Consider the following 57671-nt stretch of genomic DNA (forward strand, 5'->3'; position numbering starts at 1 on the left):
AGTCCAAAGGTTACGACCGACTAAGGAAAGGGTTACCCCTTTTATAAGTGTCTGCTTATTCAACCATGCCTGCGGCAAAGTATATCCGACTGACAATTCGCGCAGTTTTATAAAACTCGCATTATAAACAAACTCTTCAGCAATATTCTGACTGGTGATAGCCTGCCAGTAGTCTTGTGCAGAAACGGCTACGGTATTCTTCACATAGCCACCATTGCCATCAGACATTACACCATTGCCCACCATTGTTCCTTTACCGTCAGCACCACGTCCCTGCAAAGTATTCTTGTGCAGACCGTTGCTGTAAAGAGACAGATTGGTTCCGGAGAACATCTTAGCTCCTGCCTTGAAGTCAATCAGGAAAGAAAGAGTTATGTTTTTGTAAGTAAATTCATTGCGCCATCCGCCGGTTACCTTATAAACGCCGTTTCCTAATACCTGAACCTCGTCTGAGTGTACAGGAAGACCGTTTTCAAAAATAACTTGTCCATCCGAAGTACGTTTGTATTCATAACCTACTAATTCACCATAAGGATGCCCCAAGATATTCTGAACAGAAACACTACCTACACGTGAATTGGCTCCGTCAAGAGTAAGTCTCTTTATCTTTTCTCCCGTTCCGTCTATTCCCAGGTATTTCACATCACTGCTGTTATAAGCGATATTGAATGTAGAATTCCAGTTAAAGTCCTTTGTATGAACAGGAACGGCATTCACCATTACTTCCACACCATTATTTCTTATTTCTCCGACATTCTGGATAGCTGATTCAAAACCGGACGCACCACTGGTGGTTACCTGCACGATATCATCTTTGGTTGTTTTTACATAATATGCAGCATCCAATGACAGGCGATTATCCAAGAAAGAGAGATTCAAACCAATTTCCCATTCGGAAATCTGAACCGGTTTCAGTCCTTTGTTAGGTACGGTCGAGTTATTGATCGTTACTACAGGCTGTCCGTTCGATTGGTAATTATCTACTTTATAGGTAAGAAGATTCTGATATGCTTTGGTTCCGTTAGATGCAGCTGCATAAGATGCACGCACCTTTCCGAAAGTAAACCAGTCGGGAGTCTTGAATGTATCACTAAATACCCATGACATACCGATAGAAGGATAGAAATAATGATTATTATCTGGGTCCAGTGTAGAGAACCAGTCATTACGTCCGGTTAAGTTTAAGAATACCTGATTCTTATAACCAAGGTCTGCAGTACCATAGATTGAATTTACCCGGTATTCTGTATATTCTTTCTTATACACATGCTTCGCAGTATTGCTGCTTGAATAAAAATCGGGCACAAAGAATGAAGAGGCCTTATCATCCAGACCGTATTTCTTTGTAATATTTCTCTGACGGTTTCCACCGAAAGTAGCACCGACACTCCAGTCTCCGAATGTCTTATTGAATCCGATCAAATAGTTCAGGTTCATTTCAGAGAAGTTCTGAGTGTATTCCTTTATATAACCGCGTGGATCTTCCGGAGAAGCGGAACCGATTGGCTTCACTTCAGAATATTCCAGATTATAACCGTCACGTGTCACAGCCCCCTGAATGTATAACCAGTCAAAGATATCATACTTCAAAGTCATACCACCAGTCAGACGATTACGGTTGGTTTCATTGGTAACCCTGTACTGCAACCAATACGGATTATTGAAATAACCGTTCGTACCGCCTAGCAACTCTTTGCCGTCAGCACCGGTACCCCAGTCACAATCCGGATTTTCACGTTCCATCCAACGGATATCAAATGAATTGGCATGATAAAGAAGTGCGGCATTCGTGTTACTGTTACCATCGGACAAGTTAGAACGACCTTTATTCTTGTCGAATACGTAGTTGGCATTCACCATTAAATGAACTTTTGAAGAAATGTCATAAGTCGTATTCATATTGATACCTTGCTGGCTGATGCTGGAATTGGGAAGTATCCCCTTTACCGCCATATTGGAAACACCAAAACGATAGGATATCTTATCGGAAGCACCGCTTACTGCCAAGGTTGTCGTATTGTTAATTCCCGTACGATAGAAGTTCTTCCAGTTATCTACCGGAGAATAAGCGTATTCGTTACCCAAGAAGTTTACTGCTTTTTTTCCATCCATTACTTCACCCCAGCTGGATGTTTCCGTTGCTTTTGCCACATCTGCAGAAAGCGGACGGTTACCCTGAGTTCCTTGCCCGTAGACATTCTGGAAATCTCGGTAATCATAAATCACATCAAAAGCCAGGTTATTGTTGAATTCAACGGAGACCGGTTTTCCTTTCTGACCGGATTTAGTAGTAATCAAGATAGCACCGTTACCACCACGATATCCATAAAGAGCAGATGCAGCAGCACCTTTCAACACTTGAATATCTGCAATATCATCCGGATTGATACTTGACAAACCATCGCCCATATCTTTACCTCCCCATTGACCTGCACTACCAATATTAGTATTATCAAACGGAACACCGTCGATAACATAAAGCGGCTGGTTGTTTCCCGTCAAAGAAGCATTACCACGAATTACGACACGGCTACTACCACCCGGACCTGTTGCATTTCCGGAAACGGAAACACCGGCAATCTTACCGGAAAGTGCGTTACCAATGTTCGTTGTACGAGCTTCCGTGAAATCTTTTCCTCCTACTGTCGTTGTAGAATAGCCGAGGGACCTTTTCTGACGCTTAATCCCCAAAGCTGTCACTACAACTTCATCGAGTGTCTGCGTATCTTCCTGTAAGGTAATGTCTAAAGGTTTACCCGTGAACTTCACTTCCTGTGGGGTATAACCTACATAAGAGATTTGAATCGTTGCTCCATCAGGAACATTGGAAAGAACAAAATTACCGTCCAAGTCGGTAATTACACCATTTGTAGTACCCTTGACTACAACTGAAGCTCCAATAACCGCTTCACCTGCCTTGTCTTTTACTACACCTTTACACGTACCGTTTTGCTGTGTGACACTCACACTTGTTGCTCCATTCTCAGAGGCTGCATAGGAAATTGCTGCCGGCATGGCAAACAAGAGCAACAGCACACTTACTGATTTGAGTGGTTTAAACATAATACTGCTCTTTTAAGGTTAATAAAAATTGTCTGTGTGTAGAGAGGACGTCAATATTTCATAGTTTGGTTCTGACTACGATTACAAAAATATGAATTTATTTTAAATAACAAGAAAATAAGTAGTTTTTTTTCTTTAAACAAAAAGAATAATTATATCGGCTAACAAAATTACAATATTCAAAACAGAATGAACCTTCTTTGGCATTAAATGAAAAGATAATAAAGAAATCCCTGGAACTGCTGTAGACACTCAGCATTCCAGGGACTCTAACACACAAAAGTTATTATTGAAATTGAAAACAGTTTCTAATTAAAAGCGTAAACCTAAAGTCATCATCACTTTACTACGGCTATTTGTCACATCAGTCTTTTTTAAAGCTCCATCATCAAATGGATAGAAATCTTCCTTATAAGTACTATACATGTAAGCCAAGTCTGCGTAAAAAGTCGATCCTCTATAACCGATACCTAATGTATAATTATTATTTGCTTTTGCATTCGCAAAATCCGTATCCGTATTAATTGAATTGTAGCTCAAATCTTTAAAAGCTGTTTTTTTGAATGCTGCTGACATATAATTATAGCCTAAACGAAAAGCAAATTGAGGAATAACTTTCCACTCAGCACCGATACGGAAAGTATTCACACCTTTCAACATTTCTTTTGCTGTAGGATTCTGCCATCCCATTGCTTCTCCATCCGAATAACTAAAATGCATAGCGGAGTAATCCTGATATTCATATTCTGCTCCAATAGCGAAAGATGATCCATAAGTATACCCAAGACTTAAATTATATTTCCATGGTGTACGGAAACGGAAGTCATATCCATAATCAACACCATTCGTAAAATCATAAGAATCTACAACAGCCTCACTTAATTTTTTAGAGTCAAAATCAGGGGTATATGTCACTGCTCTAACATTCGTTTTAATTTTCAAATTATAAAATGTAGGAGTATGAACAGAAACACCAATACGGAATGGAGAGTCTTCAAATGGACGCACGATAGCTCCAAACTTAAAATCCACACCTGAACCATCTATTTTATTCTCAGTAGTCATTTCATAACTTGGAGTACCATAATTCACATTTTCTACAATATATTCCCCATACTCCTCTCCATAAGTAGAAATCTTTGAGTAATTAACATCGTAAGCACCAATGGTCAATCCTAAATAAACACGATCACTTATATTAAAAGCAACATTAAAATCATACTGATTGATTCCTCCTTTTTCATGTCCATCATACCATGAATATGGTTGAGGTAAATAACCTATATAGCCATTTTTATCTTCATTTTCATTATATAAATATCCATTCCAGCCGATAGCAGCCAGCCAGCCAGTCTGACTATCAGTAAACAGATTAATCTTATCATCAGCTAACTTACTGATAAAGTCACCATTCGCTTTAATCATAGTGTTCGCTTGATTCGTCATTTGATTAGTCTGAGAAAGAATTGTTCCTCCAGGCCCCAGATTAATCAAACCTTCCATTGTCATATACTTATCAAATGACTTGGAACGAGTGTAACTGAATCCAAAATTCACATAACGCAAAGCGGTCTGATTTCCAATTTTAGAAGAAAACACAAATCCTATATTATCAAATGATCCACGAGTCTTATCAACATTAAACTTTGATCCTTCATATTTACTCTCCGAACCAAAAGAAGAAAAGCCGAAAGTTCCCATTATATCATTACTACGATATATACCAATACCAGCCGGATTTGTCCCCATAGTAGAAATATCTCCTCCTAGTGCACCCATTGCTCCTCCCATTCCTACAAAACGGGCAGTTCCATTCAAATCCTTCTGCGTAAACTTAGCACCATCGTATATTGTCTGGGCGCTTGCACTTGCCACCATAATAAGAGCAAGTGCAGCTATATTTATTTTCTTTTTCATACGTTTCCTTAAATATTATTATATGCTATAGTTTTATCTCCTGCTACCGCCTCTAGCTGAACCTCCACCACCGGAAGAACTTCCACGACTACTGCTACTACTTCCGCCTCCATACGAAGAACCACTAGAACGAGAAGAACTGCTACTAGGAGAATAAGAACTGGAACTACTAGAACGACTACTGCTACTAGGAGTATATGTTCGAGAACTACTACTAGAACGGTTACTACTGCTAGGAGTATATGTTCGAGAGCTACTAGAGCGACTAGGTGTATAACTACTACTTCCTCTTGAATAAGTTCCGCTACTTCTAGAAGAAGATCCCCTATTATAAGTACCTTCACTTCTTGAAGAAGAAGTACGAGTGCTACTACTACGATTCATACCCGAAGATGTGCTGGTACGAGTACTGCTCGGACGAGTATAGGTATCTCTGCGAGAAGAACTAGTTCTTGTACTTACTCCTGTCCGTGTACTATTCTCTCTGGTTCCTACTACACGTCCCGAAGTTGTTCTATTCGAAGATGTACGAACTGATGAAGGACGAGAAGACTGATAACGGTTAGAGGTATATCTGGTACCATTGGTAGTACGGTTAACACTCCTGTTAGGAGAACGACGATTGGTGTATAGCATGTCTCTATGACCACCGCCCCAGCCCCAGCTAGGACCACCACCCCAGTGGTGATGATGTCCCCAATAACCGCCGCCATAGAAGCCACCCCAGTAGCCACCATACCAGCCGCCCCATGAACCCGGGTAATATCCCCAACCATAGTAAGGACGATTCCATCCCCAGCCATAGTTCCATCCCCAACCGTAGGAGTTGTAACGCCAATCCCACCAAAGCGGATTACTAAATGTCGGGAAAGCATAAGCGTACATACCATCAGTATATACATTCCAGTTCCATGAATTAGGTCCGTAAACAACGTCCCAATAGAGTGGACTGCTAATGCTGATAGCAAAACGTGGATTACGGAAACGGATAATACGTTCAGCATATTCATAGTCCTCTTGCGAACCATCAAATTCACCGGTTACCCATTCTCCTTCCAAGTCTGGCTGAGCTTTCTCTTTTATATATAAGGTATCGTTTTCCATTACGAATTCATTCTCACGAGCGTCATAACGGCGGTTATATTCATCCACATCCCGTGTTTTTCCCTTGCGGTCCTGAACTACAACGGTAGTGCCCGGTGATGTATAGATGTTGGTCGTGACTTGCTTTCTCGGTTCCTTCTTTTCCGGAGTCGTTTCTTTCTTCTCCTTTTTGTCTTTAGAAGGTACGAAATAAAGGTCGTCATCAACGCTTTGTGCCATCAAGCCTATAGGGAGGCATAAAGCAATTAGCAAGAAATAAACAATCTTTTTCATATCATCTCGGTTTATGTAATTACTTAAACTTATTCACATTACAAAGATAAGGAAGAGATTCGCCACTCTAGGGAGATTTTCCCCAAAGGATAATAGGGAAATCCCTATTTCTAACTATCTTTGCAAAAGATTCACCAAATTAAAAACAACTATGAAGTATTTTGAGTTCACATTCCATACAAGTCCATGCACAGAAACAGTAAATGACGTACTGGCTGCCGTATTAGGTGAAGCCGGATTTGAAAGTTTTGTTGAAAGCGAAGGCGGACTGACTGCATACATACAACAGGCATTATGCGATGAAAATACAATAAAAAATGCAATAACCGAATTTCCTCTGCCCGATACGGAGATCACTTATACATACGTTGAAGCGGAAGACAAAGACTGGAACGAAGAATGGGAAAAAAATTTCTTTCAGCCGATTGTGATCGATAACCGATGTGTTATCCATAGTACCTTCCATAAAGATGTACCCCAGGCAACTTATGATATCGTTATCAATCCGCAAATGGCTTTCGGCACGGGACATCATGAAACGACAAGCCTCATCATCGGGGAGTTACTGGACAATGAGTTGAAAGATAAATCACTTCTGGATATGGGCTGTGGAACTTCGATCTTAGCTATTCTCGCCCGCATGCGGGGAGCACGCCCATGTATCGCTATTGACATTGACGAATGGTGTGTACGAAACTCTATTGAGAACATTGAATTAAACCACGTAGACGACATCGCCGTTTCACAAGGAGATGCCTCATCGCTTGTTGGCAAAGGGCCCTTTGATATCATCATCGCTAATATAAACCGGAATATTCTATTGAACGACATGAAGCAATACGTTGCCTGCATGCACCCGGGATCGGAACTTTATATGAGTGGATTTTATGTGGACGACATTCCTTTCATCCGCCGGGAAGCAGAAAAGAACGGACTGACCTTCGTACATCATAAGGAGAAAAACCGCTGGGCAGCAGTGAAGTTCACATATTAAGCATTAATCTTCCTTATCTGTTTCAAGAAGACACAGACCACGTATCTTTAAAAGACAGCATATATTTGTAGTAGAGATAAGATGTACGAGATGCTCATCTCGTGCTGTACGGCATGCTCATCTTGTTATACACCAGATGCTCATCCAGTAGTGTACGAGATGAGCATCTGGTACATACCATCCTTTAATGAAAAGAATGGTATGATATAATATTCCTTCTGTTATGTTACCGGGAAACAGATATAAAGTATTAAGGTTTTGAATCAAACTCATTCTTTACCTGTTCGCACCATTCCCTGATTCTCTTTTCCGCTTGCTCGGATTGATTATCCAAATCGACGACCAAACCGCACCACCGATCACCACGCAACGCTCTGGAACGTTCGAAAGTGTATCTTTCGGAAGAAGTAAAACCGACCAGTGTGGCCCCGTCTCCTTCAAATACCTCGGCAAGCAGTCCGATTCCGTCAGCAAAGTTTTCGGGATAACGTATCTGATCTCCTAACCCGAAGACAGCTACTTTTTTCCCTTTCAAGTCCAATGTACGAAGTTCCGGCAATAACTCATCCCAATAGGTAGGAAGTTCTCCGTCAAACCAGGTCGAAGCACCTACTATAAAACAATCGTAAGCTGCAAAATCATTTTGCCATGCCTGCTCAATAGGCACCACTTCTATCCTATCTTTTCCAAATTCTTTCTGAATTTTCTCTGCCACCCAAGTAGTCTTATCAGCTTTGGTGGCATAAAACAAACCTATCTTTTTCATAAACTATACCTCCATTTTATTCCATTAATATTCCAATAGTTTTTTAGCTGCCTCATAGATCTTCGCCTCATCCGGCAATATCTCTTTTTCCAGAATCGGATTGAAACCGACAGGAGTAAATGTAGAACCGACACGCTGCACCGGACCATCCAGATAACGGAACATATCCGTTCCGATCATAGCAGCAAGTTCCGCACCGAAACCGGAGAACACCTTGTCTTCGTGAACAACCAATGCTTTACTGGTCTTTTTCACCGATTCGAAAATCGCCTCCTTATCTAATGGTATCAATGAACGAATATCGATCACTTCGACTTTCCAGCCACTTTCTTTTTCCAGTTGCTCTGCTACGTGCAGGCAGAAATGGGTAGTATTACCATAAGTAATAATGCTCAAATCCGTTCCTTCACGACGAATACGTGCCTTTCCGAAAGGAATCTCAAAATCTTCCGGAACAACAGCTGCTGCTTCTACCGAATTATATAGAGCTTTCGGTTCCAAAAACAAGGTAAATCCCTTTGAACGCATACTGGTTCGTAACAATCCGGCTGCATCATCCGCAAAAGAAGGACAGACAATACGTGCACCCGGCAACGTTGTTAGGGCACCCTCTATATTTTGGGAATGATATAATCCACCACCGATATATCCTCCGGAAGCAAGCCGTAAAGTGATATTCGGAGCAAACTTACCGTTACTGCGCCAATATTCATGAGTACACTCCACATACTGTTCTACGGCAGGCCAGAAGTAGTCTGCAAACTCAGCTCCTTCTATCACTACATGGATTTTAGGGTCAAAGCGGCTCATACCATTGGCTGTACCTACAATATAATCTTCGGCAATCGGTGCGCTGAATACACGCGCCTCGCCAAATTCCTGCTGCATGCCTTTGGTCACATTAAAGACCCCGCCTTTTTCTCTGTTAGCCACATCTTGTCCCCAGATAAAGGTATCCGGATTATGGCGGAATTCCGCTTTCAATGTTTCATTAATTGCATTGACCAGGAAAGTCTTCTCTCCTTCTTCCTGATGAGTACCTTCTTTGTATTTTTGCGGCTGATAAGGTTCGGGCATCACAAAATCGTAAATGCTTTTAGGATCAGGTTCAGGGGCAGCCAGCGCCTTGCGGTTGGCAGCAGATAGTTCCTTCTTTGATTCAGCTTCAATTTGCAGCAGTTCCTCTTCCGTCAAGCGCTTATAGCGCAATAACATCCGCCGGAACTTCATTAACGGATCAGCTTCTTTCACATATTCCAGTTCGTTTTCGTCCCGATAAAGTGTATGTTTATCCGAGTTGGAATGAGAACCGATACGAACGCAGTTAGCCTGTACAATCACAGGATTACGGGTACTGATCGCATATTCGCGTGCCTCAGTCATGGCATTCATAGAATCGAACACATCTTTTCCATTGCAGTAGATAATCTTCAGATTCTTGAAACCGGAGAAGTTCTCAGCTACTTTACGATTGGCAGTCTGCTCAGATTTAGGAACAGAGATGCCATATCCGTTATCCTGTATAACGAAAATCACCGGAAGACGTTCCAGACTAGCTCCATTGATAGCCTCGTAAACAAAGCCTTCGGAAGTAGCAGATTCTCCGTGCGAAGTGATTGCTACTCCTTTATGCCCATAATATACCATTGCTCTTGCTACACCTGCCGCATGAAGGTCATGCGTTCCGGTAGCAGAAGATATATTTTCAATATGCCATTCCGGTTTAGCGAAGTGATTCGACATATGACGTCCGCCGCTACCGGGATCAGTTGCTTTCGAAATACCATTCAATATAATCTCTTCCGCAGTCATTCCTGCAGAAAGCACGGTCAGCATATCTCTGTAATAAGGAAACAGGAAATCTTCTCCCAATGTGAAAACCTGACCGACAGCCAGTTGGATACCATCATGCCCCGCATAAGGAGCATGGTATGACCAACCCAAGGATTGCAGCTGGTAAGACGGCGCCTTCTCGTCCAAAGCACGCCCTAATGTCATCAGATGGTACCACTTTTTCAGTGTTTCAACATCCGTAGTCTTTATATCATATTTCTTTTTCATAGTTAATGAAGTTCTTAATGAATGAAACAATCTGTTATCAGCCCTTCCAGTTTTCCAGGTAATCGGCTATGAAGTGCAGGAAGTTGCCTCCCAGCATACCGTCAACTACACGATGGTCATAAGACAGGGACAGATACATCTTATGACGGATAGCAATCGTATCACCTTCCGGTGTCTCTATTACGGCAGGCTTCTTCTCAATATATCCCACTCCCAAAATGGCAACCTGGGGCTGATTGATTACCGGCGTACCGAACAAACTCTTGAATGTACCGAAATTAGTAATGGTAAACGTACCTCCGTCAATATCATCCGGCATCAATTTGTTATCACGAGCCTTCAATGCCAGCGAGTCTATAGCTACAGCCAATCCGTTCAAGTTCAGATGATCGGCATCATGTACCACAGGAACTATCAGATTGCCATCATTCAAAGAAACAGCAATACCGATATTGATATGTTTCTTGAAAAGAATATTATATCCGTCAACAGATACATTGACCTGAGGATATGCTGCCAATGCTTTTGCAACAGCTTCTGTTATGACAGGCATATAGGTCAGTTTCACTCCCTCACGACGGAAGAAAGCGTCTTTATTCTTTTCACGCCATCGTACCAGTCTGGTTACGTCTACCTCTACTACATTGGTTACGTGTGGTGAAACCTTCTTGGACATCACCATATGATCCGCAATAATCCGGCGGACACGATCCATTTCTTTCACTTCTACTCCCGGAATATTGGCAGCCGCAGGTGTTTGTTTAGATGGAGCAGACGGTGCAGCAACAGGCGTGGGCACGGAAACCGATGCAGGAGAAGATGTCGTAGAAGCCGTAGGTGCATCACCGGTAGGTATCGCCGCCTTCGAGACTTCGGAAATTCCCCTTTTCTTCTTATCAATATAATCCTTTATATCTTTCTTGCTCAACCGGCCTTCGTATCCTGTGCCTTGTATCGAATCAAGTTCTTCTTTCGGAATATTCGCACTTCGTGCCAATTGAATCACCACAGGAGAATACCAGCGTTCTTCAGCCTTTGCTACCTGAGAAGATACTTTTCCTGCATCAGAAGAAGTATTCTCCTTGCTTTCTGCAGTTTCTTTTCCACTTGCAGTTTCTTCATCGGATGCCTCTTCACCTCCCATATCTACAACAGCAACCACTGTACCCACAGCGACTGTATCTCCTTCCTTAAACAGGATTTCCACGACCTTACCGGCTACCGGTGAAGGTATTTCCGCACTGACTTTCGCCGTATTTACCTCGAAGAGAACATCGTCTTCCTGAATGATATCCCCCACTTTCACAGACCAAGAGACAATCGTCCCTTCGGTTATACTCTCGCCCAACTTAGGCATTTTTATTTCGAATCTTGACATAGACAGTAAATTTATTATTCAACCTTGAACTATTAAAACAACCCGCTGAAAAAGAAAGTTTTAGGTTAAAGTATTTTTAACCGGACTCAACGACTGAATATCCATTCTTCGCAAATATATTTCTCAGTCCGAAGTTTATGGATTGCTTCCAATTCTTTCTCACTGAAAGTATCAGCACATCCCTTCTGACTAAAATATTCGAAAAGTATCGCTTTGAAATGATCAACCGTTTCCATAGGTAAGTAACGACTGATATTTGTGACTTCACTACGGACAGACGGAACAGCATACACAGATGATGCCACACCCGTCTCAATGTTCCTCTCCGGATTCAGTACCTTGTTTAAAGCGGTAAGATTCGTATCATACAACAAAGTACAATGATAAAGCACCCTGTTCTTGTGTACGCACTGGGCACTCCCCGATATTTTCAGACCATCAAGATAGATACCCAGCCGTTCATCTCCTTTTGCCGGCAATCCTATCTGTTTTAAGAAATCCAGTATCCGATGAAGATAAAGACTGAAATCAGGCAAGCGGGACACTGTTTCGATAAAAGTTAAATTGACATTACCCAAATCATGATATACAGCTCCCCCACCCGAAAACCGACGGGCTATTTGAATTTGTTGTTCTTCCGCCCATTCCCGGTTCACTTCCAACTGTACAGATTGGTGTTTTCCCATCACTACAGAAGGAGTGTCCTGCCAAAGCATGAAAACAGAATCTGTTTCCTGCTTCAGCAAATACTCTTCTGCCGCCAGATGAAAATAAATATCTGTAAAAGTGTTATGAAAGCACCTCATGATAAATCTCTCCAACCGTAGGATGGGGAAATACATTCTTCTGAAATTCCTCAACCGTATAGCCCTTCTGAATGGCTATTCCGGCAATCACAATCAATTCCGACGCTGGATTTCCAAGCATATGACAACCGATAATATGATCAGCTTCATCAAGTATCAGCTTACATATTCCATTTACCTGTTCGTTTTCCGCAACAAAACGTCCGGAATAAGCCATCGGCAACTTCGTAACACGATAAGGAATGCCCTGTTTGGTCAGCTCTTCTTCTGTCTTACCTACACCGGCCACTTCCGGATTGGTGTAGACAACTCCCGGCACACTGTTATAATTCATCCGGTCTTCCACTCCTAAAATATGATTGATTGCCACTTCCGCCTCCCGAATTGCCGTATGCGCCAATAAAGAATAGCCTGTAATATCACCGCACGCATATACTCCGGGATGAGAAGTCTGAAGATATTCGTCTACTTTAACCCCATTCCGATGAAGTTCTATATTCAGCTTATCCAATCCGACATTGGTAATATTTGCTTTACGCCCCACACTGAGCAAGATCTTTTCCGTTTTGATAGTAGAAGCCTTCCCATCTTTCTCTATGACGACTCCGTCAGGTTTCACTTCTATTACTTTTGTATTCAAGTAGAAAGTGACTCCACGTTTTGCATATTCTGTACGAAGCATACTGCTGGTTTCCTTATCCATGACTCCCAGTATCTCCGGCATCATCTCGACAACATGCACTTTCACTCCCATACTGTTGAAGAAAGAAGCAAACTCCATTCCTATGACTCCACCACCTATAACAACCAACGTTTCAGGAAGCTCTTTGATCTCCAAAGCCTCTTTTGACGTCCAGTAACTAACTTCCGACAGTCCCGGTATCGGAGGAATAACCGTATCGGAACCGGTACATACCAGCAGATATTTCACTTCATATCTTTCTCCGTCACAAATGATACGGATCAGCCCGTTTTCTTCTCCTTCTATAAAGGCTTCTTTTTCCACGATCGTCACTCCGTAAGAGTTCACGGTCATCTTTACCCCACCAGTCAGCATTTTCACCGTTTTCTCTTTACGGCTCATTATTTTAGTTAAATCAAACGAAGGAGATTCGACAGAAATGCCATATTTGGAAGCACTCTTGATGCTATCCAGAATTTTAGCAGAATATAACAACGTTTTAGTAGGAATACATCCTTCATTCAGACATATCCCACCTATTGCCTTTTTCTCAAACAGAACGGCTCTCAGTCCGTTTGCCCCTGCCCTTTCGGCAGCTGTGTAACCAGCAGGGCCACCACCAATAATAGCTATATCAAAGTTCATAATCGTATCTTTTTAGTAATAATACGATTATAACAAATGAGAGAAGAGATTAGTTGTATGACAGACCAATCATCCTACTTGATCGTCAGCTTTTTGAGTTCTTCTAATGTACCGTTGAATACATTGAGGTCTACATCTTCTTTAATACCGGGTACATTTCCGACATCAGTATGTTGCCAGAAATCCCATTTGCCCTGATACTTCACCGAATCGACATAATAGTGGGCGATCCAATAAGGATAAGCATTGAAAATAGAATCGTCCAGATAACGGGTCTTGAACTTATAAGAGGTATATAGAATGGGCTTCACCCCATAATGGGATTCTATACGGTCCAACCAGCGCTTAATGCCTTGCTGCAATTCTTTTTTCTCTTTTCGTCCGGTCACTTCCACATCGAGAACCGGAGGCAGGTCGCCGGAATCCAGTTTGACCGTACGTATAAAAAAGTCCGCCTGTTTCAAAGCATCCGTACCGGGAATATAGAAATGATAAGCACCACGAATAAAGCCATGATTACGCGCATTAGCAAAATTAGTTTGAAAGGTAGTATCGTTATGATCTCCCCCTTCCGTCGCTTTCATAAAAACGAAGTGCAAAGGAGTTGCCGTCTGTTTATTCTGTAAAAGTCTCCCCCAGTCTATTTTTCCTTGATAATGGGAAATATCAATCCCATGAATATCATATCCGGAAGGAATACAAACTCCATATTCCTTTAAACCATTACAAGGTTTCCACCGATAAGCATAAGGACGTATAAAGAAATAATAGAAAACCATAGAGAAACAACCGACAATTACCACAGCCAATATATTTCGAAGCCAACCGGGCATCGAATAATGCTGCTTCACCGGTGCCTTTTTCGGAGCACGGGAAGGCCTGGAAGAAGAAACCGTCCTCTTTTTGGGGGTAGTGGAAGCAGTTCTTTTCTTTTGGACAGCAGAAATCGGATTATTACGTGACGACATTTACTTTGAGTGATGAAAGTGATATAGATAGGCACGGATTACACGGAATACACGGTTTTAAGAAATAGTATAACTAAAACCGCGTCAATCCGCGTAATCCGTGCCTGAAAGAGCTCTTCATTGCAACTGCTTCTTACTACAGTCCGGTGAAGTTTTCTTATTTAGCTTGTTCCAATTGCAAAGTCTTAGTTGCCTGGTCGCAAACTTCTGTAGGACCAAAGTACTGAATCGGACCCGGATATACATAATCCGTTTCAACAGCCCAACGGTCACGCTGTGCAGCGAATGCTTTGAAAGGAGCACCATCCAATTTCACTAATGCTTTCTGGATCACCGGTTTCATTTCACCGTGGCGGCGTTCCATATTCATCATCATGGTGATAGGCACACCACCTGCAATCCATTCGGCAGCAGGAGCAGTTGTGTTGCGTACAGAAGACATATAACCGGTCTTACCGTCAGCAATCAGCATAGAAGCTGTGTATCCCAAAGAATAGCAGTAGTCAGCATCAAAGTTTGACGGAGCAGCGCAACGACCTTCGTAACCGAAGAAGTGGTGCTGTGCAGCAAACTTACCCACATATTTGCCATCTTCTTTCCAAGCAGCCAATTTGGTAGCTACCATTTCAGACAACAGTTTTTCTGTTTCGATCAGTGATACCTGAACGTTTCCGTGCGGGTCACGATCCAGTGTCAGCTGGCGAGCTACACCTTCCGGCAGACTTGCATAGATAGCAGAGTTTTCCGGAGACAGCTTACGGATGATGTAATCACGTTGATGAGACTTCTTGATCTGAGAGAACTCTTCTGCATTTGCAGCCAGGAAGTCGTTCAACTCAGCGATCAGACGCTTCATAGCCGGAATAAATTCCACCAGTCCTTCCGGAATCAAAACTGTACCGAAGTTATTTCCCTGTGCAGCACGGTCAGCTACCACTTTAGCGATAGATGTTACTACATCATCCAGAGACATATCTTTTTCTTCCACTTCTTCAGAAACGATACATACGTTAGGCTGTACCTGCAAAGCACATTCCAGTGCGATGTGAGAAGCCGAACGACCCATCAATTTGATAAAGTGCCAGTATTTACGGGCTGAGTTACAGTCACGCTGGATGTTACCGATTACTTCTGCATAAGTCTTACAAGCTGTATCGAAACCGAAAGAAGTTTCAATCATATCGTTCTTCAAGTCACCGTCAATCGTCTTCGGGCAACCGATCACCTGTACACCGTACTTCTTGGCAGCATAGTATTCAGCCAATACACAAGCGTTTGTATTAGAGTCATCACCACCGATGATAACCAGTGCTTTGATGCCCAATTCTTTGATGATCTCAAATCCCTTTTCAAACTGAGCTTCAGTTTCCAGCTTCGTACGTCCCGAACCGATGATATCGAAACCACCTGTGTTACGGTATTCGTCAATGATGTCAGCAGTCAGTTCCATATAGTTGTGGTCTACCAGACCGCCAGGACCCAAGATAAAGCCGTACAGCTTACTTTCAGGATTCAGCTTTTTGATACCGTCGAACAAACCAGAGATTACATTGTGTCCGCCCGGAGCTTGTCCGCCGGAAAGGATTACACCTACGTTCATAGCAGGAAGTTGAACAGCTTCACCCGCTTCGAATGTAATCAACGGCATTCCGTACGTGTTAGGGAATAATGCTTTGATAGCTTCCTGATCGGCTACAGATTGAGTAGCAGCACCTGCTACAGCTTTAACGGCTCCTGTTGCCAATGCTTTCGGAAGTTTGGGCTGATAAGCAGCCCTTGCGATTTGCAATGCACTTTTAGTCATTTTCTTTATTTTTATTTAAAGGTGTTAGTAAGTTTCTTGTCAAACTTGAAAAGCGTTGCAAATTTCGCATTTTTCCTCGAATTATGAAAGAGAAGCCCTCATTTTATTTCGCTGCATAGTTACAGAGGCTATTGCTTCCAGCCACCGCCAAGTGCTTTATACAGTTGTACTACGGTGATCAGTTCATCACGAATAGCGTTACTCAGACCAATTTGTGCGTCAAAATAACCACGCTGGGCATCGAGAACATCCAAATAATTGATCACTCCATTGATATATTGCAACTGCGCCAAATCCATATAACTCTTAGCCGAACGTTCCAGATTGGCACGAAGCGCGTACACCTCTTTTATCTTATTAAAGTTGACAATCGCATTACGTGTCTCCTTGAAAGCCGTCAGGACTGTTTTCTCATAACTATGTATTTCTGCTTCATAGGCCGCTTTTTTGCCTTTCAACGCAGCACGGTTCTTTCCCCAGCCAAAGATAGGAGTCAGCAACGCCCCCTCCATAACAGCATAAGGAGATTTTAAAAGTTCGGACAAGGACGTGCTCTCACTTCCAAAACCTCCTGTCAGAGCAAGACGGGGAAACATATTTGTATATGCTACTCCCACTTTGGCATTAGCAGCGATCAACTTCTGCTCCGCCTGGCGTATATCGGGACGGCGTTCTAACAAAGTGGAAGGCATTCCTACCGGAAGAGTTTCAGGAAAATTAAATTCCTGAAGCAGGCGGGAACGAGCTATACGGTTAGGGTATTCTCCGGCCAAAAAAGCAATATCATTTTCTTTCAGCGATATTTTACGCTCCAAATCAGGAACCAATGTAGCTGTACGAGCCAACTCAACCTGTGCCTGGCGATAAGAAGTCTCCGAAGTCAGTCCGCCCTCAAAACGGATACGTGCCAGACGAACACCTTCTTCACGGGCTTTTAAAGTCTGCTTGACAATATCCAGTTCCGTATCCAATGCCACCAGTTCATAATAAGCCTGCGCCACTTCTGCCACAATCGTCATCCGAAGTGCACGCTGCGCCTCTATCGACTGTAAATATTCAGCAATACTGGCTGAACGTGCCCATCGTAAATTTCCCCAAAGGTCGAGTTCCCATGAAACAAGAAACTGAGCTTCAAAAGTATCCGACTTCCTGAAGGCATCTCCTCCATGATTTTCAAGCTCGCGCTCGACAGTCACTTCACCTTTAATATCCGGAAGCAAGGCAGCAGTGGAGATACGTTTCTGAGCTGCCATTTCCTTGATGCGGGCAGCCGCTATCAACATATCTTTATTATGTTCCAAAGCACGGTCTATAAGGTTCCGAAGTGTAGAATCCGTGTATATTTCTTCCCAATCCTGATCTCCAAAGCTAACCGTATCCTGATGTTGAGCCAGACTATCGGGTAAATGAAGCTCAGGACGGACGTAGCTCTTGCCTACTTTGCAGGAAGTCAGTATTCCTGCAAAAAGTAGTATAGCAATATATAGTTTATTCAGTTTCATTATTTCTTATGTTTTAAGATTTTCGACTTTGTTTTATACACCATCACAAAGAAGAACGGCACGAGAATGATACCAAATACGATAGCGAATATCATTCCGAAGAATACGCCCGTACCAATCGCCTGTCGGCTAGCCGAACCCGGACCACTCGCCAATACCATCGGAAGCATTCCCAATACAAACGCAAGGGAGGTCATCAGAATAGGACGGAAACGTAATTTCGCTGCATAGATTGCCGACTGTATCAAGTCTTCACCTTTATCTACCTGCACTTTGGCAAACTCAACAATCAAAATGGCATTCTTGGCGGCAAGCCCGACAAGCATTACCAATCCGATCTGGAAATAGACATCATTCTCCAGTCCGCATACCCAGACTCCCAGATAGGCTCCCAAAGCTGCTACAGGCAAAGATAGCAATACAGCAATCGGCACTGTCCAACTTTCATATTGTGCGGCAAGGAAAAGGAAGACGAACAAGAACACCAATGCCATGACCATACCTGTCTGACCGCCTGCCTGTTTCTCCTGATAAGAAAGTCCGCTCCACTCCAGTCCGATATTATCCGGAAGATGGTCACGGGCGATCTGCTCCATAATTTCCATTGCCTGACCGGAACTGTATCCCTGTGCGGCAGCACCCCGGATAACGGCAGTAGTAAACATATTGAAACGCTTAATACTTCCCGGTCCTGTTGTATAAGAGGCATTACCCAGAGAAGTCAACGGTACCATAGCTCCGTTAGAAGCTTTCACAAAGAACAGGTTGATATTGTCTTTATGTTCCCGATAAGGAGCCTCCGCCTGAATATACACCTTATATATACGGTTGAACATATTAAAGTCATTCACATACACCGAACCTGTATACGCTTTCATCGTAGAAAACACATCTGCCAAAGGTACTCCCAGCATTTTCACTTTGTCTCTGTCCACATCAAAATAAAGCTGGGGAATCTCAGACTGCAAGGAAGAAGACAAACCGGTAAGCTCCTTACGTTTGGAAGCATAATACATCAACGTATCTGCCGCATCTACCAAATTATCGAAAGTAGCCTCTCCACGAGCTTCCAGCTGCATTTCAAAACCACCGGAGCTGCCCAGTCCCGGTATGACCGGAGGAGTAGACAGGTAGACTTTACATTCGGGATATTCTCTCAAATGTTTTTCTACCGTATCCATAATTTTTTCAATACTGGTGCTCTTTCTCTCTTCCCAAGGTTTCAGAATAACGGTCAGCTCGGCACGCCCCTGATTACTCCCTACACGCGGGCTGCTTCCGGTCACGTTTTGTACATATTCTATATATGGATTCTTCTCCAGATAAGCAATCGCGCGTTCCGTTACTACACGGGTTCGCTCCAATGTAGCTCCTTCCGGCAGTTCAAGTTCAATCTTAAAGTATCCTTGGTCTTCTACCGGCAAGAAACTGGTCGGAATAATCCGGTGAATCAACAGAATAGCAATCAATACCATACCAAAAGCACTCAAAACCCGACGAGGATGTTTGATAGTACGGGTGACGGCAGCTACATACTTATTGCTTCCGATACCCAGCCACTCATTGATCTTTCTGAATACTATATTTTTCTTCTTGCCACTATCCGGTTTCAAAATGAGCGAACACATCACAGGACTCAGCGTTAAAGCAACCACAGTAGAAATCAGTACAGATACCACGATAGTTACCGTAAACTGACGATACAGCTGCCCGGTAATTCCACTCAGAAAACTAACCGGAACAAACACAGCCGCCAATACCAGTGAAGTAGCGATCAATGCGCTTGATAATCCGTTCATCGCTTTCTTTGTCGCCTCATAGGGAGTCAGCTTCTCCGTTTCCATTATATGCTCCACTCCTTCCACCACTACAATCGCATCATCGACCACGATACCGATGGCGAGAATCAAACCGAGTAAGGTCAATATATTAATAGAGAAACCAAAAATCAGCATGAATCCGAAAGTACCAATCAGGGAAATAGGTACCGCTACCACCGGAATCAACGTAGCACGCCAGCTCTGCAAAGACAGATACACTACCAACACAACCAGCACCAATGCTTCGAACAAGGTCTTATATACCTCATGAATAGACTCGGAGATATACGTTGTCATATCAAACGGAATCTCATAACTCAATCCTTCCGGAAAATTCTCGCTGATTTCTTCCATCGCCTTCTTTACATTCTCGGCCACTTCCATTGCATTGGCACCCGGCAACATGTAAATACCGAGTACCGCTGCATTCTCACCATTGATACCACTCTCGGTATTGTATGAAGAAGCCTCCAAGGATACACGTGCCACATCCTTCAGCCGGATGATGGAACCATTGGCATTGGCACGTACCACAATATCCTCAAATTGCCCTACTGTAGAAAGACGTCCCTGAGTAGTGATAGGAATCGTTATATCCAGTCCCTGTACCGGCTGCTGACCTAATACACCGGCTGCCGATTCACGATTCTGATCTTTCAAGGCATTCTGCAAGTCCTGCACAGTCAATCCGAAGTTAGCCAGCTTATCAGGCTCTGCCCATATCTGCATAGCATAGTAACGGCTACCGATATTAGATACACGTCCTACCCCCGGAATACGGCGAATCACATCGAGCACATTGATCGTAGCAAAGTTGCTCAGGTAAATTTCGTCAAACTTAGGATCGGTAGAAGTCAGACAGAGTGTCATTAACTGACTGGGTGCCTGTTTCTCTACGGAAATACCATTCTGAATCACTTCCGCCGGAAGACGGGATTCAGCCAGCTTCACACGGTTCTGAATTTCCACAGCAGCCAGATCCGGGTCGGCAGATACATCAAAGGTAACTGTTGCCGAGAAGCCACCAGAGTTAGAACTGTTCGATTCCATATAAAGCATACCGGGCGTACCATTGATTTCCTGTTCAATCGGAGTAGCCACCGCCTGCGACACGGTAAGCGCACTCGCACCCGGATAAGACGCACTGATCTTTACCACCGGAGGCGTGATCTGCGGATACTGATCCACCGGAAGCATGGTCAGCCCGATGACTCCGACAATCACAATCACGATGGAAATGACAGCCGAAAATACCGGCCTGTCTATAAAAAAACTAACTTTCATTGATTATTCTCCTTTTGCGTTATTCTTCATTCCTGTTGTAGAATCACCTGCCACCATAGTGGTATCCTTCACCTCAGTTTCCGGCTGACTGATCCGTACTTTCATACCCGGGGTCAACTTATGGAAACCTTCTACAACAATTGTCTCTCCTACAGCGAGTCCTCTTTCCACTACGACGTTATTCCCCACTTCGGGTCCTAACTCGATAAAACGTTTCTCTACTGTATCATCTTTACGCATTGTATAAATATAAGCTCCGCCTTTTTCAATGGTAACAGCTTTCATCGGAACCACGATGGCTCCTTCACGCACGTCCAAAAGTAGTTTTACTTTGGTAAACTGTCCCGGAAGCAATACCTGTTTTGGGTTAGGCATCTCTGCACGTACGGAGAAAGTACCTGTCTGGGGATCGACCTGCGGCTCTGCAAAATCAACATATCCTTTATAGGGGTATACGGTATTATCCGCCAAAGTAATAGTAATGTTCGGTTGCCAGGAACGGGTAGAGTCCTGCTGACCGAGGTTAATATTACGTTCTTTACTTTTCAGATAATCGAGTGCCGTCATACTGAAATCGACCAATACGGTATCGCTTTTTACTACTGTAGCCAGCAGAGACTTTCCTCCCGGACCAACAAGCGTTCCCAAGTCTACATTTCTTTCACTGATATGTCCGGCAAGAGGTGAACGAACGATAGTATAGCCTAACTCGAGTTCAGCCTGCGCCAAGTCCGCCTCACTCATCGCTACTGTCGCAACAGCGCTTTCATAAGCTGCTTCCGCATTATCCAGATCCAGCTGGCTAGCGGCATTTTGTTCGTACAACGGACGGATACGTTTCAAGTCACGTTCAGCTTTCAATGCCTGTGCTTCGTCCTTTTTCAACTGAGCCCGCGCTTTGTCGGCTTTCGCACGATATTGGTCCTGATTGATCACAAACAAGACCTGATTCTTATTTACATAAGTGCCTTCGGCAAAAAGCATGTTTTCCAAATAGCCTTCTACCCTGGCACGTACTTCGACAAATTGCTGGGCACGGATACGCCCCACATATTCTCCGAATATTTCTACATCGTCTTTTATAACCGGTTCAACAATCACTGTCGGCATTTCCGGTGCAGCCTTCTGAGGTCGTGTCAGTATCCAATACACTCCCAACACAATTACCATACATACTACAGCAGCAATGGTTCTCTTTCTCCTCAGTTTCAACTCATGTTTCGAAAAGAATAATCTCATATCGAATCTTATTATTTAATTTAACTTATGTTTGTTCTACACTCTATTATGCAATACACATACCAAAATATCCTGTTTTATCTTATCTATTTATTATCAACGTATTACGTTTTTCCTCTTGAAGACAGAAGTGTGGAAAACATCCTTAAAGTGTAGAATTTATCCACATTTCCGACTTTTAGAACATTTTTTATAGTTCTTGTTTCATCAACTAAACAATTTATCCCCTACATTTGTAGTTATATTGTACATCAACACAATAACATGTCCTAATGAAAAAACAAATCTTTTCAACATTAGTTTTTGCAATGTGCCTGATATTACCTTTTTCTGTTTATTCTCAGGAACAACGGAAGAAGGTCGGCGTCGTCCTCAGTGGCGGCGGTGCCAAAGGAGTGGCACATATCAAAGCACTGAAAGTCATCGAGGAAGCAGGCATTCCGATCGATTATATAGTAGGCACTAGTATGGGATCTATAGTCGGTGGACTTTACGCCATCGGTTATACTCCGGAACAACTGGACAGTATGGTACGCAAGCAAGACTGGACTTTCCTTTTGAGCGATCGTATCAAACGCAGTGCCATGTCGCTCACCGAACGCGAACGCTCTGCAAAATACATTGTTTCGCTTCCTTTTACAAAGAATCCGAAAGCTGCCATGTCCGGAGGAATTATCAAAGGACAGAATCTTGCCAATCTGTTCTCTGATCTGACAATGGGCTACCATGACTCGATCAATTTTAATAAGTTACCGATCTCCTTCGCTTGTGTATCGGCCAATGTAGTCAATGGAGACCAGATCATATTCCATGATGGCGTACTCTCTACTGCCATGCGTGCCAGTATGGCCATCCCTGGTGTATTTACACCGGTACGCAAAGACAGTATGGTATTGGTAGACGGTGGAATTGTCAATAATTATCCGGCAGATGTGGCCAAAGCAATGGGAGCCGATATTATTATCGGAGTCGATGTTCAGAATGCGCTGAAAAGTGCCGACAAACTCAACAGCGCTCCGGACATATTGGGGCAGATTGTTGATCTCACTTGCCAGACCAATCATGAAAAGAATGTAGAACTCACTGATACCTATATCAAGGTAAATGTAGACGGATTTTCTTCCGCCAGCTTCACTCCGGCAGCCATCGATTCTCTGATGCGTCGGGGCGAAGAAGCCGCACGTGCACAGTGGAATTCCCTGATTGCCTTAAAAAAAGAAATCGGTATACCGGACAATTATGTCCCCAAACAACATGGACCGTACTCTTCTCTTTCCAATTCACGGACAGTATACGTCACAGATATATCTTTCTCCGGCGTAGAGGCTGATGACAAAAAATGGCTGATGAAGAAGTGTAATCTCAAAGAGAACAGTAACATTACCACTCAGCAGATAGAACAAGCTGTGTATCAGTTGCGTGGCAGTCATTCTTACTCAAGCGCCAGCTACACACTTACCAACACTCCCGAAGGGTACCACCTTAATTTCTTGTTAGAAGAAAAATATGAGAAAAGAATCAATCTAGGCATCCGTTTCGACTCGGAAGAAATAGCATCCCTGCTGATTAATGCCACAGCGGATCTCAAAACTCATGTTCCTTCCCGATTATCCCTGACCGGCCGATTAGGAAAGCGATATGCCGCACGCATCGATTACACTCTCGAACCGATGCAGCAACGCAATTTCAATTTCTCATATATGTTTCAATATAATGACATCAACATCTATGATGAAGGTGAACGTGCCTATAACACTACTTACAAGTATCATTTAGCTGAATTTGGCTTTTCGGATGTCTGGTACAAAAACCTCCGCTTCGGACTCGGACTTCGTTTCGAATATTATAAATACAAAGATTTTCTTTTCAAGAAACCGGAACTCATTGGACTGGATGTAGAATCCGAACATTTCCTGAGTTATTTCGCTCAGGTACACTATAGTACATTCGACAAGGGGTATTTCCCTTCCAAAGGAACTGAATTCAAAGCTGCCTATTCACTCTACACCGATAATATGGCTCAGTATAATGATCACGCCCCGTTCTCCGCACTGAGCGGTTCATGGGCCAGCGTAGTTCCCGTAACCCGACGTTTTTCTATCATTCCATCCATCTATGGTCGTGTTCTGATTGGAAAAGACATCGCCTATCCCTTGCAAAATGCCATTGGCGGCGAAGTATACGGACTCTACATTCCACAGCAACTGCCGTTTGCCGGTGTGACCAATATGGAACTGATGGACAATTCTATCATGATTGCATCCGTGAAACTCAGACAACGGATGGGAAGCATTCATTATCTCACTCTGACAGGTAATTATGGCTTGACGGACAGTCACTTCTTCGAAATACTGAAAGGGAAACAACTGTTTAGTATCAGTGCCGGATATGGTATGGACAGTATTTTCGGTCCATTGGAGATTACGTTCGGATATTCCAATCAGACTGATAAAGGAAGCTGTTATGTGAATCTGGGATACTACTTCTGATTCCCTATTTCTGTTCCCGCATACATAGGACTATACTTACCATGATGAGAAAAAATTCTCACTGCGATGAGACTTTTTTCTCATCATAGTGAGAATTTTTTCTCATCGCAGCAAGAACACTTGAGAATATTCAGCATCCTAATCTGCTGTTATACAAACTTTTCCCTTTTCTGCAGATAAAGTAATCCGACCATCATCCAAACTAAACTGGCGGATAAAAGGAAAATGCGGTTTTTGATAAGGATTCCCTCCCAAATGATCGGATGAACATTATCGGGAACACGAAAAGGATTCAGCAGAACGTTCCAGAAAGAATCCGGCTTACCTAAGAACATCAATGCAATGCCTATAATAATCATAAATACGGCAGTTCCGTTTCCACTCCGCGTAATGGTAGACAGCATAAAAGCCATATTTCCGAAAAAGAGTATCGGGAACATCAACTGTAATGCCATCTCAAGCGGATTGACCGGATACAGCAATAAAATGGCTATGTATGAAAAGATAATCAGAATAACAAAAATTGCCACATAAATCATCAATAACCGCACGCCCCAAACCTTATACTTATAGTCAGGGATTCCAAAAAGAATCTCCAATATCCGGCTATCTTCATCATTCTGAATGCCGAATACAGCCGGATAGAAAATAAGCAGCATAGACGGAAACATCAGGATGCTATAGATGAGTCCCTCGTTAATCTCCTCCCGTTTCCAGGCATTCTGAAACATGAAAAGAGCAAAAAAGCCAAATGCAGCCAACAGAAACCAGAAAAACTTCCCGGCAAATATAATCTTCAGGTTATACCTGACTACTTTAGGCAACAGTTGTATCAATTGTTTGAATGTCATATCCTTCTTTTCTTTTTAATTCATATTCTTCAGCAGACAGAGATAAGCGTCTTCCAAATTAGCTTCTACCTCTACAGCCCCTTCATAAGGCTGTCCGACAGAAAGATAGCGCACCCGAATCGTATCGCCTTCCTGAATATGATGTATTACCAACGATTTGTCCAGTACTTTTTCAAATTCTGTCTTATCTATATTAAACTGCCATACTTTCCCGTTAGCCATTTCCACCATGTCCGAAGGATCACCGAAATATTTCAGTTCACCCTTATTGATCACCACTACCTGATTACAGGAACTGGATATATCCTCAATGATATGAGTGGAGAAAATAACGATACGGTCCTTACTCAACTCTACCAGCAGATTACGGAAACGGATACGTTCGCGAGGGTCGAGTCCCGCTGTAGGCTCATCCACAACCAGGATACGCGGTAAATGAAGCAGAATAAGCGCAATACCAATACGCTGTTTCATACCTCCCGAGAAAGAACCTATCTTTTCGTCTTTCCGCTCGTACATATGTACCGCTTTCAGTACATAATCCAGACGCTCCTTTCGTAACTCACCGTCTACAATCCCTTTCAGTATAGCCTGATAATCCAGAAACTCCCACGAAGTCATATTCTCATAAGTTCCGAATTCCTGTGGAAGGAAACCTATCAGACTCTGTAGCTCTTCTCTGTAGATACGGGTATCCAGACCATTGATCCAGATACTACCATAACTCTGCTCAAAAATACCACAGATGACACGCATCAAGGTCGATTTACCGGCCCCATTGGGTCCCAGTAGTCCGAACATACCCGTCTGAATCTCGAACGATACTCCACGCAATGCTTTGAAAGGTTTGCGTCGTTTTCCAATCATAGGAACACTCTTCACCATACGGAAATAGGAACGGCGAAGCCCTGCAAAACGTCCGGTGACACGCTCTATATTTACATCGTGATCATACAGATACTGGGAAGTGACATAGATAGCAATACCCACCAGCCATAACAATCCGATCATGATGACCAGTCCGTTATTATCCAGCTTTCGGAATAACTGAAACAGGATAAGAGGAGGAAGACTCCAGAATATCACCCGGTTTACGATCTTTGTTACCCGATTATCTCCGTACCGATAATATAAATAGGAACGTACCTTTCTCCACAAATACAGTATCGCTGCATAAATAGCGAACGAGAACAGGAATATCCAAAGCCTGTTATGAATGAAGAAATAGGTGAAATAAATGGCAAACAGTAAGATACCAAACTGCCATAGCACATTGATAAAGTCCTTCAGAGAATGATATTCATTGCTCAATCCCAGACGTTTGCGTAATTGCAAACCACTGTTCCACTGACGGCTGATGTGTCCAGGCCAATCGTAGATCTTAACCAGATTGCGGACAGAAATACGTATTTCTTCATCCGGATTGATAACCTCCGCCTTAGCTCTCCGAAGACTGGTTTGCGCAAAGTATGTCATCCCCGGTATGCCTGCAATCAGTGCTACCAGATAGATTGACTGCCAAAGCATTCCGTCAGTGTATAGCCAGATACAGATTACACCGGACACAAAAAGAATCAGGTGAATGGTCCATAGTTTACGGGATAACGAACGGTACCACTGAAGCACATTTTCCAGTCCCATACAAACTGTCGGAATTAAAATCAGCGTCAGCATGGCAGAAAAGAAAAGTCCGCCTATCACTGTAATGGCAAAAGGTGCACCGATAGCCCCTGCATACTCCGTATCTCCCATAGCCAACGGAAGCATGGCAGCAATCGTGGTGATGGAAGTAATCAGAATGGGACGAATACGTGACATACCGGCAGTCATCAACGCCCTGTTCCGGCGGTATCCCCGTTTACGCAAAATGTTGGCGTAATCTATCAGAATGATTCCGTTATTGACGACTACTCCCAGCAGAATAAGGAACCCTGTCAGTGTATTCGCATTCATCAGACTGTTGCTCGAAAGCAATAATGCCAGCAAAGAACCGATAGCAGCCAACGGAATGGTAAAAAGCAACACAAAAGGCGTCACTACAGACTCGAAGACTGAAGCAAGGATCATAAATATCAAAAGAAAAGCTGCCAGAATAAGGAATTTGAAATCCCCGAATTCATCCTCCTCATGGAATACCTGCACAGCGACTCCGGACGGAAGATTATAACTGGCAATCAACTGGTCGATATCGGAACGATATCCTCCCAATAAATCTTTCGAAGACTGAACATCTCTCGGAAAAGCATAGTATACCTCAATCTGCTTATCTTGATTGACACGGATGATGCGCGAACGCCCACGTCCATAATTCAGAGACGATATATCTTCTAGATTGTGCATACCGCCATTGGCATTTTCTATCCGGATAGCACGCAAGTCATCCACAGTTTTCTCTTTCTGAGCTTTTTCCTGTGCCTCTTCTTCAGTTTCCTTTTCCGGTATTTCGTCACGGATAATAATATCATAAATATCCTCTCCCACCTTGAAAGTAGCTTCGGAAGAGTATTCATTATTAAGCGCAGTTAATCCGGTGGTAATATTGCCACGGTTAATATCATAGGCAGTCAGCAGAATAGGGTCAAAGTTCAGATTTATTTCCGCCTGACGGGGAGTATACGAAACATGAGTATGCTGTACAAAATCCTGTTCATCCAACAAATAACGCACTTCCTCTGCCACCATCTGCATCATTTCGAAATCAGATCCCCTGATCACCACCCGTTCACTGTTGTCACCGATGCCCAACAAACGCATAAATCCGCCCAGACTGCTCAGAGCCGAGTTATCTCCTCCGCCTCCCATAGCATCAGAAACATAGATTTCCGCACCATTGATATTGGCAACTTTAGTCTGCACATCCGCTTTTATATCGGCTATTTTCCGTTTGGCGATCTTTGTGTAATCTTCCTGCAAAACGAGTGTCAGAGTCGCCTCTTTTTCCCGAATACGGCAAATCAGATCTTTCTTTTCCGGAAAATCCTCCAGACGTTCTTCCAGTACCTTTACAATCTTATCCGTATTTTCAAGCGTACTTCCGGTAGGCATCACGACACTGATGTTGAACCGGTCTGAAGCAACTTCTTTCATCTGTTGCACATTCAAGGTCAATGACAAAATCAACGTTGCAAAAAGCAAGATCACAGCTCCAAAGACTGTCACTCCCGGATTACGCATACAAGTCTTCAATAAGACCAGATAGACCTGCATCGGACGCTGAACGATCGAGACTTTTTCATAAACGACGCTGTTCCCACTCTTACTCTTCAAAAGAAGGTAAGTAATCATCGGTATAAAAAGTAAAGCTACAAACAGCGAGATCGTCAAAGTTGATATAATGGATACTCCGATATGGTGCCCGATCAGTTTTATCAGGAAATTATCAGAAAAAACGAACGGCAGGAACACAGTAATGGTAGTCAGGGTAGCCGCCACAATGGAGCGCCACACTTCTTTTGTTCCCTGCGTTACCGAACGTTCGGGCGTATAGCCGTTTCCCGACAAACGATAAATATTCTCAAGCACCACGACACTATTATCCAGCAGCATTCCGATGGCCAACGCCATTCCTACCAAGGTAAGACTATTGATAGTGATACCAAAAGCGTAGAAGAAGTTGAAAGCCGTATAGACAGAAATCGGTATGGAAAGTGCGATAAAAAACACCAACCGCATATTCTTCAGGAAAAGCCAAAGAACGAACACAGCCAACAATCCCCCTACCAATGCCAGATTAATAATCTGGTTGATATTATTTTCCATGGTTTCAGCCTTGTTCTCCTGAATGACAATTTCCAGTTCGAGCGGAGCCAGCTTCTCATTCAGCTTTTCAATCACATCGGATACACGGTGTGAAAGTTCAATCAGATTAGCCTGTGAATCATTGATCAAAGCAACCGAGACGGCTTCTTTTCCATTCACACGACTATAAGTGGTTTCATCTTTCAAGTCAAAAAAGACGGTTGCCACGTCTTTCAGCAGAATAGGACCGGGAGCGACAACTATATTCTCCAAATCAGAGACTTTGGTATACATCGCATTGACATGGACAAAATTCTTGCTGTCGGGTTCATCTGCGAAGCCTACAAATGTCTTTTCCTGGGTATTCTGCGAAAGCAAACCGCTTATTTTGGAAGCAGTGAGGTTCAAAGCCTTGCAAGCCTCCGGATTCAGACGCACTTCAATGGCTTTCTGCCGTCCTCCGTAGATATTGACGGAAGCTACCCCATCTATATTCTCCAGATCGGAACGAACATCCTCGTCTACCAGACTCCGGACACGGTCGGTTCCTCCCGTACCACGCACCTGAAGCACCATGAAGTTATTATTCATCTGAGCGATATCCACTTTCTGTACCTGTACGGTAAAACCGGTCGGCAGGGAGGCAGCGATTTCATTCACCTTCTCCTGCAGTTTAAGACTGGTCATCTTGAAGTTGATATTCTTTTTAAAGTCAATCTGTATGCTGGACTGCCTCCTGTCAATGTAGGATTGCAGTTTGTCTACTCCACCTATCGCACTGACCGCTCCTTCAAGTGGAATAATCACTTCCGACTCTACATACGAAGGGTCCATATCCTGCTGTGACGACACCTGGACAAACAGAACCGGAAGTTCTGCGTTGGGCAGCAACTCCACCGGAAGTTGTTTATACGACACATAGCCCAGCAGGCTGAGTGCAATAAACAGCATACAAATCGTTATTCTCCTATTTAGTAAAAAGTTCATCTTCAGCTGTTTTTAGTTCGGCGATTTATACGTCTTTTGATATTCTCCAAGACATAATAGACACAAGGAATAACCATCAAACTCATCAGAGTAGAAGTTATCAATCCTCCGATCACAGCTATAGCCATCGGTGAACGTAAAGATGCACCTTCACCAAAACTGAATGTCATCGGAAGCATGGCCAGAATCGTAGTCAAAGTAGTCATGATGATCGGACGGATACGCTGTTGCCCTGCTTCTACAATGGCATCAGTCAACTCCATTCCCGCCTGACTAAGCTGATTGATACGGTCTACCAGAATGATAGAGTTATTGACGGCAATACCTCCCAGCATGACAATACCGATAACTCCCATCATATTGATAGTGGTTCCGGTAATGAAGAAAAGTAAGATAGCACCTACTACAGCCAGAGGAATAGTCAGCAAGATCGTAAACGGATGCAGCAAGGATTCAAACTGGGAAGCCATCACCATATAGACAAGTACAACAGAAAGCATCAGAGCAAACAACAGACTGTTCATTGATTCTTGCCGTTTTTCTTCCTCTCCTGTCACTGTAATACTGTAGTTAGCAGGCAATTCAATACCTTTCACCGTTTCACGCACTTCGGCTGCTACTTTATCCAGTGATTTACTCGCATCCATATTAGCCATCACCTTACCGATACGGCTTTGATTGCGGCGCAGAATCTCCTTGGGCGCTTGTCCGTGAGTAATGGTAACAATCTCTTGTAATACAAATTCCTGTGTTCCACTTTTGATGACAAGAGCACCAAGAGAACTCAACGGGATATCCGGCACCTTTATGACGATATCACGCATCTCACCGCGATATTCCATCTTACCGACTTCCTTACCGCTTAGTTGCTGCTTCAATTGTTCGATTACCATAGCCACACTCAAATTATTGATACCGGCTATTGTACGATCAATCGAGATCACAACTTCCGGAGCACCGTCTTCCACGGAGGTAATAACATCATAGATTCCATTTACGCCAATCATCCGTTCCTTCACCTCTTCAGTCAACTGAGCAATCTCATCCAACTCCTCTCCTTTGACCTCCACAACAATAGGAGCCCCTTCGCTTCCTAACAGTGAACTCAGAGAATTCTCATCCTGCTGAATCGTCAGTTCCAGTCCGTCAGGATTCTTGGCCGATTCCACGAAAGACGCAATCACCTTTTCCGGTGAAAGTGTACATTCCGGTGAAAGGATCACTTTCATCATTGCTGTATTTTCTCCTTCAAATATCGCATTTTCCGAACCGCTCCCCTCTCCGATATGACTGTATACCGTACATAAAGAATCACCGCCAACGATAGCATATAACAATTCTTCCAGATTACCTACAGCAGCGGAAGTGCGTTCCATCTGTGTACCTTCGGGCATTTTGATTACAGCCGTAAACGTCTTGCTTTCCGCACGGGGCATAAACTCAGTTCCGATAAACGGAGTCAGCAATCCAGTCACGATAAGGAGTAACACTGCCATACCGATCACCAGCCAACGTCGCTGAATCAGCTTGCGAAGCACTCTGCTATATCCTGCAATACGAATGGACTTCACTTCTTCCAGCTTAACCTTCTTGCCGGAAAGCTGGATATATAACATCGGAATCACCAGGATAGCCACAAACAAAGAAGAAACCAGTGAGAAAGTAACCGTCCATGCCTGATCTTTAAACAGTTCGCCCGAAGCTCCGTGAAGATAAACAATCGGCAGGAAGACGACAATAGTCGTCAGAGTAGAAGCTATTACCGCATTGGCAACTTCTGCCGTCCCGTTAATAGCAGCCTCTTTGATACTCAATCCTTTCTCCTGATTTCGGAAGATACTTTCTATGACGACAATGGCATTATCGACGAGCATACCCGCCCCGAGCGCCAGTCCTCCCAATGTCATAATATTCAGTGACAGTCCGTTGAAGAACATCAGATTGAAAGTAGCCACAATCGAGATGGGAATAGCAAGACTGACAATCAGTGTTGTCCCCATCCGGCGAAGGAATACAAACAAGACTACAATAGCGAGAATAACACCCAGAACAGCACTGCTCTTCACTTCTCCTATCGCACTTTTTATAAAAGTACCCTGATTGGAAATCACCTGAAAATGATAACCGGGCAATGCATTCTCTATCACTGCCAATTGGCGGGTTACCTCATCCACCACTTTTACAGTATTAAAGCGCATCTCCTTATAAATAGACAGCCCGATACTGCGCTTCCCGTTAATCCGTACAATATTTTCCGGACGAGCGTTCAAAAATTGTACAGTCGCCACTTCCTTCAAAAAGACAGGAGCTTTATTACTGTTGGCAGTCGCTGTTCCCGAAGTATTGTTTCCGGACGATTCCTCTTGTTGTATCGCTTTGTATCCGACAATCAGATTCTCAAAATCATCTTCCGAAGCAAACAAGCTCGAACTTTTCACCAGATATTGTAATCCCAGTTCACTGACCCGTCCACCGGATATGCTCTGATTATTCGATTCGATGCGCGAAGCGATATCTTCTATTTTCAGTTGAAAAGCATCCAGTTTATAAGGATCAGTCTGAATGGTAAGAGTACTGACTTCTTCTCCCGAAAGCGTCACTTCAGCCACGCCTTCCAGACGAATCAACTCATTGCGGATATAGCTTTCGGCAATCTTCCTCAATTCCGCCATATCTGTAATACTCTGATGAGACATTCCCACCAAAACTACCGGAGACAAGTTCGCATCGTGTTGCGTAATCTTCAGTTCAGTGATATCCTTGTTCTGGGCAAACGGATTCATGGCTTTCTGCAAATCTAGAAAAGCCTCATCCATATCCTTTGTCCAGGTATATTCTACAGTAATTCGTGCTGTCCCGGCTTTAATCACGGAAGAGACCTGAGTAACATCACTCTGCCGGATCGCCATAGACTCCATATTTTTAACGAATTGCTTTTCGATCTCCTCGGGAGGACGTTCACCCGCCTTTAATTCAATAAACAGGCGGGGATTATTCAGATCGGGCAATAAATCCACACTCAACTGATCGTATGATACTTTTCCCAACAATAAGAGGGCAAATACTACCATACAAATCGTAACCGGATTGCCTACTGCAAATTTGATTATATTCTTCATAAGTATTTCCTATTTTCAAAAGATGCGTTCATATATCGCATCCATGATTTACTTTTGGATTTTGACTTTGGCGTCTTCTTTCAGTGTTTCAAAACCCTTCACTACCAAATTGTCATTTACATTAAGTCCGGATAGAATTTCGATATTATATTCATCCTCCAGACCTGTTTGCAGATTGCGTATCTTTGCCGTATTCTTTTCGACGATATATACGTATTTCCGGCGACGATTGGACAGGATTACGTCTTTAGGTATAATGATAGAACTATCAGCTCTGTCAACGATAATATCTGCTTTGGCGAACATACCCGGACGCAACTTCAACTGGTCATTATCAATCAGAATCTTTCCTTTAAAAGTACGTGTCTCTGTACTGATTGCAGGAGACAGCTCACCGACTCTCGCTTTTAAAGTATCTCCGGGGATGGTATAATGAGTAATATATACCGGTTGCGCTTCCTTGACATAACGAATGCTGCTTTCCGGCAGATTGATATCCATATACATTTTATCATAAGCCATCAGACTCACCATAGCCTTTCCCTGCTCCACTCTTGTATCGGCCGTATAGTGAGGCAAATCAACAATCACACCATCAAACGGAGCTTTCACTTTCATCTTCTCCAGATTGAGTTTTGCGTTTTCATAATCGTAACGGGCATTCGTTACTTTTACTTCCGTATTCCGCATTTCACTCATCGTCACCCCTCCTTTTTCATAGAGAGCTTTCTGCTTTGACTGTTCCTGTTCGGCAATTTCAAGACTTAGTTTTTTAGCGTCAATAGCGATTCCGTTTTCATACTCCTTGTCTTCCAGACGGATTATCAGTTCCCCCTTACTTACCCTGTCTCCCATTTTGAAAGGTTTTCCGGTTCTCGGATTAGTCTGAAGTTTATAAAATCCGCTCATTTCCGCATTCTGAGATGCACCGTAAGTCGGCTGCACTGTTCCTGTTGTATTTATTAATTTACTGATAGAACCTTTCTTCAGCTCCACGACAGATACCGGAGTTGCAATATTATTGGGTGCGTTTTGTGGTTTGTTGCCACAGCCGGTTAACAATAGGGTTGTTAACAAAGAAGATGCAATAAAAATTTGATACTGTTTCATGGTCTGCTTATTTTTTATCAATAATGTCTTTCATAGGAACAAGAGGGATATTCTTGTCGAAATCATACAATGAAAGGATTTTAAGATTAAGTAATTCTATTCTGTAATTAATCAACGCCTGCGTATAAGTAATCTTCTTATTCGAAAGCTGAGTCTGGAACTGGCTCATTTCCATACCGGTTATGTCACCTTCCCGATAACGAGTCTGATTCAGATCATAGGTCAACTGTGCATTCTGTACATTTTGCTCGGCGATCTTAATCTGAGTCCGGAGGTTTTCGAGGTTACGCCATACCTGACGAATATTCAGCTCGATATCCACTTTATCCTCTTGAAACTCAAGTTCATTAATCCGTTGAGCCATCTTTTGTGCTTTAATCCTTGCTTTCTTTTCACCCCAGTCGAAAATAGGGACAGCAAAGCTGATGGAAACCCTCGGATTCTGTGTCGGATTATTATAAACTTTATTCAGGTGGCTATTATCTCCTATCAATCCGAAAGAGATGGATACATCTCCTTTAAACTCGTTCAGCGCTTTTGTCTTAATCATATCGAACTCAAGTTCCTTGCTCTCTATTTCACGCTGACGAAGTTCCAGACGCGAACCCAATCCATGCGATATGGCCTGGTCCAGATTTACCTGAATCGGTTTAATCTCCACTTCCGCAAATACAAGAATATCTTCATCCAGCCTCATTCCGAGAGTCTGTTTGAGTTTGTCCTTCGCATTCTCCAGATTCACCTGACTTTCGTCTACAGACGAACGTGCCGTAGCCAGATTCAGTTCCGCTTGAAAGAGTTCGTCCTTCGCTGCTAAATCCGCTTCTACCTTATTCTTGATAATATCATAACTTTGCTGGGCATTAACCAGTTCTTCACGACTGATTTCCAGATTACTCTGTGCCATATAGACAGAATAGAACTGATCGGTTATACTTTTCTCCGTATTCAGTTGCTGCAAAGCATAACTGATATTGGCATTTTCATAATCATATTCTATTTGCTTCAGTTCCATTTTACGCTTGTTGTATGTAAAAATAGGCTGAGTCAATTGCAGATAGAGGTCATTGCTGAATGCCCGGTTACTAGTTTTATCGCCTTCTATAATGGAACTGTTGTCCTGCCAGCCGAAACGGTTGATTAAAGAAATAGTACCGTCTGTCCATAGAATGGGCTGATCGACCTGAAAGGTCCCGCTGGTATTGAATGTTTCATTCGTGTACCATTGTGACAGACGATTATCGAAACGCCTGTTCTTGTTATAGTCCACCGGGTTCAGATTTAATGAAAATCGAGACTTTAATGAAGCCTTCTGCGCCAGCAGATTCTGCTTATATCTCTCCAAATTCATGTAGGAACGGCGAAGAGAAGGACTGTTCTCCTGCGCAATCTCCATTGCCTTGTCAATCGTTAAAGGAATTTGTCCTTGTGATGTCAGGGCAATTCCCGTAAAAGTTACGATTGTCAGCAGCATTCTTTTTAATAGTAGTAAGTCACTTTGCATATAGTTTGCTGTTTTAATAATTATCGTTTCACTATTTTCACTGCGTCGGCTGTCACAGAGCGCAGCTTACATTCATCCGTCAGCACGACACGAACCGTATCGGCACTAAAATAGTAAGTACCGAGTTGTTCCCAACCCTCATTGGCTTTTCTCAGATTGATATAGGCATCTTCCATCTCACTGTCGTATGCCACCCTGAAATGATATTCACCCTGAAGGCGATCATTCCATCGCAGTTCATCATCCTTGAATACATGATAATAAAGCTCATATTGACCGGCTTCCGGCACAGGAATTTTCCATGTAGCCGTCTGACTGCCGTCTCCACTCTTAATCACATAGGCCGAACGGATATATTTGCCATAGTATTTAGCATTGGTGGTAGCTGTCCATTGTAAAGGCGCACGCCACCAGGATATGCCCGAATATTTAAAGGAAGTATCCTCCACTTTATCCAGCCATTTAGGCAGAAGTCCTACGACAGCAGGGGTAGAAAGTACAAAGAGAGTGGAATCTTCATTATCCACAATAACCTCTCCCGGCATTTCTAAGGATGATTCCGGCAAGGTATAGATAGTGTCCTTGACTATTTTATTCCGTTCTTGTTTTACATTACCAATGGATTGCCGTATCATATAAGGAAGATTGCCGGAAACCATCGTATTGATTTCCACATCACGTATCTGTTCTTCCCAGACAGAAACAAATTCTTTGCTTGTATGGGCAGCTATCTCTACCTTTTTTCTGGCTCTAGGATCTTCCATCGGTTGATACCACCAGCCATTTTGAAGAACGTTCATCTGAATGATTCCGTCATAATCCGAGTTATTGCTCACCAGTACTTTCAAGACAAAGAATTCTTCTCCTCCTTTATTGACAACTTTGGTCAGTTCGGGCTCTCCGATCGAATAAAAAGGAAGAGGCGTCAACTGTTCCCATTCTTTCAAATATGAATAAAGATCCGTCCGGCTCATTTCTCCCAGAGTATCCAGCATATTTTCGAACTTTATGTTCAGAAATGTATTACGCTTCAACATCGCATATAGTGAATCCCGGAAAGCATCTACGCCCATGTTTATTTCTGACCGGGCAAAAAGACGGCTTGCCTCCAGTCCTACGATATTATTTTGCAGATTACGCTGTTCCACATCAGCCAGCAACTCCTTGAAAGTATGCTTTTCCAGCAGCAGGTTGGCCTTTTCATTGTTACTAAGCCCATTTATCTGACGTTCCCATCCTTCATTTTCCGACTTCTTTTGCAGATATAGCTCAATAGCCCGATTGGCAACAGGCCATTCCGAAGAGTAAATATTGTAACGGAAATTATAAATCTGCGGGAAAAGGAAATAAGGATTTGCCGTAGACGAAAGATTTCCCCGTCCTCTACTACCCGACGAAAAGTTATAATCGCCTTCTGTCTGCAAAAACATCCAGACAAAGTTACTAAAAGTCCGCATCTGGGCTTCCTGCAGACTGATTTCATTATTTCCCGACCACCGGATATGATTCTTCACCTGCCTCTTCACATCCAGTTCCCAGAATATAGCTCCTTTTTCGGGGAACAATACCATTTCAGGTTGTACTGTCTCCTGCGCTTGCGACCAGGCACGTTCATAGCTGGCAAATTGCACAGGAACTTCTACAATAGAAAATCGCTTAAAAGGATAATCCAGTTTATATTGCCGTGCCAGTTGCTCTTTCACATTACGTATCAGCCAGGGAATGGTATCGTGAATAGAATCAAACGAAGCAGTAAAATAGTCATGGTCCCTTAAATGCCAAACGCTATAAAGAATGCTGTCCGCATAAGCACTTTTTTGCTGATAGTCACCTATGACCAACGATAGTGTCTGAGACGGAAAATCACCTTTGAACGAATACACTCCTTCTTCATCACACTTTCCTTCCCCTTGAGAAAGAGGAACTAACCCCGGTAGAGGCTTGACCTTCAAGCGATAATTACTGAAATAAGTTTGCTGCCAGTCAGGATTTTTATCACTATAGCTTGTTCCTGCACGGGGATACCAATAAGTTTCAGGGGTAAGCATCAGATAATTTTTCGTCTGAAAACTATACTGCTTGTCTATGTTGAACAGAAACTTTTTATTGGAAGCTTGCAGCACTTCGGGAGGGATATCCAAATAACAGAATGAGTTATCTATCTGTCCGTCATACCTGAATGTTGCAGAGATTGTATCGCCTTTGGCATGCTTCGTGCCGAAATCCACCAATACTATTTGCTTGTCACGTTTAAACTTGAGTTGCTGTCCGGCCGAATGAACGGAATGAATGGTTAATCCCGGATTCAAACAGAAGGTGAATACGGCAGATGAGTCCAATGCCACTCCTTTCACAGTTACTTCCGACAGAAAATCTTCAGGATGCTGCTCTACAGAAAGATCATATTCATGAATGAACATCTTCGGAGTAGAAACATATTGGTTGTTGATCTTCGTATAGGTAGCGCGTATATCACTTTGATATAAAATCGAATGTATATGCCAATAACCGCATACGAAAGCTAACATGAGAGTACAAAAAGAAATAACCAGCCACGGATAATTACTGTGTGATGAATTCGGCAGACGCCTGAACAGGGAAATCGTGAAAAAGACAAACGCCAGTCCGGCAAGAAAATAGATGCCACGATGATTTAAAATCACCTCCCAGTTGGAAAAACCGACAATGCTGGACTTCACCAAAGGAAGACTATAAGCCATATAATCGAAAAGATAATAAAGCTTATCTTCAATATAGAAAACGGTAAGTCCGATATATCCTAACAATAAAACGAATGTCAGTGCCTGATTTTTCAATACCAGCATCAGAAAGATAGCCAGGCCGATGATGAAAATCAGCGTAGGGACACTGATCAACAGAAAATAAAGCAAGTAAGCCATCCAGTCCACTTCTCCCAATGTCAGGTTGAATGCAGCCGTAATAGCCATAATAATGAGATTCAGCAACAAAAAGACGCGCAGATTTCCCCAAATCTTACCGATGACGTATTCAGCATTGCTTAATGGACGGACATAAAAGACTTCTGATGTATCCAGCTTTTTATCTCTTTTCAGGAAGTCGGATGCCAGAAAGATAGCAATAACAGCCTGCCCTGTATTTAGCAACAGTAAAATTAGATAAGGAATGTTCGATGGAATGGCTGTAGCAATCCAGAAGCCTCCGCTATCTTCCGATACGAACAACTGGAAATTGAAAAAAGTAATGATAGTTACAGCGAGTACCGTGAATACTCTGAAGAACCAGCTTCTGATTAATAATTTACTTTCATATTTTGCTACCGATTGTATATTAGATATAAAGGTCATATCAGCATATCGTGTTTAGTCGTTTGTCCAAAGGTTTAATTGATTCTCCATATAATATACATAGGCGTGTTCCAGATTAGGGGGAAATGGTTCCGCTTCGTATCCTTCTACTTTATCGGCAACCACCTGTACTTCCCAGATTGTCCCCGATGGAATCGTGGAGATTACCGGATATTTTTTATCGATCTCATGCAACTGATCTCCCGCAGCCCTGATTCTCCACACTTTACCCTCGGCTAATTTCAGCATATCTTGCGGAGAACCGTTGAAGGAAACTTGTCCCCGGTTCATTAACGCCATATTATTACAAGTACTGGAAATATCACCGACAATGTGAGTAGACAAAATAATAGTCACATCATTCTCGCTGACCTCCGAAAGAAGGTTACGGAAACGGATACGTTCTTCCGGGTCAAGTCCGGTAGTAGGTTCATCAACAATGATTACCTTAGGATGATGTATCAGCGCTTGTGCAATTCCTAACCGCCGCTTCATACCTCCCGATAATTTATTGGCATATCGTTCGCGAACATCGAACAACCCTACGTTTTCGAGCATTTCATCCACAGCCTGTTTTCTCTGCCTGCTATGGGTCATACCGGACAGACGCGCCGCGTAATCAAGAAACTCATACGTTTTGTATTTGGCAAAAAAACGAAAGTCCTGAGGAAGATACCCCAGAATACCGCGTATTTCTTTCCGCTGTTTCATCAAATCATAACCGCAAATTTCTACTTGCCCGGAAGTTGGTTCCATAAGGGCTACAAGAATACGCATTAAAGTAGATTTGCCGGCGCCATTGGGTCCTAATAAGCCAAACATCCCTGCAGGTATTTCCAGATTGACATCTTTCAAGGCATGATTTCCGTTTGGATAGATCTTATTAAGGTTCTTAATAATTATGCTCATGACATTTTATTTGTCCTATGTTGTATTGGGTGATAAAGATAGGCTTTATTTACAGGATACAAATCATAATTATAAACATTAACTTATATTAGTAGAATTCTGTCTAAAATGAACATTCAACAAACATCCATATATCTCATAAACGAAAAGGAAGAAACCACTTCACAGTGACCTCTTCCTCCTCATATCCCATATGATTATTGCCCAACAGGGTTTATAAAAAAGGGTTTTATTAAAAAAGGGTTATTTTTATGATCTTAATTATTTATTAGTTACTTCCACCCTTACCACCACTATGAGTAGGATTAGTAGTCACTGTCTTATACTGATGATCAGTTCCGGTATAGCGTGTTGCAATTACTGAAATTGTAACAGGACTTCCTTTATACAGCACCTTAGTAGACAATGTAGTAGTACGAGTCTTAGCATAACAAGTATAGTTCATTGTCGTATAACCATTCACGTTTACAGTATTATAAGTACGTTCTGTTGTTTTCACACCTGATGCTGAACCCATCAACGAATACAAACGAGTTTTGAAGAAAGCTACCATAGCATTAATTGTTGCATCACTAGCACCCGACAATTTGCTCTTTACAGCATTGGTGATATCTGCATCTTTACATTCCCAACCGGATTTCTCTTTATAAGTCAATGCAATGCCAGTTACAGCTTTAGGATTTTCGCTGTTATCACGGCTTGCCTGTCCCAAAACTTCACTCTTTACAACTGTTTCAGAACTAACCTTACTAGTTACTTTATTTTCTACAGCATAAGATGAGAAGTGCTTGATATCTGCCTGATAGCTACCACCTTTCAAGTTTACCTTACTTGTTTGTACCTCCCATTTTCCTGTTTCGGTATTCAGATAAGTAAGCTGCATATCCGATTCAGCAAAAGTTACATCAGGAATAGGATTAGGTATAGAAATAGTGACCGGATTTACAAATTCCAAACCTGTCGGTTCAAAATGAGCAGCTGCCAAAGGAATAGTCTTTTCTACATCTTTATTCTCTTCTGTAGGTTTTACATCCGTTGTTACTTCTTCGGGAGCTGGAACATAAGTAGTTACACTAATATCAGCTGAACCGTCTTCATTGATACCCGTTCCACTTTCAGGAAGCGCATCAGCAGGAATAGTTACTTCTACTGTTGTAATAGGAAGATCCTCAACAACTTCATCTGCCGGAGTTGTAGTTGGGTCCGGAATGTCTTTATTAGAGTCACTATTATCTTTTACTGTAGCATCCTCACCTTTCTTCACATTTTCCGGTTCACTTTGCTTAGTCAAAGCCACAGCAACAGTCACCACACTACGATTTTCCGCATTAGCAGCAATTTCTACAGAAGTACTTTGAGCAAGATAACCTTTAGGAGCAACTTCTACAGAATACTTACCTACATTCTTCTCTGTTACAGAGAACTTACCATCTTTGTCAGTCTTAATTGTCTCAGTACCAATTTTTACATCAACACCAGACACACCTTTCCCGGCATCCGTCACAGTACCCATAATGTAATACTCAACAACCGGAGCGGGAGTTTCAATCACTTCACCCGGTTCTTGCTTTGGTTCATCGTCATCATCATGACAGGAAACTGTTACAAAAGACAACACACCGAAGGCTATCGCCAAAGAGCATGCATACAACCATTTTAAATTTCTCATAATTGTTCAATTTTTGTTTAAATTACTAATATCAACTCTTATTTAAGTTTTGTCTTTTCATTGGTACGAATCAAATAATAACGGATATAATCCGGCTGCCAGAAACGGCTGTTTTCAGCAGATTTCGGTTCTATAGCTTACCCCCAAAGCACGGCGAGCAAATTCATTCCCACTACGCATGTCATATTGAAAAGCGAAATAATCCGGAAGCATCACACGTACCGCGTGACGACTACGCTTCTTACCCGGCAATGGAATCGAAAAATGAAATCCGGCATTTGTTTCTCCATCTGTATACATGCCATAAAGTCCCACGATATATTCACCGAAGTAACGTGAAAGAATTCCGCATACCCCATAATCTCCATATATAAAACGTCCGCCGCTAACTTTCAATTGAGTATTCACTTGTGGAATGAAATAACCTACGCTAAGCTGTCCATTCACTCTTTTCCATTTACTCATTCCCCAGTCGTTGCCATATAAATGAGACGAACCGGTTATACCACCTTCTCCTTCTACTGTCCAACGGCCGTCAGAAGAAAAATAACCAATACCGGCTGCGAGTCCCTGACGATCATCCGAGAAATTTCCACCAGTCAGGTATCCCTTCCAATGATTATCCAGACGAAATTCCTGGCGCAATGTCAAATACCCCGGTCGGATGCAATCCCATTTGCCCGGCTCATTATTGACGATAGGTAAGCAAACCTGCAGCCTCAATGAAGCACCTTTCCAAAGTTGCATTTCTACAGCCGGTTGCAATTCAAAAGCTGCTTTATATAATTTGTAAGTAACATTATTAACTAACATTACCCCCGGATAAACCACTACGTCCACTTTCCCAAAAGTAGTAGACTCTCGTTTGGTTCCTTTTAAGGCCTCCATTGCAGTTTTGGTGGAAGTAGTCATCTGCATATTACGGTAAACTCCATCCAAATCACATTTTCCCGATTGATAATCCTCAATCAGCTTCGCAGGCAAAGTGATACAAAGTTGCGGCAAAGCATTATCCAATATGACCAACTGCAATGTAGAGACTTCCGGAAGAGTGATCAGGCGACGTATTGCAATGCCTATACCATTATAAGATCCCCTATATACGGAAGTCTCAAATGCTGCCGTAATCGTATCCTGCTTCTGTGCTACAGAAATATTTTCCATTTGCAATTCTTTCAGGACTTCAGATATCCCAGCAGATTGCGCATCCACACTTTCCAAAGTGCAGCAACATATTATATATAGTATACTAAATACTCTTTTCATTTTCTTAATGTATTAATGTACATTCATAACGCAAACCGGCAGAAACACAGGTAAATTCGCGTGTAAACACATGGACGGACAAACGTTTCCAAAAACGTATTGCTCCACCCAAATTCCATCCATTGGTATCATACTCTGCCATCAGCTTTAACTCACGGCAAAAAGCGGGAGTATAACGAATACCACCAAAAGGGCCTTTCTTGAAAGCCGGTTGATTGCCCTGATGAAAATACCAGCCTGCTGTAACAGCCAACTGATGCCCCTTGCAGAAACCAAACGTCTTAGTTAAGACACCATAATAATCTCCCCAATACTGAGTAGCCTTTTCTGTAAAAAGATCATCAGCACCAATTACCACAGCAGGGAAATAACGGCTTTCTTTCAATGGACGAATACGGATAGTATTGGAACGATCTTGGTTGTGATAACCGACTCTGCCATTATATGTTCGCATTTTGAGTAACGTCATACGGTAAGTCAGTTCAACAAAAGAGAACAAAGACATGTCTACGGAGTAATTCATGGTAGGATAGTTAAACTTATTAGGCGTAACCTCTTCAGGAAGGAAGTTTGCGCTTCCCATAAAGGTTCCTGTTTCCTGCATCTCGGCTGTAGGTATCATCATCTGCCCAGTTGCCCCAAGAGCATATTGTGCATGAATCCGGCTTGTTGTCAAGATTAGAATCAGAATTAATACAACACCCTTTAATGGAATAAATCGCATATCCCCCAAAATAGCTTCAGTTTGTTTCATTTTTTATCTATGTATATTCCTAAATAGAGACCTTACCCCAATTTGATTCATAAATCCTCTATTTTTACCATTCTTTTTTCTGTTACTTCTTAGGTAACGGAAAACACAGGGGGGAAGGGAAAAATCTCTTAAAATACGAAAGATAGGACATGCCAAGCCACCAAAGGAAGCTCAGTCTAAGCGTAGGGTGAAATTTCTTTGATTATGGGACGTAAAAATCTTAGAATATGAAAAAAAGGGTTCTTTCATGTTCCAGGCTATTTTTATCTTATTTTTGAATCAAAAAAGAAAAAAAGGACAGTTTATTTGCTTGTTATTTATTTTTTTTGTCTATCTTTGTGCCATTATTATTTCCGTTACCTAAGAAGTAACTCGCATATATTTATACTGATTATTAACACTTTATATCATTTACACGTTTTACCAAGCAATTCTTTACGTAAGACAAATTCATTTTATTTACTTCAGTACGTTCTTTCAAAGCAAAGCCTTTAAGGTAGATTTGTGTTGTTTTGATTGATTTGTGTCCCAACGATTCGCTGATCATTTCAATAGGAACTCCGCGATATTTCGCAGTGGTAGCCCACGAATGGCGAATGGTATAAGAAGTGACAGGAGAAGTCAGATGCAAAGCCTTTGCCAGTCCTCTCAAATGGTTATTGAAATTCCGGAGGGCAGACTGGTATTCTCGATAAGCACTTTCATCTTTCCGCTTTTTATCACCATTCAGAATACTAAATAGATAATCAGGGCAATCCGGATAAGCAGGCTGCCTGTTCCAAAGCTGATCAATCATATCTTTAGCGGTATCCAATATTTCCACACTCATCGGAGTCTTCGTTTTAACACGATTATAATGAAGAACATTCCTGTCTAAAGACGACTTCTCCAAATGCGCCAAATCAGCAAACGACATACCACAGAATTGGAACATCAAAGCAGCAATCGCCTGTGTACGTCGCAAAATATCCGATTTCGGATCTCCGTATAAAAGCTTATGTAACTCAGTTGCCGGCAAAGCCTTCTTTTGACGGACATCCACTCCCGTATACACCCCGTGAAACAATCGGTGAACATAAGGAGCCCTTCCCGATTCTACTCCACGATTATAAATACTACGCAGCATACGCATATACGTCGAAACCGTATTAAGCTTCAAGCCACGTTCATAAAGATACTGCCCGTAACACCGTAAGTGTTCGCGGGTTACTTGTCCGAATGACACGGTAGGAGTGCCACAAAACCCTCTAAAAGAAAGAAGTGCATTTTCATACACATGCGCAGTAGAATAGCGCCCCTCTTTTCGTAAACGACCGATGTACATCTCAGCGCATCGGCTAAACCCATTTTTTTTCATCATTTATACACTAGTTAATTATATAAATCACCTTCTCAGATGAGAGAACAAATATACTTCCTCTTAGGGTTTTAACCATCACAAGAATTATTTTATTTCGAACGAAAATCAGAAAGCGACCCTCACTCACGTGAAAGTCGCTTTCTGATTTTCATAACTTAATGAACAAACTAATAAATAATTAACCTTTTCTTAAAAATCTCAAACATTATATCTTAAACGGTTGCATCTTCAAATATACCTTATAGTCTTTAATCATCCCCGTTTTACCGGCTTCAGCCCTGGGTAAATAAGAGAATCCCGTAATAACTTTATCTTCACCAAGATCTATCACAATCTGATGAGGAAATGCAGGTTTGGAAGAGGAATAATTGGTATGCCAAAATGTTGATTCCTGCAAATCAAAAACATTTGTTGCAATATTGTTCGCGGCATCCGTTTCCTCACTATCGGCATAAATCACTTTCCAATGCTGACGGGATACCGGTTTGCCATCTTCGCCCAACAACTCCAATTCTGCAATAGCCGCGAAATCTTTCCCATCATGGGCGTTCAAAGCCTCCAGACAGAAGAAACGAGTCTCCACCTTCTTACCGAATTTCACATGTTGCCAACCATTGCCTGACTTAAATATCCCTTGATAAACAGGAGTTTCATTTGTTAAGTCCAAGTTCTCACCCATCTTACGATGAGCATAAGCTCCGTTACCACGTTGTACATCCAGAATTGGTTGACGCAGACCTTCAGTTTCGGCTTTTGAAGGACCAGCCATATCCAATATAATGATTTCATTCTCTCCTTTCTTCAACCAGCAGCCCGGCACATATAAGGTCTGTTGAGGTCCGATTTCCCAATAACGACCAATCGCATGACCATTCACCCATACCATACCTTTACTCCAGTTCATCATATTCAAGAATGTATCCCCTAACTCATTGAGGTTAAACGTCGACCGGTAATAAGCCGGTTGATTGCCAGCATTCTCCTGTTGTTTATACTGCTTATCACGGGCAAAACTATAATCTACCGGAATAGTATATACCTTCCAGTCCTTCACCAGTTCAACTCCTTTATCCGATTGCAGTTCTACTTTCTCGGTAATACCTTTCCAGTCATAAATACCTTTGCCGAAATTCATTCTTCCCATTGCTTCCACCAGGATATCCAGTCTGTCACCTTCTTGCAGTGGTGGTAACTTTACTACACCTTCCCCCTTCAAACGGCTCAGAGTAGCCAGTTTCTTACCATTCAGAAAGACTTGTGCCCAGTCATGAGCTTCTGTGATCAGTAATGTCTGTTCTTTATCAGAAGCGGATAATGAAGTCCGATACAGAATACTACCCCATCCCTGATCAAAAGCTTCCATTGTCCGGATATCCTCACTCTCTTTGGGGTGAGGCAGATTATCAAACAAGACTGCCACTTCAGTCATTTTAATAGCAGGAATAGCTATAGTCGGTATCGAATCCGGAATTTCCGGCAAGGTTTCACCTTCCGGCAGGTAGTTACCAAGCAGATTCCGTACTTCCAGATATTTAGGAGTCACTTTACCGGATTCATTGATAGGAGCATCATAATCATACGATGTGCAAGTCGGTGAAAAGTTCGGGAAATTCGCGCCTCCCCAATGCCCGAAACTAGTCCCTCCATGAGTCATATACAAGCTGAAAGAAATATTGCGGTCCAGCATTTCTTTCATACCTTTTACCAATTCTTCGGCACTTCTTGTTTCATGCTTGGCTCCCCAATGGTCAAACCATCCGGACCAAAATTCACTGCACATCAATGGAGTGTCCGGCCGTAGTTCTTTCAACCGTTTAAATTGCTCGTCGATGTTAGCACCCGTACCGAAATTAATAGTCCAGAGCAAATCATCCAGTGCATTATTCTCAAAATTCGAGTTCCAGTCACACTGGAATAAAGGAACACCTGTAAAACCGGCTTGTTTTACCATGTCACGGATTTCGGATATATACGGCTTATCGATTCCAAATGCTCCATACTCATTCTCCACCTGTACCATAATGATATTCCCTCCTTTACTAATCTGAAGATCAGCCAGCTGTTTGCCCACTTCGTTCAAAAAGAGTTTCACACGTTCCATGTAGTATGGGTCTTGCTCGCGAAGTTTGATATCCTTCTTCTTCAGCAGCCACCAAGGCAAGCCGCCCATTTCCCATTCCGCACAGACATAAGGTCCGGGACGCACTATGACATACATTCCATTCTCTTGAGCCAAACGACAAAACGCAGCTATATCTTTCTGTCCGGCAAAATCATACCTTCCTTCTTCCGGTTCATGAAAATTCCAGAACACATACAAGCAAATCGTATTCATACCCAGTGCCTTGCACATTTTAATACGATGTTCCCAATATTCTTTCGGGATACGCGGATAATGAATCTCTGCCGCTTTTACAACAAACGGTTTTCCATTCAGCAAGAAAGTATTCTTCCCCACTTCAAATGTGCCCTCCGAAGATTGAGAGCATGAGCTGCCAAGAACAGCCACTACTAAAATAAGTAAATACAATAAAGGTTTCTTCATTTTCTATCTATTGTTTTCATGATATATCTCATACTTAATAAAGAGAATTCACTATCGGCTAATGTTTCCATTAAACCGACAGCGAATTTGAAAATAATCCAAGTGTTCCTAAAAACTAAAATAATACCTATTGAAAACTGAGTACGGTGCAAAGATGAGGTATTATGCGCAAACAAAGGTCCTCAAATAAGTCAAAAGGGTATGAATATCGTTCAAATGAACTTTATTTATCATTTTATGAACTCTTTTTACAGAAAAAATCAAGATATTTGCAAGAAATACCATAAACACTAAAACACCTCATAACGGGAGACCTTATGAATAAAACGACTTTTATACTACTAATAACATTAATTATATCATACATAAATACTGCTTATATTCAAGCACAGACTCAACGTGTCACAGTACAGGGGAGTATTCTGGAAAAAGACACACAGTTCCCTGTTGAGCAAGCTACCATACAACTGTTATCCTTGCCCGACAGTAATTATATAAAAGGCATTTCCAGCTTGGAACAGGGAAAATTTTCACTCACAACTCTCCCGGGACGTTTTTTGCTAAAAATTTCTTTCATAGGCTTCGCTACCGAATATAAGCCCCTGCAAATAAACACAACCCAGACTATTGTTCAACTAGGCAAAATAGAGTTGAAACCTGATGCTGTACTTCTTAACGAAACCGTCATTGTAGCCCAAGCCCCGCCTGTTGTCGTCACAGGTGATACAACCGCATATAATACTTCCGCTTACCGCGTCAGTGAAGGTGCTGCATTGGAAGAACTAGTCAAAAAGCTACCCGGAGCCGAAATAAACGAAGAAGGGAAATTAATCATTAATGGTCAGGAAGTCAAAAAAATCATGATGAACGGAGAAGAATTCTTCCTTAACGACCCCAATACGGTTTTAAAAGAACTGCCAGCCGATATGATAGATCAACTAAAAACGTACCAAAAGAAATCAGACATGGCACGTATTACCGGAGTAGATGACGGTAAAGAAGAAATGGTACTCGACTTACGCGTAAAACCAAGTATGAGAAAAGGATGGAATGGTAACTTTGAAGCAGGATATGGAAATGACGACCATTATAGGGCAAAAGGAATGGCCAATCGTTTCAAAAACAAAATGAACTTATCAATCAATGGTACCGCCAACGACAATGGAATTAATTCCAATCAAAGAATAGGTGCCAACTATTCTCAGAATACTCAGAAACTCAAATATGGAGGTAGTATTGAAGTCCGGGAAAATAAACGCGATTCATGGAGCAAGCGTCATACAGAATCTTTTTTGTCAGACAACACTTCTCAGTTTTCCCTGCAGAACAACCAATCCGATGGAAAGACAAGTGCTATTTCCGCTAATTTTCGTTTCGAATGGAAATTAGACAGCCTCACCACTATTATGTATCGACCGACATTTAATTTTTCCAAAGGAAACTCCAATTCAGGCAACTTCTCAGAAACGCTCAACAACGAGTCAACTCCTATCAACCGGAAAGAAGCCACAAACCACCAAACGAATGACAGATTCTCCACCAATGGCTCTTTGCAGTTAAACCGCAAATTAAACAGCAAAGGAAGAAACATCGCCTTACGTCTTTATTACGATCTGGATGACGGCAATTCCGATCGGTATAGTCTTTTGAATACTTATTACTTGAAGTATGGTGATAGTATAAAAACTTTAAACCAATGGATTGAAAAACTTGACGAAAACAATAAATATCAAGTTCAGATAACATATATGGAACCTGTATTTACCAATCGGTTTATCGAAATTAATTATAGCTATCAACACCGTTCCTCACTCTCTGAAAAATATGCCTATGACTGGGATAAACAAGAAGATACATACAGTCAATATCCTGACACAGCGCACAGTGATTGCTACAAAAATAAATATTCCACCCACCAAACCGGCATATTTTTCCGTACTATCCGCACCAACTATTTTTATAATATAGGTATAGAAGTTGAGGCACAAAAAACGACAAATAAAAGCTATATGCGGGACACGACCTTTGAGTATTTATCCAGAAATGCAATAAACTACTCCCCCACCATAAACTTTAAGTATACCTTCTCTAAACAAACAACCTTAAAAATAAACTATCGTGGGAGAACGGCACAACCCGGTATGACCGACTTATATAGAAAAAAAGATATTTCTGATCCTTTAAACATACGGCTAGCTAACCCCGAACTTAAACCATCATTCAATAACAACATATCAGCTACATTTAATACTTACTTTACTGAAACATCCCGTAGTTTGAATGCTAACCTCTCCTATAATAATACAATGAATAGTACAACACGTATTGTCACATATGACGAAAATACCGGAGGACAGACTACCCAACCGACTAATGTGAACGGGAACTGGCGAATAAACGGTTCGCTTACCTTCAGTACTCCATTATCCAACAAAAAATTCACAGTAAATACACACACCAATACAAATTACGGCAACTCTGTCGGTTTCACTGTGCTCAACAAAGAGTCAGATGCAGTTAAAAGTAATACAACTAACCTCTTTTTATCAGAACGTTTAAAAGGAAGCTACCGTAGCGACCTGATTGACTTTGAGTTATCTGCAGAAGTCAGATATCGAAAATCAGAACATTCTATCAAAAAAGAGAACCGACGGGAAACATTTGATTATACATTCGGAACTGAAGCAAACTTAAACTTACCTTGGGATATAAAAATCTCATCCAATATCAATTGTAGATTAAAAAGAGGATATGGCGGTAAAAATGATACTAACCGCACCCTATGGAACGCACAAATATCGAAAAGCTTCCTCAAGAAGAAAAAGGCAACCGTCCGATTTCACCTATATGATATCCTCCGTGAGAATGAAAGTTCGGAACGTTCCATTTCCGAGAATTCTATCACCGACAGAGAATCCAGTACATCTAACGTATATTTTATGGCATATATTGCCTATCGGTTCAATACCTTCGGACAAAAAAGAAAACGACAATCGGTACAAAACTAAAATTATAAAAGAGGAGGAAATGATGTATCCACAACTACATCATTTCCTTTTTGTTCTTTAAACATGCTGAGTAACATTGAAAAAAGTCATATTGCAAGATATCAGAGATTCTCAAAAGGAGTTCGGTATCAATACTTGACTTCCCGAAGATTTTATACACATTGGTCCGCGCACAACAAAGCTGTTCTGCAAACCAAGTGACAGACAATCCTTGTCGATGTAGTTCAATTTCTATAAGCCGGCCAACGTGTGTCATCTTACTCTTGTGGAATAATTAAGAAACTGAAACCACACGCTCCTCCTCCGCCATTTTCCAATCGCACAAGAATACGGTTCCACCCTTGACGGAACTGGAAAGGAGTAATATGTTCGTCAATATTATACCAACTGGTACCATAATCGCGCCATACATCCTTACCATTTATCCATACCCGGCCACTATCATCCGTACCGATGGCAACCAACATAGTAGTAGCCTCATCAAAATAAAGTTCCGTATAAGCATAATAAGTAGAATGTCCGGTAGTGACAGGAACCGTATTATGCATTGATTCACTTTGCATAAACTTCCATCGCAGCGTACCATCCAAATACACTTCTTCCCCTATGACCTTTATCGGATGAGAATCCGTTTCCATCACCCCTGTACCTACTTGTCCGTCAGTATATACCGCATCAAAGTCCACAGATATCTCAGGCGGATGGACAATTGAAAAGTCCTCTCGCCCAAAACTTTCCCACGGTCCTATCATATACCATGTGTTAATATATAACCACCCTTTACGATCCGCGCTTTTTGAGAAACGCCGTCCGGGCAATGCCTGAGCTTTTACCATTTCCTGATTAAGCCGGGGACCTGCATAAGCATTCATCGGACGTCTGTTTCCACTGCCCTGAGCTGCCTCCCCCATGCCACCGAAACCGTTCCCATTGCCACTGCCTTCACCTCCGCCCGGCTGACCATTGCCAATTCCAAAGCCGCCACCGGGCTTTCCGACCTGCTTCACTACTCCAAAGAGATTTTCCAACCGAGATTGAGCAAGTCCGGCTTGTCGGGTCGCTTGTCCCAACAGACCACGGTAGTTGTTCAAGTCTGCCGTACTTTTTATTTCCAGACCTGCGCTGGCATTACTTCCCGCTGAAGTAGCCCATTCCCCTCCTTTAGTCTGCATTCGAATCAGTTCTTCAAAACTTGGCATACGGGAAGAACCTGTCTTCAGAGAACTATAAACCTCGGGAAACGAAAGTCCCTTGGAAAGCGCCTGTTTAGCTGCATTGGCAGCCAAATGGTTCTGCTGTATTTCAGCCTCATATTCTCTTAAAAGAGCATACATATCTTCTACCGACGGATTCGCAGATAACTTGCCCGCCTGCGGAATATTCCTTGCTTTCGAAGTATCATTAGCATCATCCGGTGCCGTACGTGGTAACTTTCTTTGCTCTACTTTAGTCAACAATTCATTTTTCCGCTGCCTCATCTTCTTAGCCATTTCCTGAAATTTACGAAGCTGATCTTCCAAATTTTTCTTGACCAATACTTCCGACTGCTTCACTAATTGCTCAGAATAATTAGCGGGAAGCTCCCGCTGAGCCTGCTCCTGCTTTATTTTATCACTGATACTTTTCGGAGATTTCTGTTTTTTCGCTTGCAAGTCAATAGCTCCCTGTCCTGGTGATGGCATCAGCCAGATAAACACCGCTCCTCCTACCAGACAGACCAGTGCAATAACCCATGATAGGATAACCGTCAGACGGCTACTCCCTGTTGTAGTTTTCGTCATATGTTCGTATTCCTATATTCGTTAAATTATAAAACTGACAAGCATCCATTACTTCCACAAAACGTCCGAATGGAGTGTTTTTATCCATATCAATGCGGATACGCCGACCCGGATCAGAGATACAGGTCTCCCGCAATTGTTCCATCATGAAATTGGTCGAACAAGGTTGTCCGTCCCAATAGAAGTTACCTTCAGCATCCAGTCCTACAATAGCCTGTTTATCATCCGGTTTCAGTTTTATGGCTGATTCCGAAGTCGGCAGATCCACTGAAATATCCCTGTTTTTCACCTTCGTCATTGTAGAGACAAGAAAGAAGATCAATAGCAGAAACACACAGTCGATCAAGGGCGACATAGACACTTCCGGTTCATCTTCATTATTAAATAGTGATAATCTCATAAGCTTAATAAGGTTTACTACCCAAACGGACACGCGTACGCGTGAATCCTTGTATTTGACATTGATCGAATATCTCTATTACCGTATTTACGGGTACAGTCCGGTAAGCCGCCACATCAATAGCAATTTCCGTACCTTCACTGTTGCGGAGTTCTGTAAGGAAAGTATTCAGATCAGAAATCGGCACATAGTGGTTCTCACCAGTGTACGCATCATGTCCTACTACCTGATACACATTTTTCTCCTCATCCACTGCTATGATAACAGCTTCCTCTCCGGCGCGGGTGGTAGACAAGCTGGAAGTCATTGAAGGAAGTGATAAAGGTATTTGCATTTCCCACTTCTTCATCATAGTAGTCACAAGGAAGAAGATCAGTAGCAGAAAGACGCAGTCTATCAAGGGCGACATCTGCACCTCTACTTTGTCTTCTTCATCATAGTTTAGTCTCATGCTTCTCCTCCTTACTCCCCGGTGTGTTCATATCCGTCGAATCTCCTTCCAGATAGAGAGTAGTAATCACATTTTCAACTTCTACTTCTACCAAAGAAGCCAATTTCATAATACGATTTTTAATAATGAAATACAAAGCAATGGCAGGAGCTGCGATGATCAAACCGGCAGCAGTCGTAATCAAAGCTTTTGAAATAGAATCGGACAATATAGAAGCGCCGCCTTCGTCACCATACAATGCTACCAGACCAAACGCTTCGATCATACCGACAACTGTTCCCAGCAAACCGATAAGGGGCGACAGGGAAGCTATGACTGACAAAGGATATATGCGTGACAAATGTGTACGGATATCACGTGCGGCCATATCACCAGCTGTCTGGCTGACAGCTTCTCTTCCAGCTTTCACATGCTCGAAAATAAAACGCAGCGAATTTCCTAATGTGGAAGGGTATTTATCACAGGCTGCAATCGCACCTTTCAAATCTCCTTGTGCAAGGCATTCGCTGACTGTTTTACGCAGTCCTTTTGGTGCCAGTCTTCCTTCTCTTGAAGTTAGCAAGCGTTGCAAAGCTATTACTAAGGCAAGCAATCCAAGCAAATACAACGGATACATCATGAATCCTCCCGCTTTAATCTGTGCAGCCCAGTCAATCTGTACCCCTTGCGGTTGTTCATCCTCATTAGTTGTTCCCTCTTCATATACCAGCCCTTCCTCTTCTCCATCAACGGGTACCGGAGTTGCAATTTCGCTCGGAAGTACTTTCGGAGCATTCTTTATATCATCCTGTGTCTTAGCGAGAAAGATTTCATCAAATCCTGCATCACGTCTCTCCGGGCAGATAAAAGAAATACCGGTCAACGTAATATTACCAAAATCTTTCCATAAGTCCCTGGTCATCACCATCCAGTGTCCCGGTAGTTCACCGAGATTAAGACCCTCCATCGGATTTATCAAATCCTTGGACTTGCCGGCTATATAAGTAAAATCATATTTCTTGCCTTTTTGATTTGCAGACTTTTCGGAAACATGAAATTTCATTCCAATTTGATCACCTCCCCATTTTACCCAGGCAAAAGTGATATAGCGAAACTCACCCGGTCCCGGATTCTCGCGAATAGGAATGGATAGCCCGGTCAGTTCTGCCGGACTTTTAGAGGCTCCTACATATATATAATTTTCTGATTTTTTAGAGTATCCCCCATCACGGACAAATTTATTATCCTGAGCTTTCCACTGCGCCCCGTCCGGTATTTTAGTACTAAACAGCTCGTACAATCCCTTACTGGATTTTCCATTCGTTTGTGCCGAGAGCGGATAAGTGAAAAACGTTATTACTCCTAAAAGAAGTATACTCAACGTACCTTTTCTAAAAAGTTTTTTCATCTTTGTGCAATTCATGTCTATTCTATTATTTATTAAAATTTAAAAGCCACCGCAAATCATCGAATGATTCACAGTGGCAAAGTTGATAAAAATAGAAAAGAAATGAGTACTCAAATCATTCAAAATACTCCAATTCCTTAAAATGATACAGAATAAAGAGTTCAAAAATCGCTCAATAGGTTTAAAAATAATCCATTACCAGAAATTTCCAGCTGTTTTTTATCTGCTATATCAGGTTTTGTATCTATTTTCCTGACACTACCATCCTGACATATTGTGGAGGTAAATAATTATATATAGAGCCATTTTCAAAAGAGGCAGTTTCTAAGGTGGGGGTTCTAAAGTTTATAGTTTCAGCATGGTATCCTTTAGGAACAATCAATTTTAAATACAAACCAGATATGTATCCATTTTTCACACCCTTCTCTCTTCTATCATAGAAATCACACATAATTAGCTTCACTTTTGTCTGGGACAAGTCCAATACTTGCAATGGACAATTTAAAATATTCAATGAATACAAGTTGACATTAGAATGCAAATCAAGCTGGGAAATAGCATTACTACTACAATCCAAAACCTCCAAATATATATTTGCACTAAGATCAATTGTTTTTAGTCTGTTATCAGCACAATTTAATTCTTTTAAATAAGGGTAGTCACTAAAAACCGGAATTGCTTCTTCTGATATTTCTTTAATAGAAAGTTTACGCAGCGAACCTCCTTCCACATTCTCTTTTTGCTCAGGGAGTATCAATTTCTTCAATAAACGATAATCATTCCCTTCTTGGCGTATCCACTCATATCCCTGCAATCCGCAAGTTAAAAATTCCATCTTTAGGTTAGCACTAAAATCCAACTCTCCAATATAATTTGCTTCACAATTTAGTTCCCGCAATTCTTGATTATGTGATGTTTCAAGTGCTTTTAGCTTATTCCAGCTACAATTTATTTTTCTAAGATGCGGTGATCGACTAATATCCAATTTCTCCAGATTATTATCCGAACATTCAAGTATACTTATTCCTTCTGTATTCGATCGGTTATCCGGAAGAATCAACTTAGATAATATCCCGGCACGACCTCCTTCCGAAAGTAATCCTTTATTTCTTTGAGATTTAACAATAACCGTTCGAAGTTGTTTATTATGACTAAGATCCAATTCTATCAGTCGGTTATAAGTACAATCTAAAGTTCTTAATTGAATATTCTTTTTCAAGTCTATCGTATTCAAATCACAACTTCTACAACTTAAATTCGTGAGATTTTTACAACCACTTATATCCAGTTTCGGAAGGTAGACTTGTATAATTTCCAACTCACGAAGTTCTTTAAATCTAGAAAAATCAGGAATACACTCCAATGTATCAGTCCGATTTCCCACCAATTTTAACCGACGTAGAGAAGAAAAATACTCAAGGCCTTTTAATGAGGTAATTTCATGCCTCGTAGTTTTCGCTCTATTCACGTCATTATTAATCCATAAACTGGTTTTCAGCTCCAAATCCTCCACGTAATCAATATCCGATAATAAAATAGAGCTGGTATCAGCTATAATCTTCATTTGAAACAACGCTGCTTTAAGCATCGGATCAAATTTATCTGCCACATTCTTATTATCAGAAGAGTTCAATATGTCTGCCCGACTACTCACACCCATCAATAATAAACTTACTATTAAAATAATGTTTTTCATTTTCTATTAAATTTTATGTTTTCCATAATCAAACATCTCTCTACTTCACCTTTTTACATGAGATGAATTATCATTCGCAAGATAAGAAGAAAAAACGAAAAAGAGAAGGAAAGAGTGTCCCCAAAAAGGATACAATTTTTCATCCCAAATAAGCAAATCCCCTTTCCTCCCTTCACCCTTCACAACTCCCTCTGGCAAGACGATTGCGGGTGAAGATCTCCTGTTCACCATCCGCTTCACCTCCCATCAGACGGAGACTACCCGATACACATTCCCAAACTTGGTATGCTTACGTTCTATCCCCACCGCTATCAGTATTTGTGCCAAACTCGCCGGATTTGCCCCACGCATAGCTGCCGGATTTATCTTCTTCAATCGCTGAAAGATATCAGCAGACGAAAGAAGTTCACACCCTTCTCCTTTTTCTGCCGCCCGATAACAGGAACGCAATACGTCTTCCACAGGTCCCTGGCGATAAAACGTCATGTTACTTTGCTGCAATTCCGTCTCTTCCTCTTTTGTAAACCAATAATGTTCACCCGCCAAAATCTCCGCTTTCAATTGAGCATAAAGTTGTGCATAGTCAATCCCCTCACAATCGATAGGATACTCTACCAGCACACAAATAAACCTGCGGCTACCAGTCGGGTCAGTCAATAAATCTTTTCGATTCGATGTCCCGATAAAAGATGCTATACGAGGTAGCGAGCGATAATTTTTCTGATAAGCTTTGCACAGGCTTAATGAAGCCATCTGCATCAGATTCTTCAATAACGGCATTTTCGTCGGAGCATATTTATCAAACTCATCCAGATTGAGAAGTCCCATCTCCGCCAATCTCCGTTCTATATGCCCTTGACTGGTTAAATCCACCTTATCCATATAATAACGCTGAAGCGCAGGAGGAAGTAGCGATTTGCAAAAAGTAGACTTTAAATATCCTTGCTCCGTACTGATAAGCAAAGGCGCCACACTATTGGCATGACTTCCCGTAACCCCCATCCATTGTGCTGTC

At 42.1% G+C, this 57671-nt stretch carries 33 protein-coding genes and 1 pseudogene (2 of these 34 running past the window's edge); 3 read left to right on the forward strand and 31 right to left on the reverse strand.

Going from position 1 to position 57671, the window contains the following annotated elements:
* The 3 genes from DW640_RS03160 to DW640_RS03170 form a co-directional block, all read right to left on the reverse strand.
* A protein-coding gene (locus tag DW640_RS03160) for a TonB-dependent receptor (RefSeq protein ID WP_117577316.1) crosses the window boundary here: on the reverse strand, nucleotides 1-3063 show its 5' portion. 126 nt of this gene lie to the left of the window's left edge; 3063 of the gene's 3189 nt are visible here — the first part of the coding sequence; its start codon is at nucleotides 3061-3063; its stop codon lies beyond the left edge, outside the window.
* A gap of 312 nt (nucleotides 3064-3375) precedes the next feature.
* Nucleotides 3376-4980 carry an OmpP1/FadL family transporter gene (locus DW640_RS03165; protein ID WP_008760612.1) on the reverse strand — a complete coding sequence of 535 codons (1605 nt, stop codon included), beginning with the start codon at nucleotides 4978-4980 and terminating at the stop codon, nucleotides 3376-3378.
* Nucleotides 4981-5013: 33 nt separating this feature from the next.
* Nucleotides 5014-6357 (reverse strand): hypothetical protein, encoded by a 1344-nt coding sequence (locus DW640_RS03170; RefSeq protein WP_008766149.1) that lies wholly within the window; start codon nucleotides 6355-6357, stop codon nucleotides 5014-5016.
* Between the two features lie 151 nt (nucleotides 6358-6508).
* Between DW640_RS03170 and prmA the strand changes: the two genes are divergently transcribed.
* Nucleotides 6509-7351, forward strand: coding sequence for a 50S ribosomal protein L11 methyltransferase (gene prmA, locus DW640_RS03175; RefSeq protein WP_008766150.1), 843 nt, complete (start codon nucleotides 6509-6511; stop codon nucleotides 7349-7351).
* Nucleotides 7352-7601: 250 nt separating this feature from the next.
* Here prmA and DW640_RS03180 read toward each other — a convergent pair whose 3' ends face one another.
* The 10 genes from DW640_RS03180 to DW640_RS03225 form a co-directional block, all read right to left on the reverse strand.
* A complete protein-coding gene (locus tag DW640_RS03180) occupies nucleotides 7602-8117 on the reverse strand; it encodes a flavodoxin (RefSeq protein ID WP_117577318.1) in 516 nt (171 codons plus the stop codon).
* A gap of 24 nt (nucleotides 8118-8141) precedes the next feature.
* Nucleotides 8142-10178 (reverse strand): thiamine pyrophosphate-dependent enzyme, encoded by a 2037-nt coding sequence (locus DW640_RS03185; protein WP_117577319.1) that lies wholly within the window; start codon nucleotides 10176-10178, stop codon nucleotides 8142-8144.
* Between the two features lie 37 nt (nucleotides 10179-10215).
* Complete coding sequence (locus DW640_RS03190; protein ID WP_117577321.1) at nucleotides 10216-11556, reverse strand: dihydrolipoamide acetyltransferase family protein; 1341 nt, start codon at nucleotides 11554-11556, stop codon at nucleotides 10216-10218.
* Nucleotides 11557-11642: 86 nt separating this feature from the next.
* A complete protein-coding gene (locus DW640_RS03195) occupies nucleotides 11643-12362 on the reverse strand; it encodes a lipoate--protein ligase family protein (protein ID WP_048692279.1) in 720 nt (239 codons plus the stop codon).
* A complete protein-coding gene (gene lpdA / locus DW640_RS03200; protein ID WP_117577323.1) occupies nucleotides 12346-13689 on the reverse strand; it encodes a dihydrolipoyl dehydrogenase in 1344 nt (447 codons plus the stop codon). Before lpdA ends, DW640_RS03195 begins: the two co-directional genes overlap by 17 nt.
* A 74-nt stretch (nucleotides 13690-13763) precedes the next feature.
* A complete protein-coding gene (locus DW640_RS03205) occupies nucleotides 13764-14657 on the reverse strand; it encodes a glycoside hydrolase family 25 protein (RefSeq protein WP_117577325.1) in 894 nt (297 codons plus the stop codon).
* 157 nt (nucleotides 14658-14814) lie between these two features.
* A complete protein-coding gene (locus DW640_RS03210) occupies nucleotides 14815-16461 on the reverse strand; it encodes a diphosphate--fructose-6-phosphate 1-phosphotransferase (protein WP_008760603.1) in 1647 nt (548 codons plus the stop codon).
* A gap of 128 nt (nucleotides 16462-16589) precedes the next feature.
* Nucleotides 16590-17963 carry an efflux transporter outer membrane subunit gene (locus DW640_RS03215; protein WP_117577327.1) on the reverse strand — a complete coding sequence of 458 codons (1374 nt, stop codon included), beginning with the start codon at nucleotides 17961-17963 and terminating at the stop codon, nucleotides 16590-16592.
* Entirely contained in the window at nucleotides 17963-21067 is a 3105-nt protein-coding gene (locus DW640_RS03220) for an efflux RND transporter permease subunit (protein WP_117577329.1), read from the reverse strand. Before DW640_RS03220 ends, DW640_RS03215 begins: the two co-directional genes overlap by 1 nt.
* Nucleotides 21068-21070: 3 nt before the next feature.
* Nucleotides 21071-22306 (reverse strand): efflux RND transporter periplasmic adaptor subunit, encoded by a 1236-nt coding sequence (locus tag DW640_RS03225; RefSeq protein WP_016267909.1) that lies wholly within the window; start codon nucleotides 22304-22306, stop codon nucleotides 21071-21073.
* 272 nt (nucleotides 22307-22578) lie between these two features.
* Here DW640_RS03225 and DW640_RS03230 point away from each other — a divergent pair, with 272 nt between their 5' ends.
* Nucleotides 22579-24795 (forward strand): patatin-like phospholipase family protein, encoded by a 2217-nt coding sequence (locus DW640_RS03230; protein WP_117577331.1) that lies wholly within the window; start codon nucleotides 22579-22581, stop codon nucleotides 24793-24795.
* A gap of 149 nt (nucleotides 24796-24944) precedes the next feature.
* Here DW640_RS03230 and DW640_RS03235 read toward each other — a convergent pair whose 3' ends face one another.
* The 12 genes and pseudogenes from DW640_RS03235 to DW640_RS03290 form a co-directional block, all read right to left on the reverse strand.
* A complete protein-coding gene (locus tag DW640_RS03235) occupies nucleotides 24945-25646 on the reverse strand; it encodes a hypothetical protein (RefSeq protein WP_008760598.1) in 702 nt (233 codons plus the stop codon).
* Between the two features lie 15 nt (nucleotides 25647-25661).
* Entirely contained in the window at nucleotides 25662-30371 is a 4710-nt protein-coding gene (locus tag DW640_RS03240; protein WP_117577332.1) for an efflux RND transporter permease subunit, read from the reverse strand.
* 2 nt (nucleotides 30372-30373) lie between these two features.
* Entirely contained in the window at nucleotides 30374-33490 is a 3117-nt protein-coding gene (locus DW640_RS03245; RefSeq protein WP_117577334.1) for an efflux RND transporter permease subunit, read from the reverse strand.
* Between the two features lie 48 nt (nucleotides 33491-33538).
* Nucleotides 33539-34600, reverse strand: a complete 1062-nt coding sequence (locus DW640_RS03250) for an efflux RND transporter periplasmic adaptor subunit (RefSeq protein WP_008760595.1) — start codon at nucleotides 34598-34600, stop codon at nucleotides 33539-33541.
* 7 nt (nucleotides 34601-34607) lie between these two features.
* The gene (locus DW640_RS03255; RefSeq protein ID WP_008760594.1) at nucleotides 34608-36104 is read right to left on the reverse strand and encodes a TolC family protein; all 1497 of its coding nucleotides are present in this window, start codon (nucleotides 36102-36104) and stop codon (nucleotides 34608-34610) included.
* A 20-nt stretch (nucleotides 36105-36124) separates the two neighbouring features.
* Nucleotides 36125-39430 (reverse strand): xanthan lyase, encoded by a 3306-nt coding sequence (locus DW640_RS03260; protein WP_117577335.1) that lies wholly within the window; start codon nucleotides 39428-39430, stop codon nucleotides 36125-36127.
* A 15-nt stretch (nucleotides 39431-39445) separates the two neighbouring features.
* Complete coding sequence (locus DW640_RS03265; RefSeq protein WP_008760592.1) at nucleotides 39446-40339, reverse strand: ABC transporter ATP-binding protein; 894 nt, start codon at nucleotides 40337-40339, stop codon at nucleotides 39446-39448.
* 268 nt (nucleotides 40340-40607) lie between these two features.
* Nucleotides 40608-42008, reverse strand: coding sequence for a carboxypeptidase-like regulatory domain-containing protein (locus tag DW640_RS03270; RefSeq protein ID WP_048698999.1), 1401 nt, complete (start codon nucleotides 42006-42008; stop codon nucleotides 40608-40610).
* 38 nt (nucleotides 42009-42046) lie between these two features.
* Nucleotides 42047-43274 (reverse strand): annotated as a pseudogene (locus DW640_RS03275) (hypothetical protein).
* Between the two features lie 4 nt (nucleotides 43275-43278).
* The gene (locus tag DW640_RS03280; protein WP_048698984.1) at nucleotides 43279-44028 is read right to left on the reverse strand and encodes a YjbH domain-containing protein; all 750 of its coding nucleotides are present in this window, start codon (nucleotides 44026-44028) and stop codon (nucleotides 43279-43281) included.
* A 394-nt stretch (nucleotides 44029-44422) separates the two neighbouring features.
* Complete coding sequence (locus DW640_RS03285; RefSeq protein WP_048698981.1) at nucleotides 44423-45388, reverse strand: tyrosine-type DNA invertase cluster 3b; 966 nt, start codon at nucleotides 45386-45388, stop codon at nucleotides 44423-44425.
* A 205-nt stretch (nucleotides 45389-45593) separates the two neighbouring features.
* Complete coding sequence (locus DW640_RS03290; protein WP_117577337.1) at nucleotides 45594-47933, reverse strand: beta-galactosidase; 2340 nt, start codon at nucleotides 47931-47933, stop codon at nucleotides 45594-45596.
* Between the two features lie 317 nt (nucleotides 47934-48250).
* Between DW640_RS03290 and DW640_RS03295 the strand changes: the two genes are divergently transcribed.
* The gene (locus DW640_RS03295; RefSeq protein WP_117577338.1) at nucleotides 48251-50941 is read left to right on the forward strand and encodes a TonB-dependent receptor; all 2691 of its coding nucleotides are present in this window, start codon (nucleotides 48251-48253) and stop codon (nucleotides 50939-50941) included.
* Between the two features lie 257 nt (nucleotides 50942-51198).
* Here the strand turns inward: DW640_RS03295 and DW640_RS03305 are convergent, their stop codons facing one another.
* From DW640_RS03305 to DW640_RS03335, 6 genes are all read right to left on the reverse strand, one after another.
* The gene (locus tag DW640_RS03305) at nucleotides 51199-52722 is read right to left on the reverse strand and encodes an OmpH family outer membrane protein (protein ID WP_117577340.1); all 1524 of its coding nucleotides are present in this window, start codon (nucleotides 52720-52722) and stop codon (nucleotides 51199-51201) included.
* On the reverse strand, nucleotides 52697-53122 hold the full coding sequence (locus DW640_RS03310) for a biopolymer transporter ExbD (protein ID WP_008760582.1): 426 nt from the start codon (nucleotides 53120-53122) through the stop codon (nucleotides 52697-52699). The genes DW640_RS03305 and DW640_RS03310 overlap by 26 nt, the downstream gene beginning before the upstream one ends.
* 4 nt (nucleotides 53123-53126) lie before the next feature.
* Nucleotides 53127-53573: a biopolymer transporter ExbD gene (locus DW640_RS03315; protein WP_008760581.1), complete on the reverse strand. Its 447-nt coding sequence runs from the start codon at nucleotides 53571-53573 to the stop codon at nucleotides 53127-53129.
* A complete protein-coding gene (locus DW640_RS03320) occupies nucleotides 53557-54975 on the reverse strand; it encodes a MotA/TolQ/ExbB proton channel family protein (RefSeq protein WP_016267919.1) in 1419 nt (472 codons plus the stop codon). Before DW640_RS03320 ends, DW640_RS03315 begins: the two co-directional genes overlap by 17 nt.
* A gap of 229 nt (nucleotides 54976-55204) precedes the next feature.
* Nucleotides 55205-56656: a leucine-rich repeat domain-containing protein gene (locus DW640_RS03325; protein ID WP_117577342.1), complete on the reverse strand. Its 1452-nt coding sequence runs from the start codon at nucleotides 56654-56656 to the stop codon at nucleotides 55205-55207.
* A 246-nt stretch (nucleotides 56657-56902) separates the two neighbouring features.
* Nucleotides 56903-57671, reverse strand: the 3' portion of a protein-coding gene (locus DW640_RS03335) for a DUF3874 domain-containing protein (protein ID WP_008766174.1). It continues 527 nt past the right edge of the window; the window shows 769 of its 1296 coding nt (coding positions 528-1296); the start codon falls outside the window, past its right edge; it ends in the stop codon at nucleotides 56903-56905.

Origin of the sequence: Bacteroides sp. AM23-12 (assembly GCF_003434395.1) — a bacterium.
Taxonomy (GTDB): Bacteria; Bacteroidota; Bacteroidia; order Bacteroidales; family Bacteroidaceae; genus Bacteroides; species Bacteroides thetaiotaomicron.

What these genes read in the sequence shown, in the direction of transcription:
- DW640_RS03220 (WP_117577329.1), bottom strand. Translation starts at nt 21,067, where the DNA reads ATGAAAGTTAGTTTTTTTATAGACAGGCCGGTATTTTCGGCTGTCATT.
- DW640_RS03270 (WP_048698999.1), bottom strand. Translation starts at nt 42,008, where the DNA reads ATGAGAAATTTAAAATGGTTGTATGCATGCTCTTTGGCGATAGCCTTC.
- DW640_RS03250 (WP_008760595.1), bottom strand. Translation starts at nt 34,600, where the DNA reads ATGAAACAGTATCAAATTTTTATTGCATCTTCTTTGTTAACAACCCTA.
- DW640_RS03185 (WP_117577319.1), bottom strand. Translation starts at nt 10,178, where the DNA reads ATGAAAAAGAAATATGATATAAAGACTACGGATGTTGAAACACTGAAA.
- lpdA (WP_117577323.1), bottom strand. Translation starts at nt 13,689, where the DNA reads ATGAACTTTGATATAGCTATTATTGGTGGTGGCCCTGCTGGTTACACA.
- DW640_RS03320 (WP_016267919.1), bottom strand. Translation starts at nt 54,975, where the DNA reads ATGAATTGCACAAAGATGAAAAAACTTTTTAGAAAAGGTACGTTGAGT.
- DW640_RS03260 (WP_117577335.1), bottom strand. Translation starts at nt 39,430, where the DNA reads ATGACCTTTATATCTAATATACAATCGGTAGCAAAATATGAAAGTAAA.
- DW640_RS03240 (WP_117577332.1), bottom strand. Translation starts at nt 30,371, where the DNA reads ATGAACTTTTTACTAAATAGGAGAATAACGATTTGTATGCTGTTTATT.
- DW640_RS03265 (WP_008760592.1), bottom strand. Translation starts at nt 40,339, where the DNA reads ATGAGCATAATTATTAAGAACCTTAATAAGATCTATCCAAACGGAAAT.
- DW640_RS03165 (WP_008760612.1), bottom strand. Translation starts at nt 4,980, where the DNA reads ATGAAAAAGAAAATAAATATAGCTGCACTTGCTCTTATTATGGTGGCA.
- DW640_RS03205 (WP_117577325.1), bottom strand. Translation starts at nt 14,657, where the DNA reads ATGTCGTCACGTAATAATCCGATTTCTGCTGTCCAAAAGAAAAGAACT.
- DW640_RS03230 (WP_117577331.1), top strand. Translation starts at nt 22,579, where the DNA reads ATGAAAAAACAAATCTTTTCAACATTAGTTTTTGCAATGTGCCTGATA.
- DW640_RS03255 (WP_008760594.1), bottom strand. Translation starts at nt 36,104, where the DNA reads ATGCAAAGTGACTTACTACTATTAAAAAGAATGCTGCTGACAATCGTA.
- DW640_RS03305 (WP_117577340.1), bottom strand. Translation starts at nt 52,722, where the DNA reads ATGACGAAAACTACAACAGGGAGTAGCCGTCTGACGGTTATCCTATCA.
- DW640_RS03210 (WP_008760603.1), bottom strand. Translation starts at nt 16,461, where the DNA reads ATGACTAAAAGTGCATTGCAAATCGCAAGGGCTGCTTATCAGCCCAAA.
- DW640_RS03170 (WP_008766149.1), bottom strand. Translation starts at nt 6,357, where the DNA reads ATGAAAAAGATTGTTTATTTCTTGCTAATTGCTTTATGCCTCCCTATA.
- DW640_RS03295 (WP_117577338.1), top strand. Translation starts at nt 48,251, where the DNA reads ATGAATAAAACGACTTTTATACTACTAATAACATTAATTATATCATAC.
- DW640_RS03285 (WP_048698981.1), bottom strand. Translation starts at nt 45,388, where the DNA reads ATGATGAAAAAAAATGGGTTTAGCCGATGCGCTGAGATGTACATCGGT.
- DW640_RS03290 (WP_117577337.1), bottom strand. Translation starts at nt 47,933, where the DNA reads ATGAAGAAACCTTTATTGTATTTACTTATTTTAGTAGTGGCTGTTCTT.
- prmA (WP_008766150.1), top strand. Translation starts at nt 6,509, where the DNA reads ATGAAGTATTTTGAGTTCACATTCCATACAAGTCCATGCACAGAAACA.
- DW640_RS03325 (WP_117577342.1), bottom strand. Translation starts at nt 56,656, where the DNA reads ATGAAAAACATTATTTTAATAGTAAGTTTATTATTGATGGGTGTGAGT.
- DW640_RS03245 (WP_117577334.1), bottom strand. Translation starts at nt 33,490, where the DNA reads ATGAAGAATATAATCAAATTTGCAGTAGGCAATCCGGTTACGATTTGT.
- DW640_RS03315 (WP_008760581.1), bottom strand. Translation starts at nt 53,573, where the DNA reads ATGAGACTAAACTATGATGAAGAAGACAAAGTAGAGGTGCAGATGTCG.
- DW640_RS03235 (WP_008760598.1), bottom strand. Translation starts at nt 25,646, where the DNA reads ATGACATTCAAACAATTGATACAACTGTTGCCTAAAGTAGTCAGGTAT.
- DW640_RS03310 (WP_008760582.1), bottom strand. Translation starts at nt 53,122, where the DNA reads ATGAGATTATCACTATTTAATAATGAAGATGAACCGGAAGTGTCTATG.
- DW640_RS03280 (WP_048698984.1), bottom strand. Translation starts at nt 44,028, where the DNA reads ATGAAACAAACTGAAGCTATTTTGGGGGATATGCGATTTATTCCATTA.
- DW640_RS03195 (WP_048692279.1), bottom strand. Translation starts at nt 12,362, where the DNA reads ATGAGGTGCTTTCATAACACTTTTACAGATATTTATTTTCATCTGGCG.
- DW640_RS03215 (WP_117577327.1), bottom strand. Translation starts at nt 17,963, where the DNA reads ATGAAACTGAATAAACTATATATTGCTATACTACTTTTTGCAGGAATA.
- DW640_RS03225 (WP_016267909.1), bottom strand. Translation starts at nt 22,306, where the DNA reads ATGAGATTATTCTTTTCGAAACATGAGTTGAAACTGAGGAGAAAGAGA.
- DW640_RS03180 (WP_117577318.1), bottom strand. Translation starts at nt 8,117, where the DNA reads ATGAAAAAGATAGGTTTGTTTTATGCCACCAAAGCTGATAAGACTACT.
- DW640_RS03190 (WP_117577321.1), bottom strand. Translation starts at nt 11,556, where the DNA reads ATGTCAAGATTCGAAATAAAAATGCCTAAGTTGGGCGAGAGTATAACC.